Genomic DNA, 55,513 nt, shown 5'->3' with positions numbered 1-55,513 from the left:
AGGAGACCTACGACGCTGTACTGCGTCGCAACCCGGGAGAGCCGGAGTTCCACCAGGCCGTGCGCGAGGTGTTCTCGTCTCTGGAGGTCATCCAGGACCGCCACCCCGAGTACACGGACCAGGGCATCATCACCCGCCTGTGCGAGCCGGAGCGCCAGATCATCTTCCGTGTCCCGTGGGTCGATGACCAGGGCACCGTCCAGGTCAACCGCGGCTTCCGCGTCGAGTACAACTCGGCGCTCGGCCCGTACAAGGGCGGCCTGCGCTTCCACCCCTCGGTGAACGTGGGCATCGTGAAGTTCCTCGGCTTCGAGCAGATCTTCAAGAACTCCCTGACCGGCCTGCCCATCGGCGGCGGCAAGGGAGGCTCCGACTTCGACCCGCACGGCCGGTCCGACGGCGAGGTCATGCGCTTCTGCCAGTCCTTCATGACGGAGCTGCACCGCCACATCGGCGAGTACACCGACGTCCCCGCCGGTGATATCGGCGTGGGCGCCCGCGAGATCGGCTACCTGTTCGGCCAGTACAAGCGCCTGACCAACAAGTACGAGGCCGGCACCCTGACCGGCAAGGGCCTGGACTGGGGCGGCTCGCTCGTGCGCAAGGAGGCCACCGGCTACGGCGCGGCCATCTTCGCCGACGAGATGCTCAAGGCCCGCGGCGAGTCCTTCGACGGCCGCAAGGTCGCGATCTCCGGCTCCGGCAACGTCGCGATCTACGCGGCGGAGAAGACCGCCCAGCTGGGCGGCATCGCCGTGACCGCCTCGGACTCCTCCGGCTATGTCGTGGACGAGGACGGCCTGGACCTCGAGCTGCTCAAGCAGATCAAGGAGGTCGAGCGCGGCCGCATCGCCGAGTACGCCGATCGCCGCGGCGGCCGCTCCCGCTTCGTCGAGGGCGGCAGCGTGTGGGACGTCCCCGTGGACATCGCCCTGCCCAGCGCCACCCAGAACGAGCTCGACGCCGACGCCGCCCGCACCCTCGTCAAGAACGGGGTCAAGGCGGTCTCCGAGGGCGCGAACATGCCCTGCACCCCCGACGCCGTCGAGGTGTTCCGCGAGGCGGGCATCGCCTACGGTCCCGGCAAGGCCGCGAATGCCGGCGGCGTCGCGACCAGCGCTCTGGAGATGCAGCAGAACGCCTCGCGCGACGCCTGGTCCTTCGACTACACCGAGGGCCGTCTCACCGACATCATGGTCGGCATCCACCGCACCTGCCTCGAGACGGCCGAGGAGTACGGCCGCCCCGGCGACTACGTGGTGGGCGCGAACGTCGCCGGCTTCCGCAAGGTCGCCGACGCGATGATCGCCTTCGGCGTCATCTGATCCGCAGCGCGGCCGGCGCAGGGGGACCTGCGCCGGCCACCCCGGCGGCTCCGGTGGTGCCGACCGCCGCGGCCGTCGAGAGGTACGAAACGGTTGCCAAGATCGATCTTGGCAACCGTTTCGTACCTCTCGAGCTGTCTCCGGCTGTCTCGGGCTGATTCGTTCGCCGGTCAGTCGGCGCCGAGGCGGGCACGGAGGGTGTCGCGCAGGATCGGCAGCGCCGTGGCGTAGGGGCCGTGGGCGGCGGCGGTGGGCGCGGGCGCATCGGCAGTCCCGTCGGCCCCGTCGTGGGCGGCCCCGCTCCGATCCGCCCCGCCCCGATCTGCGTCGCCGCGATCGGTGACCCGCCCCGCGACGTGCAGCAGCATCGCGGTCTTCTCGTAGATCTCCCACGCATCCCGACGGGCGCGCAGGCCAGCAGCGTCGAGCGTCGGTGCGGGGAGCGGCGGCGCCTGGCCCTCGAGACGCGGCAGCTCGGACGCACCGTCGAGCCGTGCGCGCGCGTGCAGGTAGCTGCCCACGAAGGCCTCGATGTCCTCCTCGGTGAGCGGCACGTACCAGGGGCCGCCGTGCACAGCGCCTCCGATGATCGCGAGGTCCCGCGCCGGATCGTCGCCCATCGCCCACTCGAAGTCGATGAAGCGGGGGACCTGCGCGTCCCACACGATGTTCGTCGCGCACAGGTCGCCGTGGCTGAGCACGAATCCCTCGAGGCCGGCGAAGGCGGCGTCGGCCTCCCGCAGTCGCCGCGCGGCGGAGCGCAGCACGCCCGGGCCGCCGATCCTCGCGAGGACCGCCCCATCCACCGACTCGGTGTCGGCCTCGAAGAGCTCGAGGAGCGAGAGGCGAACCGGCTCCATGCGGCCCCACGGATCGGCTCCGAGCGACACCGGACCGCGCCCCGGCGTGGCCACCCGATGCAGCTGGGCGAGACGATCGGCGTGGGCCATGAGGTGGCCGCGGGACCACCGCGGCGGCACGAGGATCCGACCGGGCACGGGCGTCGTCACCAGATACGGGGCTCCGAGGGGGCTCGACTCCGCGTCGTCGTGCAGGGCGAGGGGCTCGGGGCCGACGCCGGGCGGCAGCTGGGTGAGGGCGGCGAGCTCGTCGGCCAGGGGGTGGGCAGGGGTGTGCCAGGGGATCCGCACCAGCAGCGCGGTGCCGTCCTCCGCGCTCAGGCGCCAGGCGGCGAAGGTTTCGCCCGTGCCCAGCAGCTCGACCTGCGCGGGGCCTCCCAGTCCGGCGAGCCGGGAGTGCTTGGACTGGCCCGGAAGGCGCCGTGCATGATCTGCGTCCCGCAGGGGGAGCAGCAGGGTCTCCTCATGCCACGCGCGCCGGATCCGCTCGCCCATCTCCGGCGAGGCGGCCGCTGGAGGAGTGGGCGCCGCGGCGGCCCCGGCGGCGGAGGACGTGCTGGCCATCGTGCCCTCCTCGACAGTGCTGCCCCGTGACCTGGTCCTCCCGATCCTAGTCCGCAGCGCTCGCGGCTCCGGAGTCGTCCGGGACCGCACCGCGGTCGGGGTGGGGGACGAGAGAGGCGGGGCGGGGCGCATGGAGTACGGCTCCCGCAATAGCGCGCGATCGTGGAGACCTCCATGGACGTGACAGTGCTCGGAGCCGCGGCACCACCACCCGCCCCGACCTCGCCGCGGCGATGGTCGCCGAGCTCGGCGACGACGCCCACGTCCACCAGGCGGTGGCGCCGACGACCGATCGACCCTCACCGGGGTCCTCGCCCGACTCGAGGCCGCCGGCTGGATCCTGCGCGAGCGGGACGCGGACGACGGGCGCTGCCGGAGGTGCTGCGGGCGCTGGTCGGCGGACACTCGTCGGCGGGCGCGAGAGCTGAAGCGTGAGATGCCGGGTGCGGACCGGCGCCTCACACCCCGCCCGTGCGTCCGTAGCGCGCACCGGCCGCACGCAGCGCATCGAGCACCGCGAGGTCCTCGGCGCCGAGGCGCACGTCGAGGGCTCCGAGATTCTCGTCGATCCGATGGGGCCTGCTGGTGCCGGGGATCGGCACCACGTCCTCACCGCGCGCGAGCACCCAGGCGATCGCGATCTGCGCACGAGTCGCGTCGTGGGCCTCGGCGATCTCCCGGATCCTTTCGACGATCCCGGCGTTGTGCTCCCGGTTCTTCGGCGACCAGCGCGGCAGGACGCGCCGGAAGTCCAGCAGCCCGGGCCGCATCGCGGCGGCGTCCCCGGAGAGCATGCCGCGGCTGATGGGGGAGTAGGGCACCACCGTCACGCCCAGCTCGCGGGCGACGGGCAGAGCGTCGGCCTCGATGTCCCGCGTGAGGATCGACCACTCGGTCTCGAGCGCCGCGATCGGATGTGTCGCGTGCGCCCGGCGCAGATCGGCGCCGCTCGCCTCGCTGAGCCCGATCTCGCGGACCAGTCCGCGTTCGACGAGCTGAGCCATCGCCCCCACCGACTCCTCGATCGGGACCTTCGGGTCCACGCGGTGCAGGTAGTAGAGGTCGATGCGGTCGGTGCCGAGGTTCTTCAGGGAGCGCTCGGCGCGTGCCCGGATGTGCTCAGGCCGGCCGCTGAGGCCACGCGGCAGCCCGATGCCCGGCACCGTGAGGATCCCGGCCTTGGTGGCGAGCACGGCGTCGTCGCGGCGCCCGGTGATCGCGCGGCCGACGAGCTTCTCGTTGCGGCCGTTCGCGTACATGTCGGCCGTGTCCAGCAGGGAGACCCCGCGATCCAGCGCATGGCGGATCGTGGCGACGCCCTGCTCCGTGTCGCGCCGGCCGTAGGCCATGGTCATCCCCATGCAGCCCAGGCCCATGCGGGGCACGATGAGCGATCCGATGCGGGCGGCAGGCAGGGGGCTGTGCACGACCCCGTCGGTCAGGCGGTCGGGCGTGGTGTCCTCGGGCAGGGTGGTCATCTCTCGTCTCCGATCAGGTGGTCGGTCTTGTGCTCGGCGACCGCGAGCGCGATCTGCAGTCGGGCGATCTGGAGCCGCACCTGCGCGGCGTGATGCTCCAGCAGGTCCCGGGCGGCAGTGCGCGGTGCCTCGTCGAGTCCTCGCGCAGTGGTGCCGCACGGGTCGTCGGGGGCGTCGGACAGCAGCTCCCGCAGCCGCGCGATGTCCTTGACCGCCATGCCCGAGAGCCGCATCCCGTGCACGAACAGCAGGTCGCCCAGGGCGGCGCGGTCGAAGACCCGGTGGCCGTTCTCGCGACGGCCCACACGCAGGAGGCCGGCGTCCTCGTAGTAGCGGATGGTGGTGGGCAGGATCCCGAACATCGCGGCGGCCTCGCCGATCGTGAGGTCGCCCGAGGTCGGGAGCTCGAGCGCGTGCTGCTCGACCTCCTGGCTGGTGGGTGGCGGGCGTCGGCCGGCCGCGATGTCCTCGGCCATGCGCTCGATCAGTGCGTCGTGCTCGTCCATGCCGGCAGGCTAGGAGTTCCAGTGCGCTGGAGGTCAATGCCGCGTGTCCGGATCACCTGGTGAAGCCGCCCCCTTGAGCCTCAGATGCGAACCGTTCTCAGAACATGCTACGGTCCTGCGCATGACTCACTCAGGAACCATTCTCACCAAGCGGCGACGATGGGGGCTTCTCGTCGCCTCCGTCTCCGCCTCGATGCTCGCCCTCTCCGGATGTGGGGGCGGAGGCGGGGACTCCGCCGCCTCCGACGGCGAGGACCCGAAGAAGTCCTCGGCCCAGGCGGCCTCGGACCGCACCGAGGTCGGCGCGCTCACTCCGCGCATCGTCCTCGCCCACGAGGGCGGCGTGACCACGCTCGACTCCTCGAGCGGCGAGGTCATTGACGAGACCCCGGTCGAGGGGTACGTGCGGCTGAACCCCGCCGGCGACGGGCGCAGCGTCATGGTCAGCGCCGGATCCTCGATCACCGCCTACGACACCGGGCTCATCGCCCAGGCCCACGGCGACCACTTCCACTACTACACGCAGGACCCGTCCCTGCTGCCTGACGTCACCATCCCCGCCGAGGAGCCGGGCCACGTCGTCCCCCACGGCGACCGCACCGCGACCTTCGCCGACGGCACCGGCGCGATCACCGTCTTCGACTCCACCGCCCTCGCGGACGGTCAGCTGAAGACCGTCGCCGAGACGCAGACGGACGCCCCGCACCACGGCGTCGCCGTGCCGCTGTCCGACGGGTCGCTGCTGCACACCGTCGGCACCGAGGACGAGCGCCACACCGTGGTCGTCGAGGACGCGGACGGCAAGGTCACGGCGAAGACGGAGGACTGCCCCGGTGTCCACGGCGAGGCCGCCGCGGAGGCGACCGAGGGCGGCGACGTCGTGACCCTCGGCTGCGAGAACGGGCCCGTCATGTTCAAGGACGGGAAGTTCCAGAAGATCGACGTGAAGGAGGACTTCCAGCGCTCGGGCAACCAGCAGGGCCACGAGGACTCCCCGATCGTCCTCACCGACTACAAGGTCGAGGAGGACCCCGAGGGCGGCATCGAGCGCCCCACGAAGGTGGGCCTGCTGGACACGCGCGACGGCTCCTTCGACACCGTCGACCTGGGCTCGGAGTACTGGTTCCGCTCGCTGGACCGCGGACCCGACGGCGAGGCGCTCGTCCTCACGGCCGACGGCGAGCTGAACATCCTCGATCCGGAGAGCGGCAAGGTCCTGCACGAGACGAAGGTCGCCCAGGAGTGGACCGAGCCCGACCAGTGGCAGGAGGCCGGTCCGATGCTCTCGGTCGCCGACGGCACCGCCTTCGTCGCCGACTCGAAGAACAAGAAGCTCACCCTCGTCGACATCGACACCGGCAAGGCCTACCAGGAGATCGACCTGCCGGAGGTCCCGCACGAGATGCAGGTGACCACGGGCACCGCCTCGGGCGAGTACGAGGTCTCCCCGGGCGCCGATGACCACGAGAACGAGGGTCACGACCACGAGGGCCATGACCACGAGGGCGAGGACCACGCGGAGGACGAGGCCGCCTGAGCCTCCGGTCGTAGAGTGGTCGGCGCCCGGACCGGGCGCCGACCACCAGAGAGGCGAGACCCGATGACCCAGCTGCGCGATCGTCTGCGGAAGCTCCCCGCGTTCCCGTCCGACCTGCCCGTCCTCGACCCGGAGACCGTCCCGCAGGACCCGGAGGCGCTGTTCCTCGAATGGCTCGAGGAGGCGATCGCGAGCGGCGCCCGGCAGCCGCACGCGATGACGTTCACGACGATCGACGAGGCGGGTTTCCCCGTCGGCCGCACCCTGATCCTCAAGGACATCGAGGACGGCGGCTACCAGGTCTCCACGCACCGCACCTCCCGCAAGGGCCTCCAGCTCGAGGAGGATGCGAAGGCCTCGATGATCTTCTTCTGGCGCGAGTCCGGGCGGCAGGTGCGGATCACCGGCACGGTCGTCGCGCTCGACGAGGAGACCTCGCAGGCCGATTGGGCCTCGCGCCCCTCCTTCACCGGGGAGCCGAACCCCGAGTGGCAGGTGTACGCCCTGGTGCCGAGCGCGTTCGAGTTCATGCAGGCCCGCGAGGACCGTCAGCACACGCGCATCGAGTACACGGTCGATGCGGGCACCTGGACGCACGGGCCCGTGCCGACGCCCGCCGGCTGAGAACCCCCATCGATCCCCAGGAGTCCTCGCGTGACGAACCTGAACCCGCCGCGGCGGCCGCGGACCTACAGTGGCGTCATGGACATCGCTGTTCTCGGGGCCACTGGAACCATCGGCACTCTCATCTCCGACCGCATCGAAGCGGCCGGTCATGAGGTCAGACGCCTCAGCCGCCGCGCGGGCGTGAACACGGAGACCGGCGAGGGGCTCGATACTGCCCTCGACGGGGCCGACGTGGTCGTGGACGCCGTGAACATCGACAGCATCCGCGCCTCGCGCGCCGTGCCGTTCTTCGCCCGCAGCGCCAAGAACATCGCCGAGGCAGCCAAGAAGGGCGGCGTCGGCCGCGTCGTCTGCGTCTCGATCGCGGGCGTCACCAAGCCCGGCGCCGGCAAGCGCTTCGGCTACTACCGCGGCAAGAGCGCGCAGGAGCGCGGCTACCGCGCGGCGCCGATCCCGATCACCGTGATCCGCTCCGCCCAGTGGTTCGACCTCGCCGAGTCGATGCTCGCGCAGGCGAGCCTGGGCCCGGTCGCGGTGCTGCCGACGATGCGCATCGCGCCGCTCGCCGTCGAGCGCGCGGCCGACCACATCGCCCACGAGATCATCGAGACCGGCCGCGGCACCGTCCCCGAGGTCGTCCCCGGCCAGAACGCCCGCTTCGCGACCGCCTACGGCGAGGACCCCACCAACCGGATCGTGCGGATGCGCGGCCCGGAGGTCATGACCTCCGCCGACCTCGTGCGCACGACGCTCGAGGCGCGCGGGAGCCTCGCCGGACGCTCGCCGAGCATCGTGACGCAGCTGCCCTACCTGGGTCGTCCGCTCGCCGAGGGGTTGCTGATCCCCCGCTCGCGCAGCACCATCATCGACGACCTCACCCTCGGGCAGTGGCTCGCGCAGTCCGAGCCGGCCGCGCTCGCCGACGCGTCCGCCGCTCGCTGAGCCCGCTCGTCAACCGCCGACGGCGCCGCGCACGGCCTCGTCGATGAGCCGCGCCGCGGTGCGCGCGGTGCGGGAATCGATGTCCAGGCGCGGGTTGAGCTCGACGACGTCCACGAGCGCGAGCTTCCCGCTCGACGCAGCGGCCTGCACCGCGGCGATCACGAGCGGCACGGGCACGCCGAGTCCGGCGGGGGCCGAGACCCCGGGTGCGTTCGCGGCGGGCATCAGGTCCAGGTCGATCGTCAGGTAGAGGACATCGAGGTCGGCCGTGAAGTCCTCGACGAAGTCGCGGATCCCTGCGGCCCCCTGCTCGAGGCACTCCAGGTCGGACATCCACCGGGCGCCGATCTCCCGTGCCGCGGCGAACAGGGCGCTCGTGTTCGACGGGCCCGCGATCCCGACCACGGCGTAGCGCAGGTCGCGGCCGGCTGACCGTTCGGCCGCCGCCATCTGCGCGAAGGGGGTCCCCGATGTCGGCACCTCCTCCTCGCGCAGGTCGAAGTGCGCATCGAGGTTCAGCACCCCCCAGCGGCGCCCCGAGGCGGGCCCCAGGCGCGAGTCCATGAGTCCGCGGTACGAGGCCCAGGCGGTCTCGTGCCCTCCGCCGAGGACCACGACGAGCCGTGCTCCCGGGTCGTCGAGAGCCCGTGCGGTGAGGGCGGCGGCAGCCTCCTGCCCGCTCTCCAGGTCCTCGCCGATCGTCTCGGCGTCACCCAGGTCGACCAGGTCGACCTCGCCGGCTGCGAGGGGGCCGTGGAGTGCCATCGGCGCCAGGGCGCGACGCAGCGCGGCGGGACCGTCGGCCGCGCCGACGCGACCCCGGTTGCGGCGCACGCCCGCGTCGGAGCGGAATCCGAGCAGCGCGACGTGCGGGGAGCCGGACCGGGGGCCGCCGGCCTCCCCGTCGCCAGTGGTCCCGGCGCCGCCGGCGGCACCGTCGCGCACGTGCACGCTCTGGTGCCAGCGCGCGTGCTGGGGGCCCTCACCGTCCCGTCGGCCGGTCCACACCGGGGCGTCGTCCTCGCCGGGTGATCGCGTCATCGGGTCTCCTCGCCGTCTCGGCCGTGCGGCATCTCGCACGGGATGTGCGCGGTGCCATGATGGCACTCGGCGGACGAGGTCGCGCGCGTCGGCTCCGGCCGATGCCCTGGCCGCCCCGGAACGGACCTGTCCCTCCAGAAGAGAGCAGAGCAGACGATGGCCGATCATTCCCGGAAGGCCGCAGCCGATGAGCGTCGCCGGCTCGGTGCGAGCGAGGAGCCCGTCGAGGACGCCCTGGTCCAGGAGTTCGAGAACACGGTGACCGAGGGCGCGAACCGGCTGAACCGCACGTGGCGCGCCCTGGTGGTGACGGGCCTCTTCGGTGGCATCGACGTGGGCATCGGTCTGCTGGCGATGCTCGCGGTGGTGGATGCGACAGGGTCGAAGCTGCTGGGCGGCCTCGCCTTCGGGATCGGCCTCTACGCGCTCCGACTGGCCCATTCCGAGCTGTTCACCGAGGACTTCCTGGTGCCGATCAACGCGGTGGTCTCCCGCCACGGCACTTGGACCCAGCTGCTGAGGCTGTGGATCTCGACGCTGGTCACCAACCTCATCGGCGGGTGGGCGTTCACCTGGCTGGTGGTCGCGGCCTTCCCGCGCTTCGACGACGTGCTCGCGGACTCCGCGGCCGGTTACATGGAGCACGGCCTGACCGTGGAGACCGGCTCGCTCGCCCTGCTCGCGGGCTTCACGATCACTCTGATCACGCGCATGAACCAGGGCTCGAGCGAAGGCATCGCGACGCTCGCGAACTCGCTCATCTCGGGCCTGCTCGTGGTCGGCCTCTCCATGCACCACGGCGCCCTGTCCTCCGCCATCATCTTCGGCGCGATGCACGCCGGGGCCGACATCGGCTACATGGACTGGCTGGTCTGGTGCAGCTGGGTGATCCCGCTGAACATGATCGGCGGCCTGGCGATCCTCACGGTCCCGCGCCTCGTGCGCACGTGGGAGCTGGTGCGCCGGGAGCGGGACGCCGCGGGTGTCTGAACGGTGCGCGGCGCCCCGACAGGTGCCGCGACCGGTCGCTGACACACGAGAAGAAGGACAGCTCACAGCTCATGCGTCCGAGATGCCGGACGCAACGGCCGCGATTCCTCGGCATGGGAGGGCGCGCGGTGCTGTCCTGTGGGAGCACGTGAGCCCCCACGATCCAGGAGCCGACGATGACCCTTCCAGGAGCCCGTCCCGTCCGCGCCCCGCGCGGCACCGCGATCACCGCGAAGAGCTGGCAGACCGAGGCGCCGCTGCGCATGCTGCAGAACAACCTCGACCCCGAGGTCGCCGAGCGCCCCGACGACCTCGTCGTCTACGGCGGCACCGGCCGCGCCGCCCGCTCGTGGGAGGCGTTCGACGCGATCCTCGCCTCCCTCGCCGACCTCGCGGACGACGATACCCTGCTGGTCCAGTCCGGGAAGCCCGTCGGCATCCTGCGCACCCACGAGTGGGCGCCGCGCGTGCTGATCGCGAACTCGAACCTCGTGGGCGACTGGGCGACCTGGCCCGAGTTCCGCCGCCTCGAGGCCGAGGGCCTGATGATGTACGGCCAGATGACCGCCGGCTCCTGGATCTACATCGCCACCCAGGGCATCCTCCAGGGCACCTTCGAGACCTTCGCTGCGGTCGCGGCCCAGCGCTTCGGCGGCAGCCTCGCCGGCACCATCACGCTGACCGGCGGCTGCGGCGGGATGGGCGGCGCGCAGCCCCTCGCCGTCACCCTGAACGGCGGGGTCTGCCTCATCGCCGACGTCGACCGCACGCGCCTGGAGCGCCGCGTCGCCAAGCGCTATCTCACGGAGATCGCCGACGACCTCGAGGACGCGATCGTCCGCGCGAACGCCGCCCGCGAGCAGCAACGCGCGGTCTCGATCGGCATCGTCGGCAATGCGGCCGACGTCTTCCCTGCCCTCCTCGCCCGCCACCGCGCCGGTGACCTGCGGATCGACGTCGTCACCGATCAGACCAGCGCCCACGACCCCCTCTCGTACCTGCCGCTCGAGCACGACCTGCAGACCTGGCATGCCGAGGCCGAGGCCGATCCTGAGGGCTTCACCAAGAAGTCCCGCGAATCGATGGCCCGCCAGGTGCAGGCCATGGTGGAGTTCGCGGATGAGGGCGCGGAGGTCTTCGACTACGGCAACTCGATCCGCGACGAGGCCCGCCGCGCCGGCTGCGAGCGCGCCTTCGCCTTCCCCGGCTTCGTCCCCGCCTACATCCGACCCCTGTTCTGCGAGGGCCTGGGCCCGTTCCGCTGGGTCGCGCTCTCCGGCGACCCCGAGGACATCGCCGTCACCGACGCCGCCCTCAAGGACCTGTTCCCCGAGAACGAGCACCTGCACCGCTGGCTCGACGCGGCCGGCGAGTTCGTCGAGTTCGAGGGGCTGCCCGCGCGCATCTGCTGGCTCGGCTACGGCGACCGCGCGAAGGCCGGTCGGCTCTTCAACGACCTCGTGCGCGCCGGGAAGGTCAAGGCCCCGATCGTCATCGGCCGCGACCACCTGGACTCCGGATCCGTCGCGAGCCCCTACCGCGAGACCGAGGGCATGCTCGACGGCTCCGACGCGATCGCCGACTGGCCGCTGCTGAACGCGCTCACCTCGACCTCCTCCGGCGCGACCTGGGTGTCGATCCACCACGGCGGCGGCGTCGGCATCGGCCGCTCGATCCATGCCGGCCAGGTCGGGGTGGCCGACGGGACCGAGCTCGCCGCACGCAAGCTCGAGCGCCTGCTCACGAACGACCCGGCCATGGGCGTGATCCGGCACGTCGACGCGGGCTACTCCCGGGCCGCCGAGGTCGCCGAGGAGCGCGGCGTGCGGGTGCCGATGCCGCCGCACGTCCGCGACGCCGAGGATCCCGAGGCCGCCCAGCGCGAGGCCTCGGAGAGGGCCGGCGCGAGCGCGGCGCCGGCGAAGGGGTGAACGCTGTGACCACCACGACCACCGGGACCACCATGACCACCGAGTCGACCACCGTTCTCACCGGCATCAGCGAGCTGTGGACGCTGGACCCGGCGCTCGAGGAGGAGACCGAGCGCGGTGCGGCCGACGGCCAGATCCTCCGCGACGCCGCTCTCGTCATCGAGGACGGACGGATCGCCTGGACGGGCCCGTCGGCCCATGCCCCGGCGGCCGACGAGCGCGTCGACCTGGGCGGGCGCGCCGTGCTGCCCGGCTGGGTCGACTCCCACTCGCACCTGATCTTCGACGGCGACCGCTCGGCCGAGTTCGAGGCCCGCATGGCCGGGCAGTCCTACGCCGCCGGCGGCATCCAGGTCACCACGGACGCGACCCGCACCGCGGACGACGCGCGCCTGGAAGCGCTGGTCAGGGCGCGGATCGGCGAGGCCGTCGCGGGCGGCACCACCACCGTCGAGACGAAGACGGGGTACGGCCTCACCGTGGCCGACGAGGCCCGCGCCGCCGCGCTCGCCGCCCGCCTCGTCGCCGACGGCGCGCTCGACGAGGCCACGTTCCTGGGCGCGCACCTGGTGCCCTCCGAGTACGACGGGGAGGACGGCCGCCCGGGCCCTGCCGAGTACCTCGAGCTCATCCTCGGCCCGATGCTCGAGGCGGTGCGCGGCAGCGTGCGCTGGATCGATGTGTTCTGCGAGGACGGCGCCTTCGACACCGCCGCCTCCCGCCGCGTCCTGGAGGCGGGCCGCACCGCCGGGCTCGGCCTGCGCGTCCACGGCAACCAGCTCTCCGGCGCGCAGCGCGGGGTGCGGCTCGCGGTCGAGGAGCACGCGGCGAGCGTCGACCACGTGAACCATCTCGATGCGGCCGACGTGGAGGCACTCGCGGGGACCGCCGGTCGGCCCGTCGTGCCCGGCGCGCGGGCAGGACTGCTCGCGGTCGATCAGGGGCCGACGGTCGCGACCGTGCTGCCGGCCTGCGACCTCTCCACCCGCGCCCCGCTCGCGCCCGCCCGCGCCCTGCTGGACGCCGGGGCGCACGTCGCGATCGCGAGCAACTGCAACCCCGGCACCTCCTATACGAGCGCCATGGGCTTCTGCGTCGCGACCGCCGTGCTGCAGATGCACCTGAGCCTCGCCGAGGCGATCCGCGCCGCCACCCGCGGCGGGGCGCTCGCCCTGCGCCGCTGCGACGTCGGCCATCTGGGCGTCGGCGCACGCGCCGACCTGCACGTCCTCGACGCGCCCGCCGCGATCCACCTCGCCTACCGCCCCGGCATGCCGCTCACCCACCAGGTGCGGCGCCGCGGCCGGCGCTTCGTCTGACGCGGCGACCCGCCCGACCGCTCGTACGCCCGCCCGACCACCCGTACGCCCTCCGGACTGCCTGTCCGCCCCGCCGACCCCCCCCGACGCCCCGCACGAGAGGACCCCTTCCGCGATGACCACAGCCCCCGCCGCCCCGTCGGCCGATCCCCGCGAGACCATCATCCTGGCCGGCAGCGATCTCGCCCCGGCCGACGTCCTGGCCGTCGCCCGCCGCGGCGCCCGGGTCGAGCTCGACCCGGCCGCCCGCGAGGAGGTCGCCCGCGTGCGCGCCCACATCGACGCGCTCGCCGCCCCCGGCCACGCCCCGGTCTACGGGGTCTCCACCGGCTTCGGGGCGCTCGCGGACACCTCGATCGAGCCGTCCATGCGCCACGCCCTGCAGCGCTCGCTGATCCGCTCCCACGCCGCCGGCACCGGCGACGAGGTCGAGCCCGAGGTGGTGCGCGCGCTCATGCTCCTGCGCGCGAAGACCCTGGCCACTGGCCATACCGGCGTGCGCCCGGTGGTGCTCGAGACGATGCTCGCGCTGCTGAACGCGGGCATCACGCCGATCGTCCACGAGTTCGGCTCGCTGGGCTGCTCGGGCGATCTGGCGCCGCTCGCCCACTGCGCGATCGTGCTGATGGGGGAGGGGCGCGCCCGCGGGGCCGACGGAATCGAGCGCCCCGTGCCCGAGCTGCTGGCCGAGGCGGGCATCGAGCCCGTGCTGCTCGAGGAGAAGGAGGGCCTGGCCCTCATCAACGGCACCGACGGCATGCTCGGCATGCTGCTCATGGCCCTCGCCGACCTCGAGGAGCTCGTGAGCATCGCCGACCTCACCACGGCGCTCACGGTGCAGGGCCTGCGCGGGCGCGACAGCGTGTTCCGCCCCGAGCTGCACATGCCGCTGCGACCGCACCCGGGGCAGGCGGCGTCGGCCGCGAACATCCTGGCCCTGCTCGAGGGCTCGCCGATCATCGCGGACGTCGCCGCCGAGGGCTCGCGCGTGCAGGACGCGTACTCACTGCGCTGCGCCCCGCAGGTCGCGGGCGGTGCTCGGGACACGATCGCCCACGCCCGCACCGTCGCCCAGCGCGAGATCGCCGCCGCGATCGACAACCCCGTGGTGCTGGCCGACGGCGAGGTCACCTCGAACGGCAACTTCCACGGCGCGCCCGTCGCCTACGTCCTGGACTTCCTGGCCGTGGTCGCCGCCGACCTCGCCTCGATCTCCGAGCGCCGCAGCGACCGCATGCTCGACAAGTCCCGCTCCCACGGCCTCCCGCCGTTCCTGGCCGACGACCCGGGCGTGGACTCCGGCTTCATGATCGCCCAGTACACGCAGGCGGCACTGGTCTCGGAGATGAAGCGCCTCGCGGTGCCGGCGAGCGTCGACTCGATCCCGTCCTCGGCGATGCAGGAGGACCACGTGTCGATGGGCTGGCACGCCGCCCGCAAGCTGCGCCGCTCCGTGGACTGCCTGCGCCGCGTGCTCGCGATCGAGCTGCTCATGGCCGCCCGCGCGATCGACCTGCGGGCGCCGCTCGCGCCGTCTGCGGCATCGGCCGCGGCGATCGCGGTGCTGCGCGAGAGGGTCGAGGGGCCCGGCCCGGACCGCTTCCTCGCGCCCGACATCGCCGCGGCGGAGGAGATCCTGGCCGACGGGTCGGTGCTCGCGGCGGTCGAGGGGGTCGTGGGGAAGCTGGGGTGAGGCGGCGGAGACGGGGTGCGTCAGGTCCCGCTGCCGGGCACGTCGGGATCCGCGGCGAAGACCGGGAACAGCGGCGGCGGAGGATCCTCCGCTTCGGGCCACCGCGCGGTCATCGTGTCCGCGAGCTCCCGCAGCCAGTCCCGGAGCGCGACCAATTCCTCTGACGAGTCCGCGATCCGCAGGAACGCGCGGATCTGCTGCACCATCTGGCCGCGTCGGCGCCGCGCGTCCTCGGGGGTCTGATCCGCCTGGGCGATGCGCGGCAGCCTGCGCAGCCGCTCGATGAGCACGACCGCTGCTCCGTCGGCGAGCATCTGATCGTGGTGCTTGAGGATGCGCTCCGCGCCGCCCGCCGCCAGCGCCGCGCGGTATGCGGCTGCGGCGGCTGCGGTCACGCCCTCGGGCAGAACGGCCCAGGGCGCGCTGTGGTGGGGGAACGGGTAGTGCAGGAAGCACGCATCGATCCCGGGATGCCCGACGCGGCTGCCCTCGAAGTCGACGAGCTTCGCTCCCTCGGGCGTGATCAGGACGTTCGTCGGATTCAGGTCCACGTGGATCAGCACTCTGCCGCAGGCGGGGCGCGCCGACCGCCGGAGGAGACAGGCCAACTCCTCTCGCGCTCGGTCGCCCGCGGGCAGCCCCGTGGCGGCGCAGGCGTGCGCGATCTCGTCCCAGGCCTCCATGCCATAGGTGTAGACCTCGCCGGTCGTCACGTCGGAGCCGAGAGGGGCGAGATGCCGCGCATGCTCGGCGTCGCGGCCGAGAGTCGCAGCATGGAGCCGGCCGACGGTGGTCCCCATCTGTGTCATCGCCTGCGCGGCCCCCGCAGGATCGCGTCCGAGCAGATGCTCCTGCAGCGTGGGCCACGCGCCCAGATCGCTCTGGAGCACGACGCCCGCGGCGTCGTCCATGAGGATCGGCGGGGCGCTGACGCCGCTCGCGGCGGCGGTGCGCAGCGCCGCGGCCTCGCGGCGGAGTAAAGCCGGGCCGCCGTGGCCGGGTCCGTCGACCCGGCGCGTCTTCACCACCACGCTCGAGCCGACGCCCGGGACATCGCGATCCAGGACCACTCGCGAGACCGGCGCCCAGTCATGACCCAGATGGCGCACGGACACGACGTGGATATCGCCGCCGGCGATCCGGGCCAGCGCGGCGCGGATCGTCTCGAGGCGCTCAGCGGTGAGCGGGTGGACGGGCACGGGGCTCAGCTTAGTGGTGGGGTGCGCGGGGATCATCGAGGTACGTCTCGAGGAAGGCGAGCTGCGTCCACCATCTCGCGGTCGCCTCTTAGCTCCCGCTGCGATCCCGCGCGTCCGCCACGAGGGAGAGAGCCGTGCGGAGCGCTTCGACGCGACGGGTCATCATCGATCGTCTCGACGGACTGAGAGTGCTGTTGCGCAGCACGGACTCGCACTTGTGCAGCAGGGAGGACAGCTGGGCCTCCGCGTTGTCGAGGTCGTGATCGTCCATGTCGACCATCTTCAGTGAGTTGTGCCGGGTGCGGGTCGGATCGCCGACAATACGTGGCGTGTCGGAGCGTTCGCAGTACGGCGATGGCCCAGGAGCGAGAAGCTCACCGAGCAGGGCGGAGGCGACTGCTGGTCTTGCGCTGTCCGGTCTTGTGTGATTCGGTGACGCTCACACGGCATGCCCAATGCCGAACCCCGAACGCTCGCCCCCAGCGCGAGCCCACCGCACCATCGGTTCTCCGGGGCAAAGGGACTCAGTCTCCGGGCGCTGTCGACGAACACTCGCGCCATCCGGTGCAGTTGCTGGGGAACGAGCCGGGGGCACGCGGGAGTCCGGATGACAGCCAATCGATCACTCAAGAAGCACGTGCGACGCCGCATGGCTCGTACGGGTGAGTCCTACACGTCTGCTCTCCGGCACGTCCGCTCAGATCAGGGAGACACCGTGCACTCAGACATCACCGCAGATCCGCAGATCCGACTCGCCGTCGCCCAGACGACGCCGCGCCACGATCCCTTCGACATCGAGGGTTTCGAGGCTGCTGCACGCGAGATCCGAGAGCTCATGCGGCGCGCCCGATCAGGCGGCGCAGACATCATCCAGTTCCCCGAGGCAGCGCTCTGCTTCCCGGACAAGCGCTCCCTCTCCAACAGGGCGCCAGACCTCGGTGAGGCCGACTGGTCCGCGTACCCGTGGGACGCGCTGAACACGGCACTGGCGGGAATCCGCTCAGCTGCCCGGCAGCTCGCGCTCTCCGTCGTGATCGGCGCCCAGACGCGCAACGAAGCGGGGCGGCCCAGCACCAGCATCCTCGCGATCGACGAGCACGGGCGCGATGTCGTGCGATACGACGAGAGGCGTCTGTCGCGCTCCAAGGCGGCCTACCTCTACGAGCAGGGCGATCGGCCAGCGACGTTCACGAAGAACGGCGTGACCTTCGGCATCGCCTCAGGGCTCGAGGTGCTCTTCGAGGACATCTTCGTCGGATACGAGGACCTCGGCGTCGATGTCGTCCTGTTCTCCACCCAGGGACCGGGAGACCCTGCCGAGGCGGAGACGCTCAGCAGCTCGGCGCGCGTCGCGGCGCGTCACCAGGGGTTCGCGATCGGATACAGCGTGCCGACGTCCAACGCGCCGGTCTCACCCGCAGGGATCATCTCGGCCACCGGCGGATGGATTGCGACGTGTGACCGCGAGGAGCGTCCTGACCTGGTGATCAGCAGTGTCGGTGCGCGGCCGGAGAACGGGGCTCGGGACTGGCGACGCTCGATGATCGGTGCCAACTGACAGGGCGGGAGGACAGCCCGGCTCGTCAGAGCTTCGTGAGGTCGCGGACGAATGCCCGGGTACGGCGTTCGAGCAGCGAATGCTCGCACTCCGGGCCCATCGGTGTCCACCCCTCGCTCTCGTAGAGCGCGACCGCCGAGCGGTTGTCGAGCAGCGAATGGAGGACGGCGCGGGCATGGCCCGCATCGACGAGTTCGCTGGTGATCGCCCGCAGCAGCGTGCGGCCGAGTCCCTGGGCCTGACAGCGCGGGTGGGTCGCGAGGAGCCCGATGATTGCGGCGTCCTCCGGGTCAGTGGCCTGGCCGCTGCCCGGCGCCGTGGCGAGCGCGAACCCGGCGATCTGCTCCCCGTCGTCCGCGATGAACCTCGAAATGCTGTCTGGACTACGCTTTTGGTGTGCACTCCCGGTCGTTGCGTGCGGGGTCGCTCGGCGGGGCGACGTGAATACCAAGGTCCGTCCGCCCCGGCAGTAGATCCTCTCGTAATGCGCGCGTTCCGGCATAGTCTCCGTCGCGCAGCCGCCGATAGAGTTGTGGTGGTTCTTGCGCTATCCGGGCCAATCTGCCACGCAGGCGATCTGCTTCCCGGTCGCCCTCTTCGCGGCTCAAGCTCTCGGCGTCGTAGACGACGTGGAGTGGGAGTGATGCGATACCGGTGTACCAGAGTGCGCCGTGGGCGAGTGGGAACAGTAGCGAGTCCAGATCGCCGCTGACACCGCGTGAGCTGAGCGTGCGCTCGTCCTCACCGGCGGTCACGATGATCAGCGCTCTGCGTCCAGCCAGGCCGCCGTCTCCGTACCGCCGAGGTACGCCGAGATCCGGATCAAGGTCGCCGAAGGCGAAGCCCGCCAGGAAAATGCGATCAATCCAGCCCTTGAGGATCGCCGGTGGCCCGTACCACCAGAGCGGGAACTGGAGTACGAGAAGCTCGGCGGCCGCGAGCTTCGCCTGTTCTTCGCGCACTTCCTCGGGGAGTAGTCCGCGATCATGGGCCCGGGAGGCGAGAATGCCGATGTTCCCCGTGGACTCCGCCAACTCTCCGAGATCACGGTCGGACAGGACAGGGTCGAAGCCCTGCGCGTAGAGGTCCGAGGTGTGGACGTCAAAAGTTCTGGAGAGCTCGCGCACGCCGGCCTGGAAGAGGTGGTCGTTCAGAGACGCCTTCCGTGGGTTCGCGTTCACCCACAGAGCGGTCCCTGGCTTCGGACAATGACTGATCATGGTGGTTCCTTCGCGATAATGGTCAGGGTGAGAGTCGGGGCATCGTCCCGTGCCGTTTTCGGGCACCCGGCTTCGGTCCGCCGAGGGCCTTCTGTCCTCAGTCCGCAACGCGCCCGCCGAGATGGGTCGCGAAGAACCGCTCCGCGGCGCGGAACATGGTCAAGAGGTTCTCAGGGTTGACGATGAAGTGGCCCTCGTCGTCGAAGACCAGGTAGTCCACGTCAACTCCTCTGCCGCGCAAGCTCTCGACGATCGTGTCCGAGTGCGTGCGCCGCGCACGAACATCGTGCGCGCCCTGTACCACCATCAGCGGTGCGTGGATGTCATCCAGGCGGCTGATCGGTGAGCGTGCCAGCATGTCGGCCTCCTGTTCGGGGTCGGAGGGGTCGCCCACGTAGCGCAGCCAGTTGTTCGTCAGGCCTGTTCTCGCGTACTCGGGCACTGAACGGATGAAGTCCGCGAGGTCGGTGACGCCGACGTACTCCACGGCGGCTGCGAACACGTTCGGAGTGAAGGCGACTCCCACCAGGGCCGCGTAGCCGCCGTAGGAGCCGCCGAAGACGCCGACGCGCTCGGGATCGGCATGGCCATGGGCGACCGCCCAGGCCACAGCGTCCAGGAGGTCGTCGTGCATGCGGCCGGCGAATTCTCCCACCGCCGCCTCCATGTGGTCGCGCCCGAACCCTGCGGAACCGCGGAACTGGGGCTGCAAGACCGCGTAGCCGCGATTCGCCCACAGCTGGACCGTCGCGTCGAACCCCCACCAGTCTCTCGTCCACGGCCCTCCGTGGGGCATGAGGACCATCGGCGGCGGGCTATCTGCCCCTGCGCCACGGGGAAGGGTGAGGTAGGCCGGGAGCAGGCGGCCGTCGCGAGCGGGGATCTCCGTCTCCTGCACGGGCGCCAGCAGCTCCGGGTCGAGGTGTCCGGCGGTCCGCGCGAGCCGCCGGCCCGTGCGCGTGCGGTGGTCGTAGAGCCAGGTCTGCGGATCGCGATCGTGCAGGAAGGAGACGATCCACCTGCGGTTCTCCGCATCGCTGGAGATTGCGCCGATATCGCCGTCGCAGAGTGCACGCATCTCGTCGAGCACCTCTCGGAAGCGTGGTTCGAGTGCGTGGACATCCATCCGCATCCCCTGGTAGCGCACGCCCAGGAGCTCTCCGGTGCGCCGATCGCGGATCAGCGGCGAAGGCACGCCGGAGAAGATCTGTCCGCGGGTGTCGAGGTCGCAGGTCGGGTGCCGGTCGATCTCGGTCTCCGTGCCCGTATCCAGGTCGAGCCGCGCAAGATGCATGTGGTCAGTGTCCCGATACGAGCCGAACCAGATGCCCGTGCCGTCGGGCGTCGCCTCGAACGGGTGGACGCCGATGGGGTAGGCGTCGCCGTCGAAACCGGCGATGCGGTGATCCCCGTGCCAGAGCTCCCATGTCCCGTCGGCATGCTGCCTCTTGGTGAGTACCGCGTCCCCGGCCAGGACATGCGTGGCCCCCGGGTCCGGGCTCTGGGCGAGCACTCGCAGCTCTCCGGAGGCGATGTCGAGCTCGTAGAGGTCGAACTCCGCAGGGTCGCGCTCGTTGAGCTGGAGGAGGGCACGGCCCGGGGACTCCGGGCGCAGTTCAAGCCCTTGGACGGTGGCGTGGGGGAAAGGTGTGAGATCGACGGTCGGGGCCGACGGGTCCTCGAGGTCGATACGGTAGAGGTGCCAGTTCTCGTCGCCCCGATCGTCCTGCTGGTAGAGCAGCCACCGAGGATCGTCGGTCCACTGGTAGCGGGAGACGGTGCGGGACTCGTCGGCGGTCACGCATCGGGGAGGGGAGTCGCCCTCGAGGTCTTGGATCCATACGTTCAGCCGGTTCCTCCACGGCGCGAGGAACGCGATCCTCGTGCCATCCGGAGAGATCGTGAACCCGGTGCGATCGGGCAGACGGAAGAAGTCTTCGGTGGGGATCAGTGCGGGGGCGGTCATGGGAGCGTCCTCTCGGGGCGACGGTCGTCGGAGGCGGGCGAGGTGGTGGCGCGCATGCTGGTGGTGCTGCGTCGGAAGGCCCAGACCACGAGGAGCGCAGCCAGGATCGTCAGCGGGGTGCCCATCGCGAGGCGTGCGATACCGAGGCCCCCGGTGTTCGACTGCACGTACAGCCATTGCTGGATCACGAACCGGGCGCCGAACACCAGCGCGGCGAACGCGGTGGCGATGTCATGGGCGCGCAGGTCACCGGGGTGTGCACGCCAGTTGTTCCGCCCACCGTGGACGGCATTCCAGATCACTCCTGATACGGGGCGTCGCGCCAGGAGCGAGCCCGCCGTCAGCACGAACCCGGCCAGGGAAGCCCAGATCCCCACGACGAAGAAATCGCGCGGGGAACCGGTCCACATCACGATCCCGATGGCGACAGCGACGCTCACGAGGCTGCCGACGGCAGAAACGATTCGCTCGCCACGCACCAGGCGCACGACGAACAGACCGACGCCGGCCGTGATCGACAGCGCGATGGTCGGGGTGAGCGACATGAACGTGTTCGCCAGGACGAACACGATCACCGGCACAACGGAGTACGTCAGCCCCAGCGGGCCGCCCATCTGGTCGACCACACTGCGGGTCGTGTGCTCGTTCTTCTCGAGTCGGGTACTCATCGGACCTCCAGCGGTTGTAGGAGCTGAGACAGAGGCAACGGCATGCCGTAACGGCACACTCAAGGGCTGTGGGCGCTGAGTCCTCTCGGGCAGTGGGATAGCAGTCATCGCTCGAAGGGGTCGTCGGCCCGGATCTTCCACGTGAACCCGCGGTCGAAGAGCAGAGACCCGTTCGCGTCACGTTCGAGCGCGAGGTCCTGGTCTCCGCTGAGCGTGAGGCGATCGTCGCCGTCCGCTGCATCGGCGAGGTCGACGGTCTCCGCGGGAGTCCGGGCGTACTGGAGCGCCGACTGTCCCGGCTGCTGCAGGGGCCTGAGCGTGAGGGTGAGCGTGTTGCCTTCCCGCACGTACGTACCGGTGAGAAGGGATCCATCGCGCAGACGGACCTGCGCGGTGGCAGCGCCGTCGGTTCGGATGTTCCCGAGCGCGACATCCTCCCAGCTCGACCCCTGGGCGGAGTCGTCGGCGGGTGCGCGCCACACTCCCGAGGGAAGGGACTCGTCGATCGAGCTCGTGGGCTGTGCGGCGGCGACCGAGAGGCCGGTCGCCATCAGGACGACCAGTCCCGTCACGGGTGCGATGGCACGAGCGAGCCGCTGGGGGCGCTCGGACCGGAAGAGCCGAGGCCGGACCGCAGCCGGGACGGGCCCGTCGCCGATGATCGCCACGACGATCCGCTTCGCCCAGGGTGCGAGAATGACGAGACTCATCACCAGCAGGGCGATCGCGAGCTGTTTCGCCGGCATGTCGTAGCCGAGGTTGAGCACGAGGACGAACGTCATCGAGGCGGTCGACACGAGGGCGCCGAACACCACCGTGCGTCGCCATATGAGCGCGACGGATGCGCCGACCTCGGCGGGCCCGGCGAGGAGCTGGAACAGAGGCGAGAAGCCCACCATGCGGGAGAGCAGGCCCATGGGGCTCATCTCTCCCAGGGCGATGAGCGCCTCGCCCACGTCAGGGTGGCCGAATTGCCAGAGTCCCAGCTTGATGACTCCGTTGAACAGCAGCATGACCGCGAGCAGGAGGCGTGTCGCGCCGTGCAGCCGCCACAGGAGCACATGGCGTGAGGGCTCGGGCGGTCCGCTGCCGACCTGTTCCGCGCGGCTGGTGCCCGTGTCGGTGTCATCCGGGAGGAGGGTCGGGTGGTTCACGGCGGCAGCTCCTGATGGTTCGGGTGCGGGATGCCGATCGATGGAGAGCATCCCGGAGGTGGCCCGCCGGTAGAGTTGGCCGTCACGGCATGGTCCAGACCGGGTGATGTGGGAGTGGGGCGCATGGGGTGGAGCACTCAGGAGATCGCCGATCTCGCGGGGACGACGCTGCGCACCGTGAGGCACTACCACGAGATCGGTCTCCTTCCCGAGCCGCCCCGTGGCACCAACGGGTACAAGAGCTACGGCGTGAGCCACCTGACCCAGCTCCTGCACATTCGCCGCCTCGTCGAGTTCGGCGCACCGCTGAGCGAGATCCGCACCATGGACCTGAGCGTGGACTCCGGCTCGGCCTCGGCGGGGTATCTCACCACCCTGCGCCGCCTCGACGACGAGGCGCAGCGCGCCATCCTGCGCTTCCAGGCCATCAGGGCCGGCATCCGTCAGGAGCTGAAAGCCCATGAGGACGGACCCGAGGGGGAAGGCGATGGTCAGGAGCTCTCGCCCGCCGACGAGGACTTCATGAAGGTCCTGTCACGCGTGCTCCGCGCGGACGCTCTCGAGTCGTGGAACGCACTGCACGACTCGGCGCCCCGGGATGCCGCGCTCGTGGCGTTCGCGGACATCGACGACGCGGCGAGCCCTGAGCGGCGTGCCGAGGTCGCGACCGAGCTGGTCGATGTGATTCGCCGCATCTACTCCGACCACCCTGAGCTGGTGGCGCCCGCATTGGCCTCGGGGCGCCAGCGGCCGATCGCGCGCGAGGCGATCGGGGTCGCCCTCAAGGAGCTCTATCGGCCGGCGCAGCTCGACGTCCTGGCACGGGTGAACACTCTCCTGAGCGACGAGGTGTCGTAGCACCGGCATCTGGAGCGGTGGGGACGGGAGGGTGCGGGGCGCTCGTGCGCGTCGCGCGCGAGCCTCGCGCAGCTGGACTCGCACCACGACCAGCCGCTGACTCTGGCCCGCCGCTCACGCTCCGCCTGCCACCGCGGATAGTGGTGCCAGTCGAACATGATCGGCCCGCCTGGCGGAGGAGATCCTGGCCCACGGGTCGGTGCTCGCGGCGGTCGAGGAGGCCGTGGAGCGGCTGGGGTGAGGGCTGCGGCTCCGCGCTACAGCCCCAGCCCTGCCAGGTGGCTCCGGCCCGTGAGCAGGCGCGCGATCCGATCCTGCGCGGCCCGGCGGGCGCCGGGCTCCGGATGGTGCCCGCAGATCGCGAGGTCGACGCACAGGTCGTAGAGCTCCAGGCGAGCGCGCAGCCGCGTGCTCGCGAAGAGCTCCGGATAGGTGCCGCGAAGCCAGACGGGCACCTCGCGAAGGGACGCCGCAGTGAGGCCACCGGCACCGGGAACGGGTGGGAACTCGGTCGGCCTCGCACACCAGCGCAGGATCGTGTCGAGCTCGGCATCGGCTGGCTGGGCGAGCGCCTCGGCGAAGTCGATCAGGCCTGTCACCCGGCCGTTCTCCACCATCACGTTGGATCCGTGCACGTCGCCGTGGACCAGCACGGGGCGGTCGGCGGCGAACAGAGGCAGCGCGTCCTGCAATCGCGCGGCGACCTCGGACAGGAGTCCGGCGTCGTGATCCGGTGCGGCGCGCGCGTCCTCGACGAGTCGGAGCGCGGAGCCCATGACCGGCGGGTGGAATGCCGGCCATTGCCCGCCGTCGAGCGCCTTCTCGAGCCACGGAGGTACAAGGCCCTCGGGGGCGCTCACGCCGTGCAGGGCTCGCAGCGCAGTCCCGAGGCTCTCGATGATCATGCGCCGCGTGGAGACGTCGGCAGTCGACCACGCCTCATGGAGGGGCACACCGGGAAGACGCTCCGAGATGTACCAGGGCCCATCCGGCCCCTGGCCGTGGGCGATGTGCCGGGCATGCGGGACGTCCGTGCGGGCGAGCATGCCGACGACCCGCGCTTCGTGGCCGTAGGCGTCGTGATGCCTCGGGTCGGTGTTCACGCGGACGACGTACTCGTCTCCGACCCAGGCTCGGCTCACCCAGCCCGAGCGTTCACGGAAGCGACCGGTCGTCGGGAGCCCAGCGGCCTCGAGTATCTGCGGGAGCACCGGAGCGTTCGCCGCGTCGTCGTGACCGTCCATGCCGACTATCCTGCAGCAACCGCTCAGCCGCGGTTCTTGCGACGGGAAAAGACCGTGCGCGCCCGCTGTGCCGGCCCTAGGGTCCCGGCATGGACATCGTCACGCCTGCCGCGTTCCCTGAGACGCTGCCCGAGGTCCGCATCGATGTCCTCGAGCAGAACACTGCGCAGTCGGTGGTGTGCGACGAGCTGCAATGGTGGTTCGTGGTCCCGCGCGCGGGAGAGACGAGCAGTGCGTGCTGGTACGACCGGGGTTCGCGGCGGCGCACGATGGCCCGCGAGACGGTGAGCCCGGTGCTCCCGCTGCCGGAGGATCCCGGCCGAGTCAGCATCGATATCCGCGAGAGGACGTTCCCGGCGGGAGCGCTCGAACCTGACGAGCGTCGCATCGGGTTCACGGCCCGCCTGACGTCGATGAGCGCGGACTTCCTGAGCGTCGACATGGACGGTCGGCGGAGCGACGCGAGGACACCGGGGTTCGCCGCCCACCCCGGCGAGGGCCTGGTGATCGACGGTGTCCGCTACCAGCGCCGGAACTGCACCGGTTTGGACACCCTCGCGATCACCGACCGGGCGGTGCGGCTCTTCTCCCCGCACGCAGAACGGCCGGACCAATCGGACTCCGACTCTCACGGGTGAGCGGGCATGTCACTTGCGAAGACCGACCGGAGGACGCATGAAGTACTACGAGAAGGAGCACGTCGAGGCCTATGCGCGGATCCGTGCGGAGGGCCTGGACCAGTGGAACGACCTCTATGCTCAGGACGGTGCGCGCGGGTACGAGCACTTCGCCGCGCGTGAGTTCCTCGAGCGCGAGCTGCCGGAACGGGGCGATGGCCGCACGGTGTTCGAGTACGGGTGCGGCACGGGTGGAGCCGCGTGCTTCATGGCGTCGCGCGGGTATGCGGTCCACGCGATGGACCTCGTCCCCGATGCGATCCAGATGGCGCGCGAACGCGCGTCGGAACGCGGCCTCGACGTCGTCTTCGACGTCGGTGACGTCTGCCGGGGCGCCGGTCCCGGTCGAACGGTGGACTACGCCGTCGACTGCTTCTGCCTGCAGTCCGTCGTCGCCGATGAGGACCGGTCCACAGTGCTGGACGGCGTGCACCGATGGCTGGAACCTGACGGCCTGTTCATCCTCACGACGGCGATGTTCGAACCGGGCAGGGAGTACGGCGACGACAGGTACGACCCGCACACGGGGATCGTCTGGACGCCGAGTCCTCGTGACACCGAGGAAGCACGCCTCCTGGACCGGACGTGGTTCGCTCCCGTGCGCCGTCATCTGAAGCCCAATGCCCTCCGCCGCGAGCTGGAGCGCCACGGACTCGACGTCATCGTCCAGTCGGGCGAGTTCGGCGGGAATGTCGTATGTGTGCGTCGTGGCACGAACTCGTGACGCGCTGTCGACGGTGCACGCGCACGCTGCAGGGCGCGGGCAGGCACGGACTCAGATTCTCGCGCGTCGCTCCCGCTCCGCCTGCCACTGCTCGTAGTGGAACCACTCGAAGAAGACGGGGCCCGCCTGGATGCGCTCGCCCGTGCGGCTGCGGATGTCGATCATGGGCATCCGGCCGGAGACCGTCTTCCTGATCGAGGTGATGTCCTCGTAGGCGATCGTGCGCGTGCGCCCCAGCGGGCCGCGCATGATGAACGCCGTGCCCGTCGACTCGACGTAGACCACGACGTACAGCGCCAGCAGCACGATCCCGAGCAGCATCATGGCTCCGCCCGCGATCATCATCTGCCGGCCGTTCTCGGGGTCGGCGTCCTGCGTGGTCCCGACCAGGCCGATCAGCGCTCCGAACAGGAAGATCATCAACCCGGCGAACGGCACGAAGACCGGCATCCGCCGGCGCACGGCCTCGTGGGGCAGACGGCGCACCGAGGGCCGATCCCGCCAGCGCGTCACGATGACGACCGTGGCCCAGACGCACAGCAATGCGCCCAGCGTGATCAGCACCTTCAGGACGACCGGCGCCAGAGATGCCCAGTTCAGCTCCATGCGCACAGCGTAGATCGGTGGCCGCGCTGCTCGGGCCCGGGCCCGGGGCCGCGTGCCGGGAGCGGTCTGCGGGGCGTCAGGTCCCGGCCCAGACCACGTGCCCGTCCTCGTCGAGCCGCGCTCCCTCGCTGGGCTCGTGCGGCCGCAGCGACCCGTCGTGCATGAGGTCCAGGACCTCGACGCCGTGCTCGAGCTCCATGACGTCGCCGATGATCCGACGATGGCAGCGCCACCACACGGCCTCGGAGCACATGATCGCGGTGCGGGCCGTGCGGCAGTCCTCGAGCAGCTCGGCGGCGCCGGCGCGGAAGTCGGGGGAGCGGGTCCACGCGGCGTAGGCGCGGAAGGCCGGGACCCGCCACCAGGTATCCGGCGAGGCGTTGTCCTCGTCCTTCGTGAGGCGGCGTCTGCCGCCCATGCGCTCGTCCCAGCGGTAGGCGATGCCCGCCTCGGTGCAGATCTCCGGCACCGAGCCCTTCGCGGCGGCCTCGTTCGCGCGGCTGCCGGGGAAGCGGCGCACATCGACGAGGCGCTGGATGCCCGCGTCCGTGAGCAGCGCGGCGAGCTCGTCCCGCGACAGCGTGCCGTGGCCCAGGGTGATCAGCTGCGAGGACATGCATCCAGGATGGCACCGCGATCGTGGCACCGGCAGATGATCAGGGGAGGTCCGGGGCAGAAGGGGTCACCGCACCTCCCACGCCTCCACGTCCCCCGGCACCGTCTTCAGCAGCGGGTGCGCGGCAGGGACCTCGCCGTCGGCAGGAAGGCGCTCGAGCCACTCGGGCGATCGGCCCTCGCACTTGCGGCGCAGGTGCGCGAGCTCGAACTCGAGCTGTCCGGTGGTGACGGGGATCGGCGCGGTCGCGTGCAGGGCCGACGGGTCGCCGGGCTGCAGGATCCGCGTGGCATCGAAGCGGTAGCCGCGGGCGGTCGCCTCCTCGCGCAGCCCCACCAGGTATGCGCCGATCGCATCGAGCGGCTCGGGGTGTGCGCGGAAGCGGGTGAGCTGCGGGTGGCGGGTGTATCCCTTCGTGCCACCGGCCAGCACCTTCTGCGCGAGCAGCGTCTCCCGCCAGCCGGCGATGAGCGCGGCGCGGTCCAGGAGGGACGGGTGCAGGCTCCACAGTCGCATCCCTCGATCCAAGCACGTCGGGTCGTGCCCGACCTGACCGCGCCCGATCTCGCGCGGGGCCGCGCGGAACGGTCCGTTGTCGGCGATGCCGTGAGTCAGGACGAGCGGCCCGCGGTGCCGCGGCGGATGAGTGCCTCGAGCCCCGCCGCATCAGTGCGGTGTGCTGGGACCACCCTCCGGCGCCGTGAGCTGCCAGGGTGTTGCCAGCCGCAGGTGCAGGATCGGATACGGACGGCCGGCGTCGTCCCTCTCGCTGCGCCCGGCGACCTCGAACCCGTGGTGCGCATAGAAGCCCGCGGCCTGCGGGTTCTGCTCGTTGACGTCCACCCGCGTGACGCCCTGCGAGCGGATCGCGTGCCGCAGGAGGGCCGAGCCCACGCCGCTGCCGCGCGCCGAGGCATGGACGAAGAGCATCTGCAGCTCGCCGTCGCTCACGCCGGAGAAGCCGACGGGCCGGCCGTCGCGCTCGGCGACGCTCAGCTCCACGGCCGGGAGGTAGTCGCCGGGCAGGTGCGCGGCGATCTCCTCGCGATCCGAAGGGGCGAGGAAATCATGCGTGGCCTCGACGGCGCTGCGCCAGATCTCCACGAGGACGGGGTACTCGGCGGCGCCGATCGTCGGCCGGATGGTCAGGTTCTCCACCCCTCGAGCCTGCCAGGTCCGCGCGGGCGCCGGCGAGCTCTTTGAAGAGCAGCCGACGCGGGATGTGCGAGGCTCCGGGCATGCACACGTCGCCGATTCCCGCGTGGTCGGGCCCGCTCGACGTCCCCGCGTTCGCGATGGACGCCGTCCGGCAGGCCGCCTCCGCCGCCGGAAGGGTTGCTCGGGTGCGCGGACTCGACGTCCCCGTCGAGACCACGCCGTCGCTGGTCGCGGGCTCGTTCGCGGCGATCGACCACCTGCGCGTCGACGGCCGTCCGGTGGAGGCATGGGGCGAGCTCTCGGGCTTCTTCGCGGCCGACGACGGCTGGGTGCGCCTGCACGGCAACTATCCGCACCACCAGGCGGCGATCCGCCGCGCCCTCGGCGCCGAGGACAGGGACGGCGCGGCCGCCGCGATCCGCCGGCTCCCCGCCGCCGACGCCGCCGAGCGGATTCTCGCCGAGGGCGGCATCGCGACCCCGGTGCGCACCGCTGAGGACTGGGCGGCGCATCCGCAGGCCCGCGCGATGCACGACGTCCCCTGGCGCCGGATCGACCCGGGCGAGGAGCGCGAGGACCCGCCCGTCGGCCGCATGATCCGGCCCCGCGACAGTTCGTCCCCGCTGCCGCTCGCGGGCGTGCGCGTCCTGGACCTCACGCGTGTGGTCGCCGGGCCGATGGCCACCCAGCTGCTCGGGTGCCTCGGCGCCGATGTGCTGCGCATCGACCCGCCCCACCGGCCCGAGCTGAGGGACGCATACCTCGCGAGCGGCATGGGCAAGCGCTCGGCCGAGCTCGATCTCTCCGCCTCGCGCGAGGTCCTCGAGAGCCTGCTCCGATCGGCCGACGTCGTCGTGCTCGGCTACCGACCCGGCTCCCTGGGCCGCTTCGGTCTCGCCCTGGATGACCTGCGTGAACGCTTCGATCATCTCGTGATCGGCGCGCTCTCCGCCTGGGGCGAGGTGGGCCCGTGGGGCGAGCGCGCGGGCTTCGACTCGATCGTCCAGGCCGCCACCGGAATCGCCGACGTCTGCGGGAACGGCGGAGCGGATGGAGCGAGCGACCCGGTGCACGGTGTCCCTCTGGACCGGAAGCCCGGTGCGCTGCCCGTCCAGGCCCTCGACCATGCGACCGGGAACGTGCTCGCGGCCGGCATCCTCGATCTCCTGGCCGACGGGCGCGGCGGCGTGGTCCGCGCCAGCCTGGTCGGCGCGGCTCGTGAACTGATGGAGCGGCCGACAGCGCCGCACGACCCGCGTCGACCTGGTCCGGCCGACTCCGATCCGACCGACCCCGACCCGACCGAACCCCTCGCGACCCTCGAACAGGCGACCCCGTACGGGAGGATCCGCACGGTCCCGGCACCTCTACGTCTCGACGGCATCTCGCTGACCGGGGCGATCACGCAGTACGGGGCGGCGACGCCGGCCTGGCGGTGAGCGGGCCAGCATGCATGCTGCGTGTGCGCGGGGTTCTCAGCGCACGGCGCCGTGCGAATCCGGATGACAGCGCCCGCCGCGGCTGACAGGCTCCCACCATGGACCAGGACGACTGTCTCTTCTGCGGGCTCCTCGGGGATCGCGGCACCGCCGCATGGGTGTCGCGGGAGCCCGGGGCGGCCGCCGTCGCCCTGCTGCCCCTTCCGGACAGCTCGCTCGCGCCCGGCCACACCCTCGTGCTGCCCGCCGAGCACTGCGTCGGCGTCCACGACGCCTCCCCGCGCGCCCTGCACGCCGTGGTCGATCTCGTCCAGCGCGTCGCACGCGCGATGGCCGGCGCATTCGGGGCCGACGGCGTCAACGTCCTGAACGCGAGCGGTCCCGCGTCGGGCCAGTCCGTGCCCCACCTGCACATGCACGTCGTGCCACGATGGCCGGCCGACGGCCTCGACACCTGGCCGACGAGCCTGTCGCAGCACGAGGTCCGCGGCGACATCCGCGCCCGGCTCACCGACACGCTTGCGACCCCTGCGACCCCAGAGCGCCCGACGTTCTGACACATCCGCGTGAAATGACCTTCCCGCGGGAACGTCTCCGCGGCCCGGGTCGGGCATCATCGGAACATCTGATGAGGTCGAGTCGATCAGTGCCGATGCCAGTGCCAGTGTCAGTGCTGGTGCCCGTGCTGGCGCCGGCCCGCTGGCGCTGACGTCGCCGTCCCGCCGCCGACCACCCGAGGAGCCGCACGTGGACTGGGAGACCCGCTACGCGCAGCACCGCAGGCCGTTCGGCGAGGAGCCCACGCCGTTCGTGCGTGAGGTGTTCAGCGACCCGATCGAGCACGGCCTGCCCGCAGGGCCCCTGCGCATCCTCTGCCCGGGAGACGGCTACGGGCGCAACGGCGTCTGGCTCGCCGAGCTCGGCCACACGGTGACGGGCCTCGAGCTCGTCCCCTCCGCCGTCGCCGATGCCCGGGAGCGCGCCCGATCCGTCGGCGTCGACTACCGCGCGATCACGGCCGACCTCGCCGAGCTGCCGATCCCGCTCCGTCCCGACGAGCGCTTCGACGTGATCGCCAGCGTCTGGGTCCGCCTGCCGCGGCGCGAGGACCGGTTCGCGTGGAACCGCGAGTGCCGACGTCGACTGGTGCCTGGCGGACGGGTCGTCATCGTCGCCGGCGCGGCGGTCACCGACGCGGCCGCGGAGCGCGCCGAGTGGCCGGCCGACGTCTCATGGAGCGACCGCTCGACGGCCGACGAGGTACGCCTCGTGGGGACGGTGGAGTGAACCGGATTCGAGCTGCCGCCGCCCCGCTCGCCGGCTGAACGACTCGCGCACGACGGGCCGCTCACCGGGCACGCGGTCCCCGAAGCGGCCGCCGCGAGCAGTCGTCCGCCTCAGCCCGCGCGCCCCGCGGCCGAGGCGAAGCCGAGCCAGGTGTGGCGGTTGCCCGCCCAGCACCAGCCGAGCTTCGGCGCGCCCGTGTTCGCCGCGCCGTCGCGTCCCGTGCCGCCGCTGATCCAGAGCGCGGGCGTGCGGGCATCGTGCCCTCCGCGACCGCTCCTCTTGGGGCGCCGGGAGCCGATGCACATGAAGCAGCTGCCGGGCTCGAGCTGCGCGGGCTGCTGGAGCAGCCAGCTGATGCCCTCGCTGATCGTGAGCGGGCTGCGGCCCTCTCCCGTGATCTTCGGCAGCGCCTCGTCGGGAGACCGGTTGCGCATCTCGTCGCCCCGGCGCACATCGCGGAGCAGGTAGAGCGGGGCGTCGGGGACGTCCAGCCCGTCCAGCGGCACGAACTCGTCCAGGTCCGTCATGTCGACGACCACGAACCCCGGCTTGCCCGCGCGCTCCAGGAGGCCCACGAGTCGGCGCGGATCCACGAGGGACGGGTGCACGGCGAGGACCGGCTGCGACTCCGCATGGTCTCCCTGCGACTTCGCACCGTCCCCCGACGCCGCCGCACCGTCCCTCGACGCCTCCGCCTCGAGCCCCGTGGCCAGCTCCCGCAGCCGTTCGGGCGTCGTGCCCGCGAGCTCGGCGAGGCCCAGATCGACCAGGTGGTCCGCTTGCGCGCGGATCGTCATCATCGCTTCCCCATTCCGACATCCGTGTTCACCGGCTCCGGGGCGCGCAGCGCCCCCGCTGGTCCGAGCACTGTGCAACGGCGCAGGTCCGTTCACTATTCCTCGGGTTCGCCCGCGCGTCATCGTCGGGCCCCCGAGCGGCCGCGAACGTGACGCCCGCAGGCCACGCCCCCGTCCCCCAGGCTCCCTAGCGTCCGGCGAGATCCCTCTCCCCGAGAATCCCCAAGGAGCCCCCGTGACCACCACGCCCTGGCGTGCCACGACCTTCACCCTCGCCGCGACCCTCTCCCTGGGGCTGTGTCCCGCGATGGCCTCCTCGACCCCGCTGCCCGCGGGCCCCCTCGCCGCCGGTCCGTCGGCCGCGGCCCCCGCGAACCCGGCCCCCGCGAACCCCGCGCCCTCGAAGCCCGGCGCGCGCTCGCCCCTGCCGAGCTCGGACGCGACGGTCCCCGCGCCCGACGTCCTGGACGTCGACCCCTCGCGCGGCAGCACGGACGATGCCACCGGCCGCGCCGCGAGCGTCTTCGGCGACGCCCCGAAGACCGCATCCGACCACGCGCTCGGCCGCGACGTGACCTCCTTCGACGGCTCGAACGCGATCGGCTACGACTTCGCCGACGGCTACGACAGGACTGCCAAGGCCATCACCATGGAGTGCACCGTGCGCTTCGACGCCCCGCTCGGCGCGGGCGACGGCGAGGAGACGGGCAACTTCTGCGGCGCCAAGGACGCCGGCGGCTACTCGCTCACCGCCTACGGCAGCACGCTGAAGATGATGGTCAACGTGGACGGCACCTACTACGGCGCCGGCACGAAGATCGAGCAGGGCGTCTGGTACCACGCGGTGGGCGTCTGGGACGGGAAGACCGTTGCCCTCTACCTCAACGGGAAGAAGGTCGCCGAGACGCCGACGAAGGGCACGGCCATCAAGGCCCCGAAGGACTCCGCCCGGAAGTTCTTCCTCGGCGCCGACACCAACGCGAGCGGCAAGCCCCAGTTCCACGGCACCACGAGCGTCGCGAACGCCGCCATCTACTCGAGCGCGCTCAGCGCCGACCAGGTCACCGCCCGCTATGCCGACGTCTTCGGCACGCGCACCGAGGACCAGGCCGCCTTCACCCTCACCAGCCCCGTGCCCGGCGACCAGCTCACCCGCCCGACGACGTTCAAGGGCACCGTCGAGAACGAGGACCTGCTCGCAAGCGACCTCACCTACGAGCTGGACGGCACGCAGATCGCCCTCGGCGACGAGATCGGCCCGGGCCTGAAGGCCGGCACCCACGCGATCTCGTACTCCGGCACCGACTCCCTGGGTGCGAAGGTCTCCGGCTCGACCGCCTTCACCTCCACCTCGATCCCCACCGCGGGCGGCACCGCCCAGTCCAGCGGTGGCGGCTCCGCGGAGCTCACCGCCCGCGCCACCAGCCCTACCGGCGCCTCGCTGCGCACCACCTTCCTCGAGGGCGACGTCTCCTCCGCGAAGAAGGCGCAGCTGGGCACGATCCCCGCCTCGGCCTTCGACGAGAAGGACGGCGTCGCGGGGGACGTGCAGCTCAAGGGCGCGAAGCGCGTGGACGATGCGCTCCAGCCGTCGGACGGGAAGACCCTGCAGACCCCGGCGACCGACCAGATCCCGGCGCTCGCGAGCGACATCCCCTTCACCGAGGCCGGGCAGAGCCTGCTGTGGCGCGGCGAGGTCGACCCCGAGCGGGCCGTGCAGCTGCTCGCCCTGAATACCGAGACCGGCCGCTACGAGGTGCTCGACTCCGCGCGCGGTTCCTCCGACGGGCAGGTCGAGCTGAGCGCGACGGCCGACGAGGCGAACGACGACGACGGCACCATCAGGACGCTCGTGCTGGGCACGGATCCCTTCGCCGACGATCTCGACACCCCGGTCCAGGACTCCTTCGAGGACCCGGACGACTACGACTTCTCGCTCATGCACATCACCGATACCCAGTACCTCTCGCAGGGGGCGACCTCCCGGCCCACCGCGGCCGAGCGCACCGAGTGGGCGAACGCCTACGAGGACTCCTACCGCTGGCTCGCCGAGCACGGCGAGGAGCGCAAGGTCGCCTTCGTCGCGCACACCGGCGACGTCGTGGAGTCCTGGAACTCCGGGGCCACCGACCGCTCCGTCCCCGAGAAGGAGATGGTCTTCGCCGACGGCGCCCAGAAGAAGCTCGAGGACACCGGCATCCCCAACGCCGTGATCCCCGGCAACCACGACAGCCTCGGCGGCACCGACGAGTCCCTGTTCAACGAGACCTTCGGCCCCGAGCGCTATGAGGCGCAGGAGCAGAAGGACTCGTGGAAGGCCGAGGGCGCCGAGTACCACCCGTGGAAGGAGGGCGACAACTCCAACTCCTACAACCTGTTCAGCGCGGGCGGCGAGGACTTCGTGACCGTGAACCTCGGCTACTCGGTGAGCGAGGAGGAGGCCGACTGGGCCGCCGGGATCCTCGCGAAGTACCCCACGCGCAACGGCATCGTCCTCACCCATGCCTACAACAAGCCCAGCAGCTCGCCCGACGGCCGGGGCGGTCCTTTCTCGGCCGACGGCCAGATCATCCACGACCGCGTGCTCTCCAAGAGCCCGAACGCGGACCTGGTGCTCTCGGGCCACGAGCACGGCGTCAGCATCAGCGTGCGCCGCGACGTGGGCGAGAAGGGCAACGACGTCACCGAGCTGCTGGCCGACTACCAGTTCTACGAGGTCGGCTCCGACCAGCTGGGGCTCACCGAGGAGGGCGGCTACGGGAAGGACACCGGGCTGCGCTTCGGGGCGAGCTTCTTCCGCCTCCTCCAGTTCGACCTGGACAGGGGCGAGGTCTCCGTGGACACCTTCTCCCCGTACCTCGACGAGTTCGGGGCGGGCGAGTACGACACCAAGGGGCGGTACGACGGCCGTGAGGACGACTTCCGCGTCCCCGTCCAGTTCGACGGCCGCACCACCGCGTTCACGACCGACGCGCTGATGGGCGTCACCCCCACCGACGACGCGATCGGTGAGGTGGTCCACGGCTCCGGCGAGGACGCCCGCGTGACCTGGAAGGGACTGGAGGACGGGAAGCCCTACGGCTGGTTCGCCGTGACCCGGGACGTCTCGCGGGTGGGCGACGGGAAGCAGGCCGACCCCGAGGCCGCCGCGGCCGACAGGAAGGCGGCGCGGAAAGTCGCTCTGAAGGGCTCCTCCAACGACCTCTCCGAGGGGATCGTCCAGTACGGCGTCTTCACCGGCACGGGCACCGCCCAGGACGACGACGGCGGCCATCCCGGGAAGGGCAAGGGCGACGGGATGGGCCACGGCAAGGACAAGGGCCAGGGCCACGGCCGCCACTGATGCCTTCGATGTCTCCCAGTGAGACCTCACGCCCTCTATGGCGTCGAGACCTCACTGGGAGACATCGAAGCGCCTACTCGCCGCAGCCGGGGCCGGTCACTTCCCGCCCGGCTGCTGCTCGGCGGCGACGAGCTCGACGCGGCCGTCCTCGAACTCCTGCATCTTGCCGCACTGCACGCAGGCCAGTGCGATCGCCTCGGGACTGAAGGCCGCGAAGCCGAACAGCTCGGAGGTGCCGGAGTTCAGCAGCACCCGTCGCACGCGGAACTGGCTGCCGCCGCAGTGCCCGCACATGACCTGTTTGCCCGCGTCAGTCCTGCGCCTCACCCTGCCATGGCCCGGCGGCGCCCTGCAGGAGCTCCGCCGAGGTCGTCAGCTCGATCTGCGGCGCGTACAGGCCCATGACGTGCAGGGCCGCCGTCGCGTTCTCCCCGCTGGAGGCGGCGCAGGCGTCGGTCACCACGCGCACGTGCGCGCCGGCGTCGGCCGCGGCGAGGGCGGTGGAGAGCACGCAGCAGTCGGTCGAGACCCCCGTGAGCAGCAGCTCGGGCTGCGGGCCCACGACCTCCTCGAGCCCGTCGCCCCACTTGCCGAAGGAGGGCGCGTCGACGCTCAGGTGCGAGGACAGGCCCTGCGCCGCACCGACCAGGTCGTAGAGCGGGTCCTCGGCGGAGACGTCGGCGAACGGCCAGGCGCGGAAGTACGCGCCCCAGGAGCCGGCGCGGTCGGCCGTGGGCAGCCAGCGGGTCACCACGGTGCGCTCGGGCCCCACGTGCGCCGCGAGCAGGGCGATGCGCTCCATGGCCTGGTCGAAGAACGGCGAGGACCACTTCGAGGCCGGGTCGGCGAAGATCCGCTGCGGGTCGACCACCACGAGCCAGGGGGCGGCGGCGTGGTCGTCCGCGGAAGCGCGGTCGTCGGAGCCGAGCGACTGCGCGGCGTCGGGTGCTGGGGTCGCGTCGTGCGAGGTCATGGGACTCCTTCGTCCGTGTGGGCGTCCGTGCGGGCGTCCGCCCGCCGTCGATCCGGACGCCCAGACTATGACGCGGACGCGCGGCCACGGCGGTCGGCCCACGGCGCGATCAACGCCGCATCCCGCCGAGCCGCCGCCGAGTCCCACCGAACCTCCCGCTGGCGTCGCGCGCCGCTGCCACTCGCGGAGCCGCGCAGTCTTCTCGCGCCGCCCCGTGCACTACGCGTAGTCAGAGGTCGGGTGACCGGTCATATTCGCGGTGACCCGACGCATGACTACGCGTCGTGCTCACCCCGCGCCGTACTCACCCCGCGCGGCGCGTGAGGCCGACCTCCTGCTGGCGGATCCGCGGGCGGCGGAACACCATCGCGATCGCGAAGGACAGCACGAGCGCGAGCAGCACGCCCAGGTTCGAGTAGGCCCACGGGCCCTCCCAGTACGCGCCCGACGGATCCTCGACCAGCGTGCCCAGGCCGAGCGGCTCGAGCAGGTATCCCTGCCAGTTGTTCCAGGGAGCGTCGGCCGCATAGGAGTTCACGACGAGGCCCCAGCCCAGCACGGAGGTGACCACGAGCGTCGCGATCGAGGTCCAGTCCACGGCCCCGTAGCGGCCGCGGGCGTCGAACAGGGCCTGCTCGTCGTAGTCGGTGCGGCGGGTGAGGACGTCGGCGATGAGGATCCCCGCCCACGAGGCGATCGGCACGCCGAGCGTGATGAGGAAGCTCTGGAAGGGGCCGATGAAGCTGCCGGCGAAGAACACCACCCAGATCGTGCCCGCGGTGAGGATCGCGCCGTCCACGAACGCGGCGGCGGGCCGGGGGATCCCGATGCCCAGGCTCAGCAGCGTCAGGCCCGAGGAGTAGATGCCGTTGACGGCGCCGGAGACCAGGGTCAGCACGGCCACGATCCAGAAGGGGATCAGCGCCCACAGCGGCAGCAGGGTGACGAGCGTGCCCACCGGGTCGTCGCCGATCTTCGCCATCACGTCGGCGTCGGAGCCGGCGAGCAGGAGGCCGAAGACCACGAGGACCACGGGGGCCGCGGAGCCGCCGATCGTGTTCCAGGCGATGATCGCGCCGTCGGACGTGGAGCGGCGCTGGTAGCGGGACCAGTCGGCCGCGATGTTGATCCAGCCCAGCCCGAAGCCGGTCATCACCATCACCAGGGCGCCGATCATCTTCTGCACGTCGCCGGTGGGGGCGGCCATCACCGTCGAGAGGTGGATGTGCGGGATCGTGAGCAGCATGAACAGCACCGTCATGGCGCCGGTCGCCCAGGTCAGCACCGACTGGATCCGCATGATCGTGTGGTACCCGAGCACGGAGGCGGTGACGATGATCGCCGCGATCACGAGGGTCGCGATGACCAGCACCGCCGTGCCGGAGGCGAGGCCGAGCGCCTGGAAGACGGTGGCCGTGGCGAGCACCGCGGAGATCGCGAGCATCGTCTCCCAGCCGATCGAGGTCAGCCACGAGACCAGTCCCGGGAGCTTCTGGCCGTGCACGCCGAAGGCCGCGCGCGAGAGCACCATCGTGGGTGCGCTGCCGCGCTTGCCGGCGATCGCGATCAGCCCGCACAGCGCGAAGCTCGCGACGATCCCGATCAGGGAGACGATCACGGCCTGCCAGAACGAGATGCCGAAGCCCAGCACGTACGCGCCGTAGCTCATCCCGAACACGGACACGTTCGCGGCGAACCACGGCCAGAACAGCTGGTGCGGCTTGGCGGTGCGCTCGGACTCGGCGATGATCTCGATGCCGGTGGTCTCTATCAGCGTCGAGCCGGTCGAGCCGGTCGAGCCGGTCGGGCCGGCTGGGCCGCTCGAGCCGGTCGGGCCGCTCGAGCCGGTCGGGCCGACGGTGGAGGGGTCGGACGGGCCGACGGGACGGGGATCTGCGGACGACATCGTCGCCTCCAGGTGTGTGGTCACGCGGACGGACCGCGCTGCAGGGACGGGGTGCGCGCGCCCGGTCGGCCGGAAGGCCTGACCGGGTACGGGGGAGTCCCATCATCCCACCTGGGACGGGGCGTGAGAGATTGCAGGCAATCGGCGGGACACCCGGGACCGCAGGCGGTCGGTCGTCCTATCGTGGAAAGCCGTGCGCTCCTCCTTCCCAGATCCCCGCTCCCTCGGCGGTCAGCTGTCCTCGACCGCCCGCAGCATGGTGACCCTCGGCCCGGGCCGGGCGGACCTCGCGCCGGCCGTGAGGATCGCGCTCTCGCTCGCCGCGCCGCTGGTGATCCTGCTGCTCAGCGGCCACATCCAGTGGGCCATGTTCGCCTCCTTCGGCGGCTTCACCTCGATCTACGCGCGCTACGTCCCCACGGCGATCCGCGTGCGCCACCACGTGCGCGTGGGCATCCTGCTGACGATCTGCGTGGGCATCGGCGCCCTGCTCTCCCAGCTGGCGGCCGCCGGGGTCCTGGGCCATGGGACGCACCTCGCCCTCACCACGCTGGGCGGCGCGCTCGCCGCCGCGATCGGCTCGGTGATGGTGATGGTGAAGGGACTGCGGCCCACCGGCGCCGTGTTCCCGGTCTTCGCGATCACCGCGGTCTCCAGCGCGCCGTCGGCCGCTCCCTTCTGGCTCGCGCTGCTCATCGCGGGCGCGGCGGCCGCGTGGTGCGTGCTGCTGGGGTTCCTGGCCCGCTGGACCGGTGAGGCGAACGTCGATGCCGCCGCCCCGGACACCTCCGGCATCACCTCGGCGATGCGCCGCCAGGAGTTCACCCGCTACGGATTCGCCGCGCTGGTCAGCGGCATCATCGCCTCCCTCACGGGGATCCCCTCGCCCTACTGGGCGCAGGTCGCTGCCGTCGTCCCGCTCTCGGCTCCCGGGCGCCGCCTGCAGATCGAGCGCGGTCTGCACCGCATCGTGGGCACGGCCCTGGGCGTGGGCGTCACCGCGTTCCTGCTGTCCTTCCCCAGCCAGCCCTGGCAGCTGCTGGTGTGGGTGATCCTCTTCCAGTTCCTCGCCGAGATGTTCGTGCTGCGCAACTACTCGCTGGCCCTCGTCTTCATCACTCCGCTCGCGCTGCTGATGGTGCAGCTCGCGAGCCCGCGGCCGGTCGCCTCGCTGCTCGTCGCGAGGGTCTCGGAGTCCGCGATCGGCGCCGTCGTCGGCATCGGCACGGTGCTGCTGGCCGTCGCCCTCGAGCGACGGAGGGCCGGGCGCCTCGGCGCGGCCTGATGGGCTCCGCATAGGGTGCTCTCCGTGACGACCACGACCGCCGAGACCACTCTGCTGGCCGCCCTCGACCGCACCTATCGCGGCCGCCCGGCGAAGCCGTCGATCTATCGGCGACTGCACGAGATGCTCGATCCCGACGAGCGTGTCCACAGCGTCGCCGACGGGTACCGCGACTACACGAGCGAGCATCTGCTGCTGCTCACGGATCGTCGCGTGCTGCTGGTCAAGGCCCCGATCCCCGGGCGCTGGAAGGCGATGCGCGATGTGCCGGCGGCGGAGGTGCTGGGAGGGCACCAGGTCACCGGGACGCTCACGGCCGCGTCCATCGAGATCGGGGTGCACGGACAGAAGCCCGTGACGATGAAGATCGGGAACCACGAGGCAGCGGCCGAGCTGCTGCGCACTCTCGAAGCCCTGCGTGCCGGCGGCGCGCCGGGAGGGCCCGCGGAGAGGGGCACCGCCCCGGTGAACGCCGTTGCCGGCGCTCCCGCTACGGGCGCCGCTGAGCGATCCGTTCCGCCCGCGCCGGTCCCGGCCGAGCTCGAGGTTCTGCTCGTCCCGGGCGAGCAGGTGCACTGCGTCTTCGAGGGCTGGTCGACGTGGTCGAGCGAACATCAGCTGCTCCTGCTCACCGACCGCCGGGTGCTGCTCGTGGGCGAGCAGACACCGGGGAGCTGGATCGCCCAGCGCGAGGCCGCGGCGCCGGCGGTCACCGGTGTGCGCAGCGCGGGAGGGACGGCTCTGAAGGCGGCCTCGGTCGCGGTCGAGGTGCAGGGGCAGAAGCCGATCAGCCTGGGCAAGGGGGCGGCGGAGCCGGCGCAGGCGTTCGTGCAGACCCTGGAGGGTCTGCTGCGCAGGGGATGCGGGCCGGCACCGCGCTGACCTCTCGGCACCGGATCGACGGCTGCGGATGGAACGCGGTCTGGAGCTGAGCGCTCTCGAGCGCCGAGGGCAGCCGCGGCCCGCGATACCGTGGCACCGTGACCCTCTCCGAACCCACGCATGCCGAGCAGACGTTCTTCGCCGTGATGGAGCGCAACGACGAGCCGCGCGACGTGTGGGACCTCAACCTCCCGGAGAAGATCCTCGACCCCCGTGAGACCGTGATCGACGTGAAGGTCGGGGACACGACCTCCGATACGAACCCGCTGCTGATCGCCACGGACAGGAGGGTGCTTCTCGCGAAGGAGGGCGCCATCCGGTCGTGGAGAGTGCTCAAGGAGGCCCCCGCTGCGGAGGTGGTCGGCGTCGACTACAAGCGCACCCTGCTGTCCGGGAAGCTGCGCGTCCACCTGCGCGACGGGTCGGCCATCACGCTCACGACCGCCACGAAGGACCACGCGGAGCGTTTCGTCGCGACCATCCAGGACCTGCTGGAGGGCGCTCAGCGCCCGCGGCGCTGATGCTCGGACCAAGGCGCGTTCCGGCCCGGTCCCGGTCTTAGTCCCGAGAGGCTTCCGGGGCTTCGTCCTGCTCGTCGTCATCCGGGGGGACGGGGACGAGCGACTGCAGGATCGAGAGCAGCGACTCCGGCGAGACGTCGGAGATCTCGCGGTCGACCGGATCGGAGCCCTCCCTGATCGGGCCGTTGTCGATGATGCGCAGGCGGCCGGGGTGCGCGATGAACGTCGCCTGGGTGCCCCCACCCTCGACGACCGAGGTGAGGATCGAGAGCGCACGGGCGCCGTCGACCGCCGCGTCGACGTCCTGACCGGGTACGCGCACGGTCGCGACGTCACCGTCGTCCGAGGCGTCGTCGAAGGGGTCGACGAATCGTCCGAGGCGGAGCGCGACGGCGCTGGGCTCGGGAACAGAGAAGTGATGGAAGCCGTCGATGGTCACGTACTCCTCGAGGACGCCGCCTCCGGGAAAGCAGTAGATGGCGAGCGTCGTCGTGCCCCCGGCGAGTGTGCGGACGACGTTGACCAGCCCCAGGGACGTGCGTCGCAGCGCGAGGACACCGGCAAGGCGCCGATCGAGCTGGAACGGACGTCGCGTGGATTCCGCGTTGCCGACGACGATGTCTCCCTCGGGCTGCGCGCTGTCGTCGGCCGGAGTGAGCAGGCGCCGAGCGGCGAGCGAGCGAACGGCCGCGGCCGCTGAAGCATCGGCGTCGACCTCCGGCTGGGACAGATACGGACTGCCCAGAAGATCGAGCGCGGCGGGGCCGCCGAGGCCGAGGAGCTCCTCATCGGTGAGGACGAGGAGCTCGTCCGGATCGTCCGCCGCAGTGGCGAGCACCTCGAGGGCCCCGAGCATGTCGCGCTCGGTGATCGCGGGCTCGGTGGCGTACTCATCGGATACGGTCTGTGCGCTCATGGGAGCTCCCGTCGGGAAGGTGGTGGCCAGTGACTGTTCTGGTGGTGGGGTCAACCGAAGACTCCGTGCCACGCGCCGGAGACTCCGTCGGCGATGGCGCCGCCGACATCGGATGCCGTGTCGCCCACGGCATCCACCACGTGCGAGGTCGTGTCGGAGACGGCGTCCCACGCCTTGCCTGCGCCCGCGGCGATGTCATCGCCCCATTCGTCGTAGACGAACTTCCCGAGGTCCGCGACCGCAGCGCCACCGGAGATCACCGCGCCGGCCGCCGCGAGAGGTCCGCCGACGACGGCCCCGACACCGGTGGCCGAGAGCGCACCGCCGGCGAGCATGAGACCGCCACCGAGCGCCGATGCACCTCCGGTCACAGCATGGAATGTGTCGCCCTTGTTGATGCTGTCGATCATCTGCCAGCCGCCGGTGACGACGTCGATGCCGGGGAGCGCCTTGCCGACGAACGGTGCCGCCTTCGTGAGGAACCCGGCCTTGCTCGCGAGTTTGTCGGCCCAGCCGAAGAAGTTCTTGGTGCCGATTCCGGTGGGGACGCCGAAATGGCCGGCGATCTTCTGGGCGAGGGTCCCGTACTCCTTGGCGCTGGAGAAGACCTTGTCCGAGACCTCGGCTCCGTATGGGATGGTCCCCATGAGCTTGAGCAACGGATCGTCGACCGCATCGATCCCCTTGCGGAAACGATTCGCGATCTCCAGGAGGTCCCAGGCCTTCTTCCCCTTCGAGAACGCCCCCTGGACCTTGTTGTAGAGGTCCTTGCCCGTCCACACGTTGTCCCAGAACGACGAGGAGTCCTCCCCGGACGACTTCCCGTGGCCGCTTCCTTCTCCGCCGCCTGAGTCGCCCCCGGAATCTGACGTCCGGTCCTGCTCATCGGCCTGGTTCCCGAGGTCCTCGCTCTTCTTCCGCAGCCGGTCGGCGACGTCGCGGAACGAGCCGCTGACATCGCCCGACCACGTGGAGCGGAACGCCTCGCCGTCGGATCCCCGCCACGCGGAATCGTCCATGACCAGTGGGTTCAGCTTCGCGTGCAGTTCTTCGAGAGAGGTGGCTCGATCACTCATCAGACGCGAGTACTCGCGCAGCTGCTTGGTGTCGGCTCCGTAGAACCCGCTCATCATCGTCCCCTCGTCGCCGTGTCAGGAGAGACCCTAGGGCACGGCAGACTGCGCGGCCATGGGGACAAGTCCCCATGGCCGCAGGAGAAGTCCTCGTGGCCCTCGCGCTACGGTGACCTCGTGAGCCTCGCCGACCCCACGCATGCCGAGCAGACCTTCTTCGCCGTTCTGAACAGGAACGACGAGGTCAAGAACGCGCTCACGATCGACCTGCCGGGGCGGGTCCTCGATCCGGAGGAGACCGTCATCGACACGAAGATCGGCGACATCCAGAACGACACCACCCCGATCCTCCTGGCCACCGACCGACGCGTCGTGCTCACCCGTCGACGTGCGTTCGGCTCGTGGAAGATCCTCAAGGAGGCGCCCGCTGCGCAGGTCGTCGGCGTCGACTACAAGCCCACCCTGCTGTCCGGGAAGCTGCGCGTCCACCTGCGCGACGGAGCGCAGATCGTGCTGAAGACGGCCACGAAGGACCACGCGGAGCGCTTCGTCTCCACCATGCACGGGCTGCTGGGGCGCTGACGACGCCGCGCTCCGGCCCTTCGCTCCCGCCACTCGTCGGCGAGGTCGACGGGAATCCTCATCAGAGCCTGCGCACGACCTCGAAGGTCTCGCACACCACCTCGGTGTCGTCGTCGATCGCGATCCTCGGCTCCCCGAGCGCTGCGATGAACTCGATCGAGGTCCAGAACTCCTCATGGCCCTCGCGCCAGGCGGCGGCGTCGGGGTAGCCCTCGCCCTCCCCGCGGGCGTGCTCATCGGTCACGTCGGCCAGGCGCACCACCTGCACGTCGCGGGTGCGGATCACCGCGATGGGGCGCTCGTCCGAGTCGACCACGACCTCCGCGGCGCCGGCGGCGGGCAGCGCCGCGCCCTCGCGCGCATACTCCTCGCGCAGCGAGGCGGTCGTGGTCTTCGCGCCGGCCAGGATCGCCCCGACCAGCTGGTCCCGCAGCGGCCCCGGGAAGGCGAACTCGGCGATGGGCAGCGTTGCCTCGTCGTCCGTCGGATCGTGCGTCATCAGAACCAGTCCGTCCCGCGCAGCCGCCGCGGCCGCGCATCGGGGTCGTCGGCGATCTTGTAGACGAGACGCCCCAGCGGCAGCTCGCGCGCGGGGATCGGCGTCCGCACGTACCGGCGCAGGCGTCCCGCGGGCCGCGGGCCCTGCTCACCGCCCTCGTGCCAGGCGTCCAGCCGTGCAGCGCTCTCCTCGAAGGCCCGCACCATGGCGTCCGGGTCCACGAGGTCGGCGTCGTCCCCGTCGGCCCGATCCAGGTGCTCCCGCGCGAGCTCGAGGCGCACCTCGCGGGGGAGGACCCGGGCGGCGTCGTCGTCGCAGCGCAGGCGCCGAGGCTCGCGCAGGTCCTCCTCCTGATCCACGAGCGCGCACGCGATCTCCGTGTCGTAGGTCCAGGACCGCAGGTTCACGTTGTCCGAGCCCACGGTCATCCAGACGTCGTCCACGAGGCACACCTTGGAGTGCACGTACACCGGCGTGCCCTCGTGGTTCTCGATCCCGAACACGTGGACGCGCTCGCCGCCGGCCTCGTGCAGCAGGTCCAGGGCGGCGTTGCGCGCGCTCATCGCGCTCGCGTTCGCGATCGTCGTGTCCGCGGTCGTGAAGGTCGACAGCACGATCACCAGGTGCGTGCCGGGATGCTGGCGCAGCGCGTCGGCGAAGCACGAGAGCACCTGGGGAGACCAGATGTACTGGTCCTCGAGGTAGATGATCCGCTCGGCGCGCGGCACCGCCTTCACGTAGGCGCGGGCGATGCTGCGCTCGCCCGACGGCGCGAAGGGGAAGCGCGGGCGCTTGGGCGGGTACGTGCGCAGCACCTGCGCGTCCACGGTGCCCGCGGGCGCCGGGTCCGGCTCCTGCAGGGGGAGGGGGTCGGCGTGCTCGTCGTCGCGGTGGATCTTCGCCTGGATCTGCGAGAGCGGGTCCAGCGAGGGCGGCGTCGGATCCTCCCAGCGCTCCCGGAAGGTCGCCTCGAGGTCCCCGACCGCGGGCCCGCGGACCTCGACCATCAGGTCGTGCCACGCGGGCGTGCTGCCCCAGATCTTCCCCATCGAGACGGTCTGCGGGTCGCCCAGGTGCCGGGCGTCGTCGCGGCGGGTGTGGCACAGGTCGATGCCGCCGCAGAACGCCGCGTCCCGCTCCGGCTGCCCGGGATGGCGCATCACCAGGAACTTCTGGTGCTGGGAGCCCAGCGGCAGCACGCGCTGGTCGAGGATGACCTCGCCGCCGGCGGCGCGCACGGTGTCCGCCAGGCTGCGGTTCTCCTCCTCGGAGTAGTGGATGGAGTCCAGGTGCGAGCGCCAGAAGAGTGCCTTGACCATGACGCCGCGGCGGGCGGCGTCCGCGATCAGCTCGACGATCGTGAGCTCGTCCTCACCGACCCGCTCCTCGGGGTCGCCGCGCCAGTCGGTGAACATCAGCAGGTCGCCGGGCCCCTGCGCGGTGATCAGCTCCCGCAGCCGGGCGAAGTACGCCGCGCCGTGCACATGCACGCGCGCCGTGTTGCCGCTGGTCAGCGCCTTCCCCTGGTGCCGATGGTCGAGACGGGTGAAGGGGTTGCCGCGCTCGATCGCGGAGAGGAACCAGTCGTCCGTGCTCATCCCTCCATCACACACCATCGCCCTGTGCGCGCGGGGCTAGGCTGGGACGGGCCTTCGGGCCCGCCATTCCGCCACCCCGCAACCGATGAAGGGCGAGCGCTCATGACGGCATCCGCGTCGCGCCGCGGCACCGGCAGCACCCCCGCGAGCACCGCACTGCTGACCGACATGTACGAGTACACGATGCTCTCGTCCATGGTCGAGGACGGCAGCGTCCACCACGAGGCCGTCTTCGAGGCCTTCGCCCGCCGCCTCCCCGAAGGGCGGCGCTTCGGCATCTTCGCGGGGCTCGGCCGCCTGCTGCCCCTGCTCGAGGACTTCGCGCCCGACGAGGAGGACCTCGCCTTTCTGCGCGAGGTCGGCGCGATCACCGAGGCCGCCGCGGAATACCTGCGGGACTGGACCTTCTCCGGCACCATCACCGCCCTGCCCGAGGGCAGCCTGTACTGGCCGCACACCCCGCTGCTCACGGTGCGCGGCACGCTCGGCGAGTGCCTGCTGCTGGAGACCCTCGTACTCTCGGTCCTGAACTTCGACTCCGCGATCGCCTCCGCGGCGGCGCGCATGGTCATCGCCGCCGGCGACCGGCCGCTCATCGAGATGGGCTCGCGGCGCGTACACGAGGAATCCGCCGTGGCGGCCGCCCGCGCGGCCTGGATCGCGGGCTTCGCGACCACCTCGAACCTCGAGGCCGGCCGGCGCTTCGGCGTCCCCGTAGCGGGCACCGCCGCGCACGCCGCGACCCTCGCGCGCCCCACCGAGCGCGACGCCTTCGCCGCCCAGACCGCGACCTACGGGCCGGGCACCACGCTGCTCGTGGACACCTACGACATCCCCGAGGGCATCCGCACCGCGGTCGAGGTCGCCGGGCCCGGGCTCGGCGCCGTGCGCATCGACTCCGGTGACCTGATGACCGTGGCCCCCGCCGCCCGTGCCCAGCTCGACGCGCTCGGTGCGACGAGCACGCGCATCACCGTGACCAGCGATCTCGACGAGTACGCGCTCGTCCACCTCGCGGGCGCCCCGATCGACGGCTACGGCGTGGGCACGCGCGTGGCGACCGGCTCGGACCACCCGACGGCCGGGATGGTGTACAAGCTCGTCGCCGTGGGCGACGGACCCGGCACGCCGCTGCGCAGCGTCCAGAAGCTCTCGGCCGACAAGGGATCGACCGGCGGCGCGAAGACCGTCTCCCGCTTCCCCGACGGCCGCGAGGTGTGGACGCTCGACGGCTCGGTGCCCGACGGCGCTGACCCCGTGCACGTGGACGTCGTCCGCGACGGGATCCCGCAGCCGGTCGCGAACGCCCAGGAGGCCCGCGAGGTCGCCGCCGCGAGCCTCGCGAGCCTGCCCGCCCGTGCCCGCGAGATCAGCGAGGGCCAGGCCTTCCGCGTGAGCGAGCAGTGGGACGGGGGAGAGGGGGCCGACGACGCACCCCGCACGCTCGTCGTGGTCGACGTCCAGAACGACTTCTGCGAGGGCGGGGCCCTGGGCGTGGCCGGCGGGAACGCGGTCGCCGAGCGCATCGCGGCGCACCTGGCCGAGCACGCCGCCGACTACGACCGCGTGGTCTTCTCCCGCGACTGGCATCTGGCCGAGGGCGACAACGGCGGCCACTTCGCCCTCCCGCCCGCGCAGCCCGACTTCGCGGATACGTGGCCCGTCCACTGCGTGCAGGGCACCCGCGGCGCCGAGTACCACCCGGCGATCCTGGGGGCTCTCGAGCGGCTCATCGGCAGCGGCACCGAGGTCGTCCACGTGGTCAAGGGCGAAGGCCGGCCCGACTACAGCCTCGCCCAGGGCCGCGTGGCGGGCGTCGACGGCGGCGCCCCCGCGGGCGGCACCGATCTTCCCTCCCTGTTCGCGGGCGACGTCGACGTGACCGGCCTGGCGTTCGACTACTGCGTCGCCGCGAGCGCCCGCGACATCGCCGCCCTGCCCGGCGCCGGCACCGTGCGGGTCCTCGAGGACCTCACCGCCGCCGTGCACCCCGAGGCCGACGCCGAGACCGCGCAGCACCTGGCGGAGGCGGGCATCCGGACGGTCTCGCCCGCAGCCTCCACAGCCCCGACCGCCTCCCGGAAGGACGCCTGAGATGCCCGGCAGCACCGCTCCCGCCGGCTATGACGCCAGCAAGCACCCGCCCTTCGCGGTGACGGTCGACCTCGCGGTCTTCACCATCCGCTCGGGCGCCCTCAGCGTCCTGCTCGTCCAGCGCGGCGCCGACCCGTACGCGGGCAGCTGGGCGTTGCCCGGCGGCTTCATCGAGCCCGACGAGGACGCGGCGACAGCGGCGGCGCGCGAGCTCGTCGAGGAGACCGGCATGGACACCGCCGGCTACCACCTCGAGCAGCTGCGCACCTACTCGGCCCCCGACCGCGATCCGCGCATGCGCGTGGTCTCCGTCGCCCACCTGGCCTTCGCCCCGGACCTTCCGGATCCCACGGCCGGGGACGACGCGGCGTTCGCGCGCTGGTGGGGCGTCGAGGAGATCCTCGAGGACCCCGACGCGCCCCAGCTCGCCTTCGACCACCTCGAGATCCTCACCGACGCCCTCGAGCGGGTGCGCGCGAAGCTCGAGTACACGACGCTCGCCACGCAGTTCCTCTCCGAGCCGTTCACCCTCGCCGAGCTGCGCAGCGTCTACGGCGCGGTCTGGGGAGCGCTCCCGGACCGCGGCGCCTTCATCCGCAAGGTGCTCTCGACCGACGGGTTCGTGGTGCCCGACGAGCGCTCGGGCGATGCGGCGTCCAGCGCCAGCCCGCAGCCGGCTCTCTACGCGCGCGGCGAGGCCCGGGCCCTGCAGCCCGCCCTGCTGCGCCCCCGCGCCGGCGACGAGGCCTGGGAGGGCTTCGGGGAGGTGTGATGACTGAGCAGCGAGAGGGAGGCGAAGCGGGTCTGCGTTCTTGCCGTTTCAAGGCCTGAACGACGCGCGGTACTCACGAGGTGAGACCCCGCGGTGTGCGCGGAAATGCGCGCGGAGGTTCGCCGCCGATCCGAGCCCTGCCCGCTGTGCGACAGCTTCGACAGACAGATGGTCTCGCTCGAGGAGTCGACTCGCGAGCGAGATGCGCTGATCGATGAGCCACGTCTTGGGAGACATCCCGGTGGCACTGCGTACATGTCGGGTGAACGAGCGTGGAGACATCTGTGCTCGAGCAGCCATCGCTTGGACGGTCACGGGTTCGTTCAGGTGATCCACTGCCCACTCCAGGGCCGGACGAATCGATGTCCCGCGACCGTCTCCGCTGCCGTCATTCGAGCGGTACTGCCGCTGATCGCCCGAACGATGGATCGGCATGACCATGAGTCGCGCTGCATGCAGGGCTGCGTCGGCGCCGTGATCGATGTCGACGAGACGAAGGCACAGGTCGATCCCGGCCGCGACCCCGCCGCTGGTCCAGATGCCCGCATCCTGTATGTAGAGGTTCTCCGGGACTACTTCGACGAGGGGCGCTCGGGACCGGAGGTCATGCGCGAAGTCCCAATGCGTGGTGGCACGGCGGTGGTCGAGGATCCCGCTGTCGGCGAGGATGAACGCCCCCGTGCAGATGGAGACGATGCGTACGCCGGCCGCGTGCGCCTCCCTGATGGCTCCGAGGACAGCCGGGGGACGGTTCTGAATGCGGTGGCCCGGGACGATGAGGGTGTGCGTTGTGGCCAGCACATCGAGAGAGTTCGTGACCTGCAGTGCATAGCCGCTCGACGTGGTCACCGGGCCCGCCTCCAGGCTGCACATCGTGACGTCGTAAAGGTGTCCCGTGCACTCTCCGAGCACCTGGGGCGCGATCGAGGCATCGAACCCGTTCACGCCGGGAAGGGTGAGCACCGCGACGCGTCGGGACATCTCGCCTCTGGCTGATTCCTTGTGCATGAGGGCGAGTGTGCCACTGGTGCCTCTCTTCCGATCGGACTGGGATGGGGTCATGAACACTCCCATCCAGTTCGCCGTCTTCGATGGCTTCGACGAGATCGACGTGTTCGGTCCCCTCGAGGTGCTCGCCGCTGCAGGGTACGAGGTGCAGTTGGCGGCGCTCACGCCGGGGACGGTCACGTCGATGCGGGGTATCCCGATCAAGGTGACCGCTGTTCTGCAGCCTGCGCACGGCCTGATAGTTCCCGGCGGGGGCTGGTTGGATCGAGCGCCTCGCGGGGCTCGCACCGAGGTTGCGAGCGGCCTCCTGGGTGCACGGCTGCGCGAGATCGCGGACTCCTGCCGATGGGTGGGGTCCGTGTGCAGCGGCGCGATGATCCTTGCGCACGCAGGCCTCCTGGATGGGAGGGCGGCTACGACGAATAGGGCATGCCTGGCTGACCTTGCCCCCTTCGTCGCCGAGGCCGTAGATGCACGTGTGGTCGACGATGGCGACCGAGTCACTGCTGGTGCTCTCTTCTCGGGCGTGGACCTCGGGCTCTGGATCGTCGAGCGCGAGCTCGGGTCGCGCTCATCTCGAGAGCTCGGAGCGCGCTGGGGATACGAGCGTCAGCAGAGCGTGTGGTTCGCTGATCCCCGGAGCCGGACGACTCCTCGGGACCGAGCACCCGCACAGGATTAGGCGGGGAGTCTGGCCTCTCAGCCCACGAGCGCGTCGATCTGGTCGATCGACTCGCGCGAGCCCTCTTCGACGCCCATGTCGATGACCTGCTGCAGGCCCTCGCGGGTGGGGTGGATCGAGACGTAGACGGCGCGGGTGCCGCCGTCGACCGAATCGAAGGTCGCGGTGTTCTCGGCGACCGGGAGGTCGGTGTTCACGGCGAAGCCGTTCTCCGCGTCCGCGAAGCCGTCGCGGTAGCGGAAGAAGCGCGGCTCGTCGACCTCGAGGATCTCCCAGAAGCCGCCGAGCTTCTCGCCCTCCGGGCCGGTCATGAAGTAGTTCATGCGTCCGCCGGGCGTGAGGTCGTGGTCGACGAACGTCGCGGGGTAGGTGGGCGGGCCCCAGATCCTCTCGAGCTGGCGCGGGTCGGCGTAGATCTGCCAGATCCGCTCGACGGGCGCGTCGAACTGCGCGGTGATGGTGATGGTCAGGGCGTCGAGGTCAGTGCTGATGTCGGTGACCGGCATGGTCGTCCTCCTGGTCGGGCCCGGAGGCGAGGAGCTCGTCGATCCGGGTGATGCGTCCGCGCCAGATCTCCTCGAGATCGCGCAGCAGGGCGGCGGCCGAGCCGACCGCCGCGACGTCGCCGCGGGCGAGGGACTCCCGCCCCCGGCGGCGCCTGGTCACGAGCCCCGCACGCTCCAGCACGACTACGTGCTTCTGGACCGCGGCGAGGCTCATGTCGTAGTTCGGCGCGAGGGCCGACACCGAATGCTCGCCCACCAGCACGCGCCGCAGGATGTCCCGCCGCGTGCGATCGGAGAGCGCATGGAACAGCGCGTCGGCGCGGTCCTCATCGATGTCGAGCACACGCACAACTTACAACCGATCGGTTGAAGGTTGTCAAGAGGTGGGGTGCGCCGGGCGCCCCTCTTGCCTATTGACCAAGCGGTCAATAGGGTGACCGCATGGCCGCATCGTCTCGCCTCCCGCTCGCCTCGACCCTCGCCGCCGTCTACTTCGCACTCGTGGTCGTGACGATCCCGGCGCTCATCGTCCTCACGGTCCTCGCCCCGCACCTCGCGCCGATCGACGCCTGGATCCATGCCGTGATCGTGCTGATCCTCGGTGTGCTGCTGCCGCTGCGGCTGCGCCGGGCCGGCACCGGGTCGCGATCCGCGCTGCGCGCCGCCGGCATCATCGCCGCCGTGCTGCTGCTGGCCAACGTGGTCGAAGCGCTGATCCCCGGACTCTTCCCGGCCTGGATGCGGGTGGAGATGATCGTCATCGCGGTGCTCATGGCCGGCGTCGTCACCAGCGTGGCCCTCGAGGCCGCACGCACGAGTCCCGGCGCACGGGCCGCGTGATGGCGGGTCGCCGGCTCCCGCCCGATCAGCGCCGCGCTCAGATCGTGCAGGCGGCCATCGATGCTGTGGCGGTCCGCGGCTTCGCCGCCGCCAGCCTCGAGGTGATCGCCGCCCAGGCGGGGGTCTCCAAGGCGCTCGTCGTCCACTACGCCTCCTCCCGCGACGCCCTCATGGCCGCGGCCGCGAGGACAGCGCTCGTGCAGCTGCGAGAGCGGGTCGCCCGGGACCTCGATGCCGAGGCCGACGCGGTGACCTTCCTGCGCGCGGCGATCAGGGGAGCGGCGCGGCTCGCCCGCACCCACGAGCGCGAGCTCGCGGCCCTCGAGCAGATCGTCGCCGGACTGCGCGATGAGCGGGGCGGGCCGGTGCTCGGCATCGCGGACATGGAGGAGACCTTCGCGGGTCAGGAGGGCATCTTCGCGCGTGGTCAGCGCGAGGGGGTCGTCCGCGTGGGGACCCACCCGCGCACTCTCGCCCTCGCCTACGAGGGTGCCGTCGAGGCCATGGTCTCCCACCTGCGCGCCCACCCCGAGGCGGACGCCGACGCGTTCGCCGAGGGAATCGCCGACGTCCTGCTGTCCGGGATCGCGGCGCGGGCCTGACGCCTCGACGCCCGGGGCCGACGGGTCAGTGCGCAGGCAGCTCGCCCTCGCCGGGCGTGACGCGCAGGTCCGCCTCCTGGATCGCCACGTCGTTGATCGACGCCTCGCGGCGGCGCATGTACCCGAGCTCGTCGAACTCCCAGAGCTCGTTGCCAAAGGAGCGCCACCACTGGCCGTTGTCGTCGTGCCACTCGTACTGGAAGCGCACGGCGATGCGGTCGTCCCCGAACGTCCAGAGGTTCTTGCGCAGGCGGTACGCCTGCTCGCGCTCCCACTTGGCGCGCAGGAACTCGATCACCTGCTCGCGCCCGATGAGGAACCGGTCGCGGTTCCTCCACACGGTGTCCTCGGTGTACGCGCCGGCGACACGCTCGGGGTCGCGCGTGTTCCAGGCGTCCTCGGCCGCCTGCACCTTCGCCCGCGCGGTCTCCTCGGTGAAGGGCGGCAGCGGCGGGCGCGGGGCGGGAGCGGGGCTCGCGGGATCGGTGCTCATCATGCGTCTCCTTCGTCGTCCCACACCGGCGGCGCGGGGTCGTACTCGATGCCGTGCTGGACATCCCGGGCGCGCTGCGGCGAGACCAGGCGCCCCACCAGGTGCAGCGCCATGTCGATCCCGGCGGAGACCCCGGCCGAGGTGACCACGTCGCCGTCGTCCACCCAGCGCTCGCCCTCGCGCACGTCGATGCTCGGATCGATCTCGCGCAGCAGGTCCACGGAGCCCCAGTGCGTGATCGCGGGACGGTCGCGCAGCAGGCCGGCGGCCGCATAGACGAGGGACCCGGTGCACACGCTCGTCATCAGCTCGGCGGTCCCGGCGATGCGGCGCACGCGCTCGAGGTGCGCCTCGTCCCTGAACAGCGCCCGCGTGCCGTGGCCGCCGGGATGCAGGAGCACGTCCACGTGCCCGAGCTCCTCGAGAGAGGTCGTCGGCGTGACGACCATGCCCTTCGCGGCCGTGATCGCGCCGCCGCCGACGCTCGCGGTGACCGCCCGCCAGCCGTCCTGGGGATGGTTCTGCGTCCAGTACGAGAGGACCTCCCACGGACCCACGGCGTCGAGCTCCTCGACGCCGTCGAACAGGAGTATGGCGATGGTCCGCGGGTCGGTGCTCGGGGTCATGGCTCGATCCTCGCGCGGGGCGGCCGCGAGCGCCAGGGGCCGGGCGTGCCGACCTGCGCGCCGCTACTCGCCTACCTCCCCGTCGATCGACTCGCGCAGCAGGTCCGCGTGCCCGTTGTGGCGCGCGTACTCCTCGATCATGTGCGTCATGATCCAGCGCAGGCTCGGACTGCGCCCGTCGGGGAACAGGCGCTTCGCCTCGATGCCCAGGCCGCCCTCCCCGTAGGCCCGGGCGGCGAGGTCGCGGGCGCGCTCGACCGACGCGGTCCACAGCGCGCGCACCTCGTCGGGATCGTCCTCGGTCGCGGTCTCCCACTCCCAGTCGGGCCGGGCCCTCCAGTCGACGGACGCCCAGGGCTCGCGCAGCGGCTCGTCGTGCAGGTCGCGGCTGAACCAATCGTCCTCGACATAGGCCAGGTGCTTCATCATCCCGGCGAGCGTCATGGAGCTCGGTCCGATGGTGCGCGCCAGCTGCGCGGCGTCGAGCCCGCGGCACTTCCACGCGAAGGTCGCGCGCTGGAAGTCGAGGAAACCGCGCAGGGTGTCCCATTCGTCGGCGCGGAACGGCGGGTCGAGGCGGCCATGCTCATCGAGGGGCTGCTGATCGGGTTCCGGTGTCATGCTCCGCGAGCCTAGACCCGTGCTCCCGCGGACGGCGCAGGATACGAACCGGGCGGAGAAGTCAACGTTGACCTTCGCCGCCTCCGTCCTCATAGTTGGTGGGTCTTCGAGAGGCGGGGTGCGTGGACGGACACACGAGTTCGGCAGGTCAGAGCGGCATCGATGCAGGTGGGAGCGAGGAGGAGCAGACGGCGGTCGAGCAGCGCGCGGTGGACCGCATGCATGCGCAGCTCGACCGGGAGGTGCAGGAGAGGACGGAGGCGCAGCGACGGGCGCTCGCGGCCCCCGTCGGCGGCCCGACGGATTCCCTGGCACGGGACGTCGAGGTGCACCGGCTGAGCGAGAGGATCCAGCAGCTGCGGGCGGCCGAGCGCTCGCTGTGCTTCGGACGCATCGACGGCAGCGGCGACGGGAACTCCGCGCCCGCGGACGGACTGCACATCGGCAGGATCGGCATGCGCACCGCGAACGGTGACACGCTGCTGGTGGACTGGCGGGCCGAGGCCGCGCGCCCCTTCTACGCCGCGACGATGCTCAGTCCGATGGGGCTGCGCCGGCGCCGCCACCTGCGCACGGACGGCCGGCGCGTCGTCGGCGTCAGCGACGAGATCCTCGACGGCAGCGCCCCGCTGCCCGGCGACGTGGTCGGCGACGGGCCGCTCACCGCCGCGCTCGGCGGACCCCGCACGGGACGGATGCGCGAGGCCGCCTCCACCCTGCAGGCCGAGCAGGACGAGATCGTCCGCTCCTCCCATCGCGGCGTGACCGTGGTCGACGGCGGGCCGGGCACGGGCAAGACGATCGTCGCCCTCCACCGCGCCGCCTTCGTGCTCTATGCCTGGCCCGCGATCGCCGGGCGCGGCGTCATGGTCTTCGGCCCGAACCGGCGCTTCCTCACCTACATCTCCGACGTGCTGCCCTCGCTCGGCGAGAACGACGTGCACCTGGCGACGCTCCCGGACCTCGTCGGCGCGGAGCCCGCGCGCACCGAGCCCGACCGCATCGCCCGCCTCAAGGGCCGCGCCGAGCTCGCGGACGCCCTCGCCGCGCACGTGCGCGACCACCAGCCCCGCGGGGTCCCGCTCGAGCTGCCCACCGCGCACGACACGGTCGTGCTGGACGCCGAGCACGTCGATGCGGCCCGGCGATCGGCCCTGCAGGGCGCGCCCGGGCACACCGAGGCCCGCGCCCTGTTCCTCGAGGCGATCGTGGACGACCTGGTCAGCGAGCTCGAGGCGCGCACCACGAGCGAGGACACCGCGTACGAGGCCGAGCTCGAGGCCGCATACGGACTGAACCTCGACCGCGCGGTCGCAGGCGACATCGCCCGGATGGGCGGCGACGGCGGGCAGGGGGCAGGCGCCGATCTCGACATCGACTGGGAGCAGATCCACGAGGACCTGCTCGTGGATCCCGCCATCGACCGCGCCGTCGAAGGAGTGTGGCCGCGCCTGGATCCGGCCGACGTGGTGCGCCGCGTCCTCACCGATCCCGCGGCGCTCGCCCGCGCGCTGCCGGAGGCGTCGGCCGAGGACCTCGCGCAGATGGCGGGAGCCGAGGGGCCCGGCGCGCCGACGGTCTGGACCCTCGCCGACCTCGCCCTGCTCGACGAGGCGCGGGCCCTCGTGGACGGGCCGCCCGAGGAGGTCGTCGGCCACATCGTCGTCGACGAGGCCCAGCAGCTGTCCCCGATGCAGTGGCGCGTGC

Annotated in this window: 56 protein-coding genes and 1 pseudogene (2 of these 57 cut by a window edge); 27 read left to right on the top strand and 30 right to left on the bottom strand. The window is 71.6% G+C overall.

The window, feature by feature from the left end:
- Positions 1-1,325, top strand: the 3' portion of a protein-coding gene (gene gdhA, locus FHG10_RS13620) for an NADP-specific glutamate dehydrogenase (RefSeq protein WP_152353880.1). The gene continues 19 nt to the left of window position 1, outside the view; 1,325 of the gene's 1,344 nt are visible here — the last part of the coding sequence; its start codon lies beyond the left edge, outside the window; the stop codon is at positions 1,323-1,325.
- 170 nt (positions 1,326-1,495) lie between these two features.
- Here gdhA and FHG10_RS13615 read toward each other — a convergent pair whose 3' ends face one another.
- Positions 1,496-2,749, bottom strand: a complete 1,254-nt coding sequence (locus FHG10_RS13615; protein ID WP_193636322.1) for a phosphotransferase family protein — start codon at positions 2,747-2,749, stop codon at positions 1,496-1,498.
- A gap of 298 nt (positions 2,750-3,047) precedes the next feature.
- Here FHG10_RS13615 and FHG10_RS13610 point away from each other — a divergent pair.
- A pseudogene (locus tag FHG10_RS13610) lies at positions 3,048-3,110 on the top strand (hypothetical protein); the annotation flags it as partial.
- A gap of 97 nt (positions 3,111-3,207) precedes the next feature.
- Here FHG10_RS13610 and FHG10_RS13605 read toward each other — a convergent pair.
- Complete coding sequence (locus FHG10_RS13605) at positions 3,208-4,227, bottom strand: aldo/keto reductase (RefSeq protein ID WP_152353878.1); 1,020 nt, start codon at positions 4,225-4,227, stop codon at positions 3,208-3,210.
- Complete coding sequence (locus tag FHG10_RS13600; protein WP_152353877.1) at positions 4,224-4,733, bottom strand: MerR family transcriptional regulator; 510 nt, start codon at positions 4,731-4,733, stop codon at positions 4,224-4,226. Before FHG10_RS13600 ends, FHG10_RS13605 begins: the two co-directional genes overlap by 4 nt.
- A gap of 121 nt (positions 4,734-4,854) precedes the next feature.
- Between FHG10_RS13600 and FHG10_RS13595 the strand changes: the two genes are divergently transcribed.
- From FHG10_RS13595 to FHG10_RS13585, 3 genes are all read left to right on the top strand, one after another.
- Entirely contained in the window at positions 4,855-6,270 is a 1,416-nt protein-coding gene (locus FHG10_RS13595; RefSeq protein WP_152353876.1) for a PQQ-binding-like beta-propeller repeat protein, read from the top strand.
- 63 nt (positions 6,271-6,333) lie between these two features.
- Positions 6,334-6,894 carry a pyridoxine/pyridoxamine 5'-phosphate oxidase gene (locus tag FHG10_RS13590; RefSeq protein WP_152353875.1) on the top strand — a complete coding sequence of 187 codons (561 nt, stop codon included), beginning with the start codon at positions 6,334-6,336 and terminating at the stop codon, positions 6,892-6,894.
- Positions 6,895-6,972: 78 nt separating this feature from the next.
- Positions 6,973-7,839 carry an SDR family oxidoreductase gene (locus tag FHG10_RS13585; RefSeq protein WP_152353874.1) on the top strand — a complete coding sequence of 289 codons (867 nt, stop codon included), beginning with the start codon at positions 6,973-6,975 and terminating at the stop codon, positions 7,837-7,839.
- Positions 7,840-7,848: 9 nt separating this feature from the next.
- Here FHG10_RS13585 and hutG read toward each other — a convergent pair whose 3' ends face one another.
- Positions 7,849-8,880 (bottom strand): formimidoylglutamase, encoded by a 1,032-nt coding sequence (gene hutG / locus FHG10_RS13580; RefSeq protein WP_152353873.1) that lies wholly within the window; start codon positions 8,878-8,880, stop codon positions 7,849-7,851.
- A gap of 156 nt (positions 8,881-9,036) precedes the next feature.
- Here hutG and FHG10_RS13575 point away from each other — a divergent pair, with 156 nt between their 5' ends.
- The 4 genes from FHG10_RS13575 (at position 9,037) to hutH (ending at position 14,813) form a co-directional block, all read left to right on the top strand.
- Entirely contained in the window at positions 9,037-9,870 is an 834-nt protein-coding gene (locus tag FHG10_RS13575) for a formate/nitrite transporter family protein (protein ID WP_152353872.1), read from the top strand.
- Positions 9,871-10,046: 176 nt separating this feature from the next.
- A complete protein-coding gene (locus FHG10_RS13570; protein WP_152353871.1) occupies positions 10,047-11,801 on the top strand; it encodes a urocanate hydratase in 1,755 nt (584 codons plus the stop codon).
- A 32-nt stretch (positions 11,802-11,833) separates the two neighbouring features.
- Positions 11,834-13,120: an amidohydrolase family protein gene (locus tag FHG10_RS13565; protein ID WP_152354007.1), complete on the top strand. Its 1,287-nt coding sequence runs from the start codon at positions 11,834-11,836 to the stop codon at positions 13,118-13,120.
- A gap of 115 nt (positions 13,121-13,235) precedes the next feature.
- Positions 13,236-14,813 carry a histidine ammonia-lyase gene (hutH, locus tag FHG10_RS13560; RefSeq protein WP_152353870.1) on the top strand — a complete coding sequence of 526 codons (1,578 nt, stop codon included), beginning with the start codon at positions 13,236-13,238 and terminating at the stop codon, positions 14,811-14,813.
- A 20-nt stretch (positions 14,814-14,833) separates the two neighbouring features.
- Here the strand turns inward: hutH and FHG10_RS13555 are convergent, their stop codons facing one another.
- Both FHG10_RS13555 and FHG10_RS13550 read right to left on the bottom strand, forming a co-directional pair.
- On the bottom strand, positions 14,834-16,012 hold the full coding sequence (locus FHG10_RS13555; protein ID WP_193636321.1) for a phosphotransferase family protein: 1,179 nt from the start codon (positions 16,010-16,012) through the stop codon (positions 14,834-14,836).
- Between the two features lie 88 nt (positions 16,013-16,100).
- The gene (locus FHG10_RS13550; RefSeq protein WP_152353868.1) at positions 16,101-16,283 is read right to left on the bottom strand and encodes a hypothetical protein; all 183 of its coding nucleotides are present in this window, start codon (positions 16,281-16,283) and stop codon (positions 16,101-16,103) included.
- A 444-nt stretch (positions 16,284-16,727) separates the two neighbouring features.
- Between FHG10_RS13550 and FHG10_RS13545 the strand changes: the two genes are divergently transcribed.
- On the top strand, positions 16,728-17,570 hold the full coding sequence (locus FHG10_RS13545; protein WP_193636320.1) for a carbon-nitrogen hydrolase family protein: 843 nt from the start codon (positions 16,728-16,730) through the stop codon (positions 17,568-17,570).
- 25 nt (positions 17,571-17,595) lie between these two features.
- Here FHG10_RS13545 and FHG10_RS13540 read toward each other — a convergent pair whose 3' ends face one another.
- The 5 genes from FHG10_RS13540 to FHG10_RS13520 form a co-directional block, all read right to left on the bottom strand.
- Complete coding sequence (locus tag FHG10_RS13540; protein ID WP_193636319.1) at positions 17,596-18,021, bottom strand: GNAT family N-acetyltransferase; 426 nt, start codon at positions 18,019-18,021, stop codon at positions 17,596-17,598.
- Positions 17,954-18,751: an NAD(P)H-dependent oxidoreductase gene (locus FHG10_RS13535; RefSeq protein ID WP_264674031.1), complete on the bottom strand. Its 798-nt coding sequence runs from the start codon at positions 18,749-18,751 to the stop codon at positions 17,954-17,956. Before FHG10_RS13535 ends, FHG10_RS13540 begins: the two co-directional genes overlap by 68 nt.
- Before the next feature lie 136 nt (positions 18,752-18,887).
- Positions 18,888-20,756, bottom strand: a complete 1,869-nt coding sequence (locus FHG10_RS13530; protein WP_152353864.1) for a S9 family peptidase — start codon at positions 20,754-20,756, stop codon at positions 18,888-18,890.
- Positions 20,753-21,382 carry a DUF3159 domain-containing protein gene (locus tag FHG10_RS13525; protein WP_227488254.1) on the bottom strand — a complete coding sequence of 210 codons (630 nt, stop codon included), beginning with the start codon at positions 21,380-21,382 and terminating at the stop codon, positions 20,753-20,755. The genes FHG10_RS13530 and FHG10_RS13525 overlap by 4 nt, the downstream gene beginning before the upstream one ends.
- 146 nt (positions 21,383-21,528) lie before the next feature.
- Positions 21,529-22,578 carry a DoxX family protein gene (locus FHG10_RS13520; protein WP_152353862.1) on the bottom strand — a complete coding sequence of 350 codons (1,050 nt, stop codon included), beginning with the start codon at positions 22,576-22,578 and terminating at the stop codon, positions 21,529-21,531.
- Positions 22,579-22,701: 123 nt separating this feature from the next.
- Between FHG10_RS13520 and FHG10_RS13515 the strand changes: the two genes are divergently transcribed.
- Complete coding sequence (locus FHG10_RS13515; RefSeq protein WP_193636318.1) at positions 22,702-23,436, top strand: MerR family transcriptional regulator; 735 nt, start codon at positions 22,702-22,704, stop codon at positions 23,434-23,436.
- A gap of 257 nt (positions 23,437-23,693) precedes the next feature.
- On the opposite strand, the gene FHG10_RS13510 is transcribed toward FHG10_RS13515, so the two are convergent.
- Positions 23,694-24,680: a phosphotransferase family protein gene (locus tag FHG10_RS13510; protein WP_152353860.1), complete on the bottom strand. Its 987-nt coding sequence runs from the start codon at positions 24,678-24,680 to the stop codon at positions 23,694-23,696.
- Between the two features lie 89 nt (positions 24,681-24,769).
- Between FHG10_RS13510 and FHG10_RS13505 the strand changes: the two genes are divergently transcribed.
- Together FHG10_RS13505 and FHG10_RS13500 are read left to right on the top strand one after the other, a co-directional pair.
- The gene (locus FHG10_RS13505; RefSeq protein WP_152353859.1) at positions 24,770-25,318 is read left to right on the top strand and encodes a hypothetical protein; all 549 of its coding nucleotides are present in this window, start codon (positions 24,770-24,772) and stop codon (positions 25,316-25,318) included.
- A gap of 37 nt (positions 25,319-25,355) precedes the next feature.
- A complete protein-coding gene (locus FHG10_RS13500) occupies positions 25,356-26,081 on the top strand; it encodes a class I SAM-dependent methyltransferase (RefSeq protein ID WP_152353858.1) in 726 nt (241 codons plus the stop codon).
- Between the two features lie 51 nt (positions 26,082-26,132).
- On the opposite strand, the gene FHG10_RS13495 is transcribed toward FHG10_RS13500, so the two are convergent.
- The 4 genes from FHG10_RS13495 to FHG10_RS13480 form a co-directional block, all read right to left on the bottom strand.
- Positions 26,133-26,687: a hypothetical protein gene (locus tag FHG10_RS13495; RefSeq protein ID WP_152353857.1), complete on the bottom strand. Its 555-nt coding sequence runs from the start codon at positions 26,685-26,687 to the stop codon at positions 26,133-26,135.
- Positions 26,688-26,763: 76 nt separating this feature from the next.
- Positions 26,764-27,303: a DUF488 domain-containing protein gene (locus FHG10_RS13490; protein WP_152353856.1), complete on the bottom strand. Its 540-nt coding sequence runs from the start codon at positions 27,301-27,303 to the stop codon at positions 26,764-26,766.
- A gap of 66 nt (positions 27,304-27,369) precedes the next feature.
- A complete protein-coding gene (locus tag FHG10_RS13485; protein ID WP_152353855.1) occupies positions 27,370-27,819 on the bottom strand; it encodes a pyrimidine dimer DNA glycosylase/endonuclease V in 450 nt (149 codons plus the stop codon).
- 150 nt (positions 27,820-27,969) lie between these two features.
- A complete protein-coding gene (locus FHG10_RS13480) occupies positions 27,970-28,461 on the bottom strand; it encodes an acetyltransferase (RefSeq protein ID WP_152353854.1) in 492 nt (163 codons plus the stop codon).
- A gap of 80 nt (positions 28,462-28,541) precedes the next feature.
- Here FHG10_RS13480 and FHG10_RS13475 point away from each other — a divergent pair, with 80 nt between their 5' ends.
- The 3 genes from FHG10_RS13475 to FHG10_RS13465 all read left to right on the top strand — a co-directional run bounded on the left by FHG10_RS13475 (position 28,542) and on the right by FHG10_RS13465 (position 31,187).
- Positions 28,542-29,900, top strand: a complete 1,359-nt coding sequence (locus FHG10_RS13475) for a CoA transferase (protein WP_152353853.1) — start codon at positions 28,542-28,544, stop codon at positions 29,898-29,900.
- A gap of 98 nt (positions 29,901-29,998) precedes the next feature.
- Positions 29,999-30,457: an HIT domain-containing protein gene (locus FHG10_RS13470; RefSeq protein WP_152353852.1), complete on the top strand. Its 459-nt coding sequence runs from the start codon at positions 29,999-30,001 to the stop codon at positions 30,455-30,457.
- Between the two features lie 190 nt (positions 30,458-30,647).
- A complete protein-coding gene (locus FHG10_RS13465; protein ID WP_193636317.1) occupies positions 30,648-31,187 on the top strand; it encodes a class I SAM-dependent methyltransferase in 540 nt (179 codons plus the stop codon).
- A 110-nt stretch (positions 31,188-31,297) separates the two neighbouring features.
- On the opposite strand, the gene FHG10_RS13460 is transcribed toward FHG10_RS13465, so the two are convergent.
- A complete protein-coding gene (locus FHG10_RS13460; protein ID WP_227488253.1) occupies positions 31,298-31,987 on the bottom strand; it encodes a DUF5701 family protein in 690 nt (229 codons plus the stop codon).
- Between the two features lie 232 nt (positions 31,988-32,219).
- Between FHG10_RS13460 and FHG10_RS13455 the strand changes: the two genes are divergently transcribed.
- On the top strand, positions 32,220-35,327 hold the full coding sequence (locus FHG10_RS13455; protein WP_152353850.1) for a LamG-like jellyroll fold domain-containing protein: 3,108 nt from the start codon (positions 32,220-32,222) through the stop codon (positions 35,325-35,327).
- Between the two features lie 96 nt (positions 35,328-35,423).
- Here FHG10_RS13455 and FHG10_RS13450 read toward each other — a convergent pair whose 3' ends face one another.
- The 3 genes from FHG10_RS13450 to FHG10_RS13440 all read right to left on the bottom strand — a co-directional run bounded on the left by FHG10_RS13450 (position 35,424) and on the right by FHG10_RS13440 (position 38,206).
- Positions 35,424-35,654 carry a DNA-binding protein gene (locus FHG10_RS13450; protein WP_152353849.1) on the bottom strand — a complete coding sequence of 77 codons (231 nt, stop codon included), beginning with the start codon at positions 35,652-35,654 and terminating at the stop codon, positions 35,424-35,426.
- The gene (locus tag FHG10_RS13445; protein WP_152353848.1) at positions 35,638-36,300 is read right to left on the bottom strand and encodes an isochorismatase family protein; all 663 of its coding nucleotides are present in this window, start codon (positions 36,298-36,300) and stop codon (positions 35,638-35,640) included. The genes FHG10_RS13450 and FHG10_RS13445 overlap by 17 nt, the downstream gene beginning before the upstream one ends.
- A gap of 304 nt (positions 36,301-36,604) precedes the next feature.
- Positions 36,605-38,206: a purine-cytosine permease family protein gene (locus FHG10_RS13440; RefSeq protein WP_152353847.1), complete on the bottom strand. Its 1,602-nt coding sequence runs from the start codon at positions 38,204-38,206 to the stop codon at positions 36,605-36,607.
- A 193-nt stretch (positions 38,207-38,399) separates the two neighbouring features.
- On the opposite strand from FHG10_RS13440, the gene FHG10_RS13435 reads away from it, so the two are divergent.
- The 3 genes from FHG10_RS13435 to FHG10_RS13425 all read left to right on the top strand — a co-directional run bounded on the left by FHG10_RS13435 (position 38,400) and on the right by FHG10_RS13425 (position 40,894).
- Positions 38,400-39,491: an FUSC family protein gene (locus FHG10_RS13435; RefSeq protein ID WP_227488252.1), complete on the top strand. Its 1,092-nt coding sequence runs from the start codon at positions 38,400-38,402 to the stop codon at positions 39,489-39,491.
- A gap of 24 nt (positions 39,492-39,515) precedes the next feature.
- Complete coding sequence (locus tag FHG10_RS13430) at positions 39,516-40,373, top strand: PH domain-containing protein (protein WP_152353846.1); 858 nt, start codon at positions 39,516-39,518, stop codon at positions 40,371-40,373.
- A 98-nt stretch (positions 40,374-40,471) separates the two neighbouring features.
- Positions 40,472-40,894, top strand: coding sequence for a PH domain-containing protein (locus FHG10_RS13425; protein WP_152353845.1), 423 nt, complete (start codon positions 40,472-40,474; stop codon positions 40,892-40,894).
- A gap of 37 nt (positions 40,895-40,931) precedes the next feature.
- Here the strand turns inward: FHG10_RS13425 and FHG10_RS13420 are convergent, their stop codons facing one another.
- Positions 40,932-41,810 carry a hypothetical protein gene (locus FHG10_RS13420; RefSeq protein ID WP_152353844.1) on the bottom strand — a complete coding sequence of 293 codons (879 nt, stop codon included), beginning with the start codon at positions 41,808-41,810 and terminating at the stop codon, positions 40,932-40,934.
- A gap of 50 nt (positions 41,811-41,860) precedes the next feature.
- Positions 41,861-42,940 carry a hypothetical protein gene (locus tag FHG10_RS18035; RefSeq protein ID WP_193636316.1) on the bottom strand — a complete coding sequence of 360 codons (1,080 nt, stop codon included), beginning with the start codon at positions 42,938-42,940 and terminating at the stop codon, positions 41,861-41,863.
- 18 nt (positions 42,941-42,958) lie between these two features.
- Here FHG10_RS18035 and FHG10_RS13415 point away from each other — a divergent pair, with 18 nt between their 5' ends.
- The gene (locus tag FHG10_RS13415; RefSeq protein ID WP_193636315.1) at positions 42,959-43,465 is read left to right on the top strand and encodes a PH domain-containing protein; all 507 of its coding nucleotides are present in this window, start codon (positions 42,959-42,961) and stop codon (positions 43,463-43,465) included.
- A gap of 61 nt (positions 43,466-43,526) precedes the next feature.
- Here FHG10_RS13415 and FHG10_RS13410 read toward each other — a convergent pair whose 3' ends face one another.
- Together FHG10_RS13410 and FHG10_RS13405 are read right to left on the bottom strand one after the other, a co-directional pair.
- Positions 43,527-43,964 carry an ASCH domain-containing protein gene (locus tag FHG10_RS13410; RefSeq protein ID WP_152353842.1) on the bottom strand — a complete coding sequence of 146 codons (438 nt, stop codon included), beginning with the start codon at positions 43,962-43,964 and terminating at the stop codon, positions 43,527-43,529.
- Positions 43,964-45,562, bottom strand: coding sequence for a phospholipase D family protein (locus FHG10_RS13405; RefSeq protein WP_152353841.1), 1,599 nt, complete (start codon positions 45,560-45,562; stop codon positions 43,964-43,966). The genes FHG10_RS13410 and FHG10_RS13405 overlap by 1 nt, the downstream gene beginning before the upstream one ends.
- Before the next feature lie 102 nt (positions 45,563-45,664).
- Between FHG10_RS13405 and FHG10_RS18465 the strand changes: the two genes are divergently transcribed.
- Positions 45,665-47,656: a nicotinate phosphoribosyltransferase gene (locus tag FHG10_RS18465; protein WP_152353840.1), complete on the top strand. Its 1,992-nt coding sequence runs from the start codon at positions 45,665-45,667 to the stop codon at positions 47,654-47,656.
- 1 nt (position 47,657) lies between these two features.
- On the top strand, positions 47,658-48,428 hold the full coding sequence (locus FHG10_RS13395) for an NUDIX domain-containing protein (protein WP_152353839.1): 771 nt from the start codon (positions 47,658-47,660) through the stop codon (positions 48,426-48,428).
- 48 nt (positions 48,429-48,476) lie between these two features.
- Here FHG10_RS13395 and FHG10_RS13390 read toward each other — a convergent pair whose 3' ends face one another.
- Positions 48,477-49,436, bottom strand: coding sequence for a GlxA family transcriptional regulator (locus FHG10_RS13390; RefSeq protein WP_193636314.1), 960 nt, complete (start codon positions 49,434-49,436; stop codon positions 48,477-48,479).
- Positions 49,437-49,488: 52 nt separating this feature from the next.
- Between FHG10_RS13390 and FHG10_RS13385 the strand changes: the two genes are divergently transcribed.
- A complete protein-coding gene (locus FHG10_RS13385) occupies positions 49,489-50,118 on the top strand; it encodes a DJ-1/PfpI family protein (RefSeq protein ID WP_193636313.1) in 630 nt (209 codons plus the stop codon).
- A gap of 17 nt (positions 50,119-50,135) precedes the next feature.
- On the opposite strand, the gene FHG10_RS13380 is transcribed toward FHG10_RS13385, so the two are convergent.
- Positions 50,136-50,624 carry an SRPBCC family protein gene (locus tag FHG10_RS13380; protein WP_152353836.1) on the bottom strand — a complete coding sequence of 163 codons (489 nt, stop codon included), beginning with the start codon at positions 50,622-50,624 and terminating at the stop codon, positions 50,136-50,138.
- Positions 50,599-50,967, bottom strand: coding sequence for an ArsR/SmtB family transcription factor (locus FHG10_RS13375; protein ID WP_152353835.1), 369 nt, complete (start codon positions 50,965-50,967; stop codon positions 50,599-50,601). The genes FHG10_RS13380 and FHG10_RS13375 overlap by 26 nt, the downstream gene beginning before the upstream one ends.
- Before the next feature lie 98 nt (positions 50,968-51,065).
- Here FHG10_RS13375 and FHG10_RS13370 point away from each other — a divergent pair, with 98 nt between their 5' ends.
- The gene (locus FHG10_RS13370) at positions 51,066-51,464 is read left to right on the top strand and encodes a hypothetical protein (protein ID WP_152353834.1); all 399 of its coding nucleotides are present in this window, start codon (positions 51,066-51,068) and stop codon (positions 51,462-51,464) included.
- A gap of 44 nt (positions 51,465-51,508) precedes the next feature.
- On the top strand, positions 51,509-52,066 hold the full coding sequence (locus FHG10_RS13365; protein WP_193636312.1) for a TetR family transcriptional regulator: 558 nt from the start codon (positions 51,509-51,511) through the stop codon (positions 52,064-52,066).
- Between the two features lie 25 nt (positions 52,067-52,091).
- On the opposite strand, the gene FHG10_RS13360 is transcribed toward FHG10_RS13365, so the two are convergent.
- From FHG10_RS13360 to FHG10_RS13350, 3 genes are all read right to left on the bottom strand, one after another.
- The gene (locus tag FHG10_RS13360) at positions 52,092-52,559 is read right to left on the bottom strand and encodes a nuclear transport factor 2 family protein (RefSeq protein WP_152353832.1); all 468 of its coding nucleotides are present in this window, start codon (positions 52,557-52,559) and stop codon (positions 52,092-52,094) included.
- On the bottom strand, positions 52,559-53,185 hold the full coding sequence (locus FHG10_RS13355; protein WP_152353831.1) for a DJ-1/PfpI family protein: 627 nt from the start codon (positions 53,183-53,185) through the stop codon (positions 52,559-52,561). Before FHG10_RS13355 ends, FHG10_RS13360 begins: the two co-directional genes overlap by 1 nt.
- A 63-nt stretch (positions 53,186-53,248) precedes the next feature.
- On the bottom strand, positions 53,249-53,806 hold the full coding sequence (locus FHG10_RS13350) for a DinB family protein (protein ID WP_152353830.1): 558 nt from the start codon (positions 53,804-53,806) through the stop codon (positions 53,249-53,251).
- 122 nt (positions 53,807-53,928) lie between these two features.
- Here FHG10_RS13350 and FHG10_RS13345 point away from each other — a divergent pair, with 122 nt between their 5' ends.
- Positions 53,929-55,513, top strand: partial view of a HelD family protein gene (locus FHG10_RS13345; RefSeq protein WP_227488251.1) — the 5' portion only. Its footprint extends 575 nt past the window's final position; 1,585 of the gene's 2,160 nt are visible here — the first part of the coding sequence; its start codon is at positions 53,929-53,931; the stop codon falls past the right edge of the window.

It is taken from the genome of Brachybacterium subflavum (assembly GCF_009299795.1).
Lineage (GTDB): Bacteria > Actinomycetota > Actinomycetes > Actinomycetales > Dermabacteraceae > Brachybacterium > Brachybacterium subflavum.
This window is presented reverse-complemented; position numbering and strand designations above follow the sequence as displayed.

Coding starts and splice junctions, on each gene's coding strand:
- FHG10_RS13445 (WP_152353848.1), bottom strand. CDS start 36,300: ATGACCTCGCACGACGCGACCCCAGCACCCGACGCCGCGCAGTCGCTC.
- FHG10_RS13500 (WP_152353858.1), top strand. CDS start 25,356: ATGAAGTACTACGAGAAGGAGCACGTCGAGGCCTATGCGCGGATCCGT.
- FHG10_RS13605 (WP_152353878.1), bottom strand. CDS start 4,227: ATGACCACCCTGCCCGAGGACACCACGCCCGACCGCCTGACCGACGGG.
- FHG10_RS13360 (WP_152353832.1), bottom strand. CDS start 52,559: ATGAGCACCGATCCCGCGAGCCCCGCTCCCGCCCCGCGCCCGCCGCTG.
- FHG10_RS13475 (WP_152353853.1), top strand. CDS start 28,542: ATGCACACGTCGCCGATTCCCGCGTGGTCGGGCCCGCTCGACGTCCCC.
- FHG10_RS13350 (WP_152353830.1), bottom strand. CDS start 53,806: ATGACACCGGAACCCGATCAGCAGCCCCTCGATGAGCATGGCCGCCTC.
- hutH (WP_152353870.1), top strand. CDS start 13,236: ATGACCACAGCCCCCGCCGCCCCGTCGGCCGATCCCCGCGAGACCATC.
- FHG10_RS18035 (WP_193636316.1), bottom strand. CDS start 42,940: ATGAGCGGGTTCTACGGAGCCGACACCAAGCAGCTGCGCGAGTACTCG.
- FHG10_RS13370 (WP_152353834.1), top strand. CDS start 51,066: ATGGCCGCATCGTCTCGCCTCCCGCTCGCCTCGACCCTCGCCGCCGTC.
- FHG10_RS13585 (WP_152353874.1), top strand. CDS start 6,973: ATGGACATCGCTGTTCTCGGGGCCACTGGAACCATCGGCACTCTCATC.
- hutG (WP_152353873.1), bottom strand. CDS start 8,880: ATGACGCGATCACCCGGCGAGGACGACGCCCCGGTGTGGACCGGCCGA.
- FHG10_RS13440 (WP_152353847.1), bottom strand. CDS start 38,206: ATGTCGTCCGCAGATCCCCGTCCCGTCGGCCCGTCCGACCCCTCCACC.
- FHG10_RS13460 (WP_227488253.1), bottom strand. CDS start 31,987: ATGATGACGATCCGCGCGCAAGCGGACCACCTGGTCGATCTGGGCCTC.
- FHG10_RS13390 (WP_193636314.1), bottom strand. CDS start 49,436: ATGCACAAGGAATCAGCCAGAGGCGAGATGTCCCGACGCGTCGCGGTG.
- FHG10_RS13380 (WP_152353836.1), bottom strand. CDS start 50,624: ATGCCGGTCACCGACATCAGCACTGACCTCGACGCCCTGACCATCACC.
- FHG10_RS13355 (WP_152353831.1), bottom strand. CDS start 53,185: ATGACCCCGAGCACCGACCCGCGGACCATCGCCATACTCCTGTTCGAC.
- FHG10_RS13410 (WP_152353842.1), bottom strand. CDS start 43,964: ATGACGCACGATCCGACGGACGACGAGGCAACGCTGCCCATCGCCGAG.
- FHG10_RS13565 (WP_152354007.1), top strand. CDS start 11,834: ATGACCACCGAGTCGACCACCGTTCTCACCGGCATCAGCGAGCTGTGG.
- FHG10_RS13490 (WP_152353856.1), bottom strand. CDS start 27,303: ATGTCCTCGCAGCTGATCACCCTGGGCCACGGCACGCTGTCGCGGGAC.
- FHG10_RS13510 (WP_152353860.1), bottom strand. CDS start 24,680: ATGGACGGTCACGACGACGCGGCGAACGCTCCGGTGCTCCCGCAGATA.
- FHG10_RS13570 (WP_152353871.1), top strand. CDS start 10,047: ATGACCCTTCCAGGAGCCCGTCCCGTCCGCGCCCCGCGCGGCACCGCG.
- FHG10_RS13600 (WP_152353877.1), bottom strand. CDS start 4,733: ATGGACGAGCACGACGCACTGATCGAGCGCATGGCCGAGGACATCGCG.
- FHG10_RS13530 (WP_152353864.1), bottom strand. CDS start 20,756: ATGACCGCCCCCGCACTGATCCCCACCGAAGACTTCTTCCGTCTGCCC.
- FHG10_RS13615 (WP_193636322.1), bottom strand. CDS start 2,749: ATGGCCAGCACGTCCTCCGCCGCCGGGGCCGCCGCGGCGCCCACTCCT.
- FHG10_RS13495 (WP_152353857.1), bottom strand. CDS start 26,687: ATGGAGCTGAACTGGGCATCTCTGGCGCCGGTCGTCCTGAAGGTGCTG.
- FHG10_RS13590 (WP_152353875.1), top strand. CDS start 6,334: ATGACCCAGCTGCGCGATCGTCTGCGGAAGCTCCCCGCGTTCCCGTCC.
- FHG10_RS13405 (WP_152353841.1), bottom strand. CDS start 45,562: ATGAGCACGGACGACTGGTTCCTCTCCGCGATCGAGCGCGGCAACCCC.
- FHG10_RS13470 (WP_152353852.1), top strand. CDS start 29,999: ATGGACCAGGACGACTGTCTCTTCTGCGGGCTCCTCGGGGATCGCGGC.
- FHG10_RS13420 (WP_152353844.1), bottom strand. CDS start 41,810: ATGAGCGCACAGACCGTATCCGATGAGTACGCCACCGAGCCCGCGATC.
- FHG10_RS13575 (WP_152353872.1), top strand. CDS start 9,037: ATGGCCGATCATTCCCGGAAGGCCGCAGCCGATGAGCGTCGCCGGCTC.
- FHG10_RS13485 (WP_152353855.1), bottom strand. CDS start 27,819: ATGCGACTGTGGAGCCTGCACCCGTCCCTCCTGGACCGCGCCGCGCTC.
- FHG10_RS18465 (WP_152353840.1), top strand. CDS start 45,665: ATGACGGCATCCGCGTCGCGCCGCGGCACCGGCAGCACCCCCGCGAGC.
- FHG10_RS13505 (WP_152353859.1), top strand. CDS start 24,770: ATGGACATCGTCACGCCTGCCGCGTTCCCTGAGACGCTGCCCGAGGTC.
- FHG10_RS13515 (WP_193636318.1), top strand. CDS start 22,702: ATGGGGTGGAGCACTCAGGAGATCGCCGATCTCGCGGGGACGACGCTG.
- FHG10_RS13385 (WP_193636313.1), top strand. CDS start 49,489: ATGAACACTCCCATCCAGTTCGCCGTCTTCGATGGCTTCGACGAGATC.
- FHG10_RS13395 (WP_152353839.1), top strand. CDS start 47,658: ATGCCCGGCAGCACCGCTCCCGCCGGCTATGACGCCAGCAAGCACCCG.
- FHG10_RS13550 (WP_152353868.1), bottom strand. CDS start 16,283: ATGGACGATCACGACCTCGACAACGCGGAGGCCCAGCTGTCCTCCCTG.
- FHG10_RS13595 (WP_152353876.1), top strand. CDS start 4,855: ATGACTCACTCAGGAACCATTCTCACCAAGCGGCGACGATGGGGGCTT.